The following is a 57442-nucleotide window of genomic DNA, read 5'->3' as shown; positions in this document are numbered from 1 at the left end:
GCAACTGGCTAGCTGCTTGGGTTACTTCATCAATATAAACGTGATTATTTTCAGGATATCCCATTGGAATAATCACTTTTGCGCGTGTTCCATATTGCTCTGCAATCGCCTGTAAAGCTTCAATATGACGATTCGATCTATCCCCTGAATTACCCACAATAATGGTGATTTTTTTTTCATCAATAGGCGCTTTTTCTGTTACCGTCAGCGCAGGATCCATTCTTGTTGGGAAATAGAGCAAACTGGCTGGAATATTAACGTTAAATTGCGCGAAGTAATTTAGATCACCTCGTGTACCAAATACTCGCCCCACACGCTTTTGAGCAAGTTTACGAAGAAGATAAAAGAGTCTAAATTTTAGCTGTTTAGAATCCTGATATAAATCAGCACCCCAAATATGCCACCAAAATTGATGACGTTTAATCTTGCCAGTCAATAATGCCAACCAAATAGGCGCATTAAACTGACCTAAAAAAAGGAATCGTTGGTGAGTATCGGCTTTTGCCAATGTAACCACTCTCTGTGCAACCTGCTTTTTATCAGCTAAACACTCAATATCTAAAGCTGGATAGCTTTCTTGCAGTGAAGTATTTTTACTGGCAACGATAAAACGAGGTTTATACGTTAACCCCGCCTCAGTCACGAGGTGGTCGTTAAAAAACCGTAACATTGTGTTGTTATGATGCACAATGTCTGAACCTAGTACGTAAATCAAAGTTGTCATTTGCGCCTGCAATAAATCACGAAAACAGAACTACAGAGAAGGAAGTAAATAATATACGTTGCCATATAGGCTTGAGCTGCACCCAGTGCGCCATGCTCAGGAATAAGCCAACGCGAAAATAGCGTTAATAAGGCAAACTGGCTTACTTCTGTAAGGATATAAAAACGTAGTGCCGCTTTTGCAATGACAAGATAGCCAAAGACATAGGCGCCTACTTTTAAAACATCACCGACAAGTTGCCATGCAAATAAATCACGCATAGCGACAAATTTATCTGAAAACAGTAACCAAATCGCAAAATCACGTAATAACCACACCATAAAGCTGGCAACAGCAACCGCAGGTAATACAAACTTCAGCGACTTTACTATCTCTTTAGTGATATCACTCTTTTGTGTTAATCGAGAGAGTGTTGGCAGTAAATAAACTGAGAAAGATGCCGTAATAAATTGTAAGTAAGCATCTGAAATGCTACTCACGCCTTGCCAAATCCCAACCTCATCCCAGCTATAATATTTAGCCAATAGATTACGCATCATGATATAAGCGACTGGGAGCGTAATAGAGGTCAAAATAGCCATAATAGTAAATTTGCCAAGATGGCTGGCAATCGCTTTATCCCAGTGAGGTTTCAGCTCACTCAACGCGAAGCGTTTACGCTTTACTACTAAAAATGTAGCAGGAAATAAAATAAGTGCAGGCACTAATGCTAGCCCAATTAATGCACCGTGATAACCCGCAAATAAATAGCATAAATAATAAGCAAAAACACCAATAATGCTACCTGCAATCACTGATAAGGCATTACCTGGCGCATCACGATAACCTTTTAATATGGCAAGAAAATAGTTGCTATATGCAATTCCCATTTGAATAAAAGCAACAGCTCTTACAATATCCTGATATTGATGATAATCATCACCAAATAACACTTGGCTAATGGGAGCAGAAAAAAGAAGAAATAAAATAGCTAATAGTGTGGAAAACAGCAAAATCATGGATGATGAAGTACCCAACACTTTTTTGCGTTGAATATCATCATCTTGATATTGTGCGATTAATTTCGTCACACCATTAAAAATACCCGCACCAGACAAGACGCCTAGTACGGTGATTAATTGACGAAAGTTACCCGCTAATCCGACTCCTGTTGGACCAAAAGAGACAGCAAGTAACTTAACGACAAGCAGACCAGCCCCGATTTTTATCAGGGTTGATCCGGCTGTCCAAATTGATGCTTTGGCTAATGACATAATTAAGCAAAAAAGTCGCGAATATGACCAATAACAGTCTGTTGCTCTTCTTCTGTCATGTTGTAGAACATAGGTAAACGCACTAAACGCTCACTTTCTTGCGTTGTGAAAATATCTTCACCGTCAAAGCGACCAAACTTCATACCTGCTGGGCTGGTATGTAATGATACATAGTGGAATACCGTTAAGACACCATGCTCTTTCATGTAGTCATTAAACGCGGTACGTTGCTCGATATCTTTCAGTTTGATATAGAACATATGTGCATTGTGTTCTAACCCTTCAGGAACGATTGGAAGCGCCAATAAGCCTTTTTCTGCTAATGGTGTCAATGCATCATAGTAAATCTGCCAAAATGCTAAACGACGCTCATTAATTTTTTCAGCTTCTTCAAGTTGAGCCCACAGATAAGCTGCTTGTAAGTCTGACATTAAATAGCTAGAACCAATATCTCGCCAAGTATATTTATCTACCTGACCACGGAAAAATTGGCTGCGGTTAGTGCCTTTTTCACGGATAACTTCTGCGCGATTGATTAACTCAGGATCGTTAATTAACGTTGCACCACCCTCACCACCTGATGAGTAGTTTTTAGTCTCATGGAAACTATAACAACCAATATGACCAATCGTGCCAAGCGCTTTGCCCTTGTAAGTTGACATGACACCTTGTGCAGCATCTTCAATCACGAATAGATTATGTCTTTTCGCAATCGCCATAATGGTATCCATTTCACACGCAACACCTGCGTAATGAACAGGCACTATCGCGCGCGTTTTATTTGTGATTGCTGCTTCAATTTTTGTTTCATCAATATTCATAGTATCTGGACGAATATCAACGAAAACAATCGTTGCGCCACGTAATACAAACGCATTAGAGGTTGAAACAAAGGTAAAACTTGGCATGATGACTTCATCGCCAGGCTTGATATCTAATAAGATGGCAGCCATTTCAAGCGATGCTGTACAAGAAGGCGTTAACAGCGTTTTATGACAATGAAATTGTTCTTCTAACCACTTTTCACATTTCTTTGTGAAATTGCCATCACCACAGAGCTTGCCACTTTCCATAGCCTGTTTCATATATTCTAATTCTGTGCCGACAACGGGTGGTTTATTAAACGGAATCATATTATCCCCTGTATAACCAATAAGTGGTGCTCTCTATTAAGCCCCCACTGTGTGTGTATAAACGCGAAGCCGCAATATTGCTGATCTGTGTTGCAACATATAAGGTTGAAATACTTTGTTGTTGACACCAAAACTTCGCGACCGACATCAGTTGTTTACCAATGCCTTGTCCTATTCTGTTGGGCATTACTGCGAGTAATCCCACTCTTGCTTCACTTTCAGATATTTGACGTAAAGTGACAAAACCACTCACGTTATTTTCAGCATCATAAGTCAGTAAACAGATATCATCGAACGTACCTAACACTGCTTTTTTAACCCATAATGCATAAAAACGACTGCTATCGCCTTCTTGATACCAAGGTGTTCTAAAACGACTTTGTACAAAAGCTTCTGAAGCCGTTGCCATCAATAAATCGATATCATCTTCATTGGCTTTTCTAAAACAATATTCCGTCGCTTTCTTACAAGCATTTTCTGTGCCAATTGAAAGCTTAAAATCAATTTCACCTTCCGCAAATTGAAAACCTAATTGGCTGAGTTTATCGATGAGAGAAAGCTCATGAGATGCGACTTTAGCTTGAACCACAGCAAAAGCGTCAAGTTGTTCGTCTGTTAACACGGGCGCTTGTGTATCAAACTCAAGGCGCCCTGTTTTGAGGGAGAAATACTCGCTTTCCCACTCAAGATAATTAATATTGGCGAGGACGGACATGTAATAAATCCAATAGATAGCGGCCATAACCTGTTTTAGACAGTGATTTTGCGCTTTCTCTTACTTGGTCATCACTGAGCCAACCATTGCGCCAAGCAATCTCTTCAAGACACGCCACTTTAAATCCTTGACGTTTTTCAACGGTTTGAACAAAAGTACTGGCTTCAATTAAACTATCGTGAGTTCCGGTATCTAACCACGCAAAACCACGTCCCAGTAGTTCAACGTTAAGCTCACCACATTCAAGATACATCTGATTAATCGACGTAATTTCTAATTCACCACGAATCGAAGGTTTGACTCGTTTGGCAAAATCAACCACACGGTTATCGTAGAAATAAAGCCCTGTCACCGCCCAATTAGACTTAGGTTGTTCTGGCTTCTCTTCAATGGATAACACTTTGAAATCATCGTCAAATTCAACGACACCAAATCGCTCAGGATCCATCACTTGATAACCAAACACGGTTGCGCCACGTTCACGTTGTGCAACTTGTTTCAATTTTGGACTAAACCCTTGACCAAAATAGATATTATCGCCTAAAACTAAACAGCAATGGTCATCACCAATAAATTCCTCGCCCAAAATAAAGGCTTGGGCCAAGCCATCAGGAGATGGCTGAATTTTATATTGAAGACGAACACCAAATGCAGAACCATCACCCAATAAGCGCTGAAATGAGGTCATATCATCTGGTGTTGTGATGATCAAAATATCTCGAATGCCAGCAAGCATCAGAACTGAAAGCGGATAATAGATCATGGGCTTATCATAGATAGGCAATAACTGCTTCGATACCCCTTTGGTTATCGGATGCAGTCGTGTACCAGAACCACCCGCTAAAATAATACCTTTCATCATTTATCCTTCTTTACTTAATCAGTTCCCAAGCCCTAGACGTTCACCTGCATAAGAGCCATCAAGCACACGTTTCCACCAAGTTTCGTTATTTAAATACCACAACACGGTTTTACGAATGCCTGATTCAAATGTCTCTTCTGGTTTCCAACCTAATTCAGCTTCAATTTTCGCTGCATCAATGGCGTAGCGCAGATCATGACCCGGTCTGTCTTTCACATACGTGATTAAATCAACATATTGAGCAACGCCTGCGGGTTTGTTCGGGTATAGCTCTTCAAGTAATGCACAAATTGTTTTCACAACATCAATATTACGACGCTCATTATGACCGCCAATATTGTAGGTTTTACCCGGTGTTGCCGTTGTTGCGACTAAATAGAGCGCACGAGCATGATCTTCAACATAGAGCCAATCACGGATCTGTTCACCTTTACCATAAACAGGTAATGGTTTTCCTGAAATCGCATTTAAGATAATTAATGGGATTAATTTTTCAGGAAAATGGTAAGGACCATAGTTATTTGAGCAATTGGTAATTACAGTTGGTAAGCCATAAGTTCGTAACCAAGCACGCACTAAGTGGTCACTTGAGGCCTTAGAAGCAGAATATGGGCTACTTGGTGCATAAGGCGTTGTTTCAGTGAAGAAGTCGTCTGTGCCTTCTAAATCGCCATACACTTCATCGGTTGAGATATGGTGGAAACGAAATGCCGTTTTCTTTTCTTGTGGTAAAACTTGCCAAAAGTGGCGAGCTGCTTCCAATAAGGTGTAAGTGCCAACAATATTGGTTTCAATAAACGCAGCAGGACCATCAATAGAGCGGTCAACATGGCTTTCTGCCGCCAAGTGCATCACAACATCTGGCTGATATTGAGCAAATAAGCGGTCAAGCTCGGCTCTATCACAGATATCGACTTGCTCAAAAGCATAACGTTCACTGTCGGCTACAGTTGCTAATGACTCTAAATTACCGGCATAAGTTAGTTTATCCACCACAACAACACTGTCATTGGTGTTTTCAATAATATGTCGAACAACAGCAGAGCCAATAAAACCGGCTCCGCCTGTCACTAGAATGCGTTTCAACGCCATACTCCTTTAGTATCTACAATCCATTTTTGAGTGATTTTACTACCAGGGATCGCCTTAAATTGTTGGTGATCAACTAACATTAAGACAATATCAGCGTCTTTCAGAGCTTGTTCTGTTGATACTAACTCTGTGATCCCTTTCAGTTTTGTTGGTAATTCATGAATATTAGGTTCAACCGCCAACGTAGTACCACTGTGCCAATCAGCAACTTGTTTAGTGATATTCATCGCTGGGCTTTCACGTAAGTCATCGATATTAGGCTTAAAGGCTAAACCAAAGCAGGCAATTTTAATTTCGTTTGCACGTTTACCTGTTTCAGTAAGGCAATCTGCAACAGCGGCTTTAACTTGGTCGATAACCCACACAGGTTTGCCATCATTGACTAAACGCGCAGTGTGAATTAAACGGGATTGTTTTGGATTTTGTGACACGATAAACCAAGGGTCAACAGCGATACAGTGTCCGCCAACGCCTGGGCCTGGTTGTAAGATATTGACGCGAGGATGGCGATTCGCCAAGCTAATTAGCTCCCACACATTAATATCTTGGTCAGCGCAGATCAGTGATAATTCATTAGCAAACGCAATATTAACATCACGGAAACTATTTTCAGTCAGCTTACACATTTCTGCGGTACGTGCATTAGTGATAACACATTCACCTTCAAGGAAAATCTTGTATAACTCACTTGCACGCTCTGAGGATTTACGGTTCATACCACCTACAACACGGTCATTGCGGATAAGTTCAATCATCACTTGACCTGGTAATACGCGCTCAGGGCAGTAAGCAACATCGATATCAGCATCTTCACCTTGTTGATGAGGGAATGTTAAGTCTGGGCGAGCTTCTGCTAACCACTCTGCCATTTTTTCAGTAGAGCCAACTGGTGAAGTTGATTCTAGAATAATAAGATCACCTTTCTTCAGTACAGGTGCGATAGAGCGAGCTGCTGCTTCAACATAAGCCAAATCAGGCTCATGCTCACCTTTAAATGGTGTAGGTACAGCAATAAGGTAAGCATCTGCTGGCTGTGGCGTGGTATAGGCTTTTAAATGACCTTCTTCAACTGCTTGTTTAACGACTTTATCAAGATCAGGCTCAACAATGTGAATTTGACCTTTATTAATCGTATCAACTGCATGCTGATTAACATCAACACCGATGACGCTTTTTTTACGAGAGGCAAAAGCTGCCGCTGTAGGTAAACCAATGTAGCCGAGGCCGATAACAGAAATAGTTTCAAAACTCATAATGTCACCTGATTTTTTTTCAATGCTTCAAGAATACGTTGGCAGGCATGACCATCACCATAAGGATTTGTTGCCTTACTCATTTGGTGATACGCGTTTTCGTCTGTCAATAAAGAGGTTACTTCGCTAACAATACGTTTAGTATCTGTTCCGACTAAACGAACAGAGCCCGCTTCAACAGCTTCTGGGCGTTCTGTTGTGTCTCGCATTACAAGAACAGGCTTACCTAATGAAGGAGCTTCTTCTTGAATTCCACCAGAGTCGGTCAAAATAAGGTAAGCATGGTTCATTAAATAAACGAATGGGAGATAATCTTGTGGCTGGATCAGCTTAATATTATCAATACCATGAAGGATCCGTTGAACAGGCTCACTCACATTAGGATTTAAGTGAACAGGATAAACAACTTCTACATCAGGGTGTGCTAATGCAATTTCAGCTAAAGCTTGGCAGATACGTTCAAAACCACCACCAAAGCTTTCTCGACGATGTCCTGTTACCAAGATCATTTTCTTATCAGGCTGAATAAATGGATAGTTTACAGCAAGCTCATTTAAGAGTGTTTGATTGCCCATCACTCTGTCACTTACCCAAAACAACGCATCAATTACCGTATTCCCTGTGACAAAAATATTTTTATCCGCAACCGCTTCTCGTACCAAATTTAATTTTGCAGTTTCTGTTGGTGCGAAATGATACATTGCAAGATGACCTGCAATAGTACGGTTTGCCTCTTCAGGCCAAGGGGAGTAAAGATTGCCAGTACGTAGCCCAGCCTCCACATGACCAACGGGAATTCGTTGATAAAATGCGGCTAAACTTGCTGCCATGGTCGTTGTTGTATCACCATGTACCAAAACAACATCAGGTTGAAATGACGCTAATACCGGTTTTAACCCTTCTAAAATACGACAGGTAATATCCGTTAAATCTTGTCCTGGTTTCATAATATTGAGATCGTAATCTGGTTTGATCTCAAAAAGATTTAATACCTGATCAAGCATTTCTCGATGTTGGGCCGTAACACATACCTTCGCTTCAAACGAATCATCATTTGCTAAAGCGTGCACTAAAGGTGCCATTTTTATCGCTTCAGGGCGTGTGCCAAAAACAGTCAACACTTTCACAGTGGCTCTCTTTTTTTTCATTGTTATATCGCTTATTTTTGGGAAAGCAATATGCCCTTATTCTCAATACATCAAGTGCCGAAACACCTGATGTCTCGTTATTGTCATCAATGACAAAATTTAATTATTATTTTTTTAATGAACTGCGTCTTACTAATGCAACACCTGCACCCGCTAAAATACCAATAGCGCCCCAAAGTACCATCATAAAGGCACGGCGAGGACTATCACGTTTCACAGGATCTTCAGGGGTACGTAGAAAACGGTAAGTTTGGAAACTATCTTGTAATTTGGCGCCCACAGCAAGGGTCGCTAACATTGCCGTATTTTGATCATAATCACTATCAAAATCAGCACCTGTTGCTACTAAAGTTTCTAGCTGTGATTGCAACAGAGGGACACCCAACAAAAACAGTTTAGAATCTGGTAACTCATCAATCGCAATCGAGGTTTGTTTTTGAGAAATGCCTTGTTTCTCAGCCACTTTGATTGATTGCTCTAATAAGTTAATTTGGCGTTGATACGCAGATTGAGCCGCCATTTCTTGACGTTTAACTAGCGCTTTCATTGATTGAGTTCTAGTTGCCCAAGCTGTTATCACTTCATCATTAAGATGGGTAGCTGCTCTCTTATTAGCAAAAGCAATATACTCATTTAATAATTGGCTCGCTTCTTTTGATGTTTCCGCAATAAGTTTTAGTTGATCATTGACTAATTTTTTCTCATCGGCAGGCGTAAATTGAATATTGTTAATTAACTCATCCAATAATGCAGCATTAGCCTGTTCATCACTCTCTTTGCGCTGTTTGAAATAATCCGTTTGCAACCAAAATTCACGACGTGTATCAAACGCCGCGATTTGAGTAATAAACTCTTGATAAGCTTCATCTGAAATAGTTAAAGCAGAGGTTTGTGCAGCAGGATTAATCTGTGTATCAAGATTGCGCAAAAACTGAGATTGCGAATAATAACTGCCTAAGTTATTAATCGTTGGTTTCTCTGTCATTGCAATTGCACTCCATTTAGGTTGCATCAAATAAGATGCACCGAGTGCAATCACTGCAAAAAGCAGAGCGAACCCTATAATCCAGCTTTTTCCTGACCAAAGTGCACAAAAAAGACCTCGAATATCGAGTTCATTATCTGGCTGTTCACCCTGTCGGGAGGCGTTATTTTCCGAGTTCATCACGTTAAAAAACCTCTGCTTATATTAATGCTGTTGTGTTGCTCTACGTAAGCGGCGCTTATGTCGTTTAATAAAACGAGCGACTCGCCACGCGCGTTTAATACAATAACCATACATAACAAATGCAAGCAAGAATAATGCCAACATAAACCATTCAGGTACAAATGATAGGTTTTGACCGATAATACCAATCGCGGCTAATAAAGCTGCAGCCAACGTAATTAAAATAAAGGCTTGGCGAGAGGTAAACCCTGCACGCATAATCAAGTGGTGGATATGTTGACGGTCTGGTGAGAAAGGGCTCATCCCTTTGCGTAAACGACGGTACATAATTGCCACCATATCCATAAGAGGAATAGCAATTATCCATAGTGCGGTTACCGCTTTAACAGGGCGAGGTTGAGCTTGTGTTGATGCGACCAATAACCAAATAATGGTAAATCCAATCAGTGTACTTCCCGCATCTCCCATAAAGACTTTGAATTTTTTACCGCAAAACCCTAAGTTTAAAAGGATATAAGGTAAAATTGCCGCGATAAATGAGAAGCACCAGAATGCAAGAGCTGAATTGCCACTTTGATATAATAAAATACCAAGCGCGCCAAAAGAGACACAAGAAAGACCACCTAATAACCCATCAATACCATCAACCATATTAAAGGCATTGATTGCTGCCCAAACAGCGAAAAGTGTAACAATATAGCCGAAAGGCCCTAAATGCATTTCCCAAGGACCAAAAGCATGACCCAGTGTGTCGAGTTTTAACCCTGCACCCACCATCATCACGATCCCAACAAAAGCTTGAATTGTAGCTCTAATTTTGACACTAATATCAAAGCGATCATCTAAAGCGCCAATAAAAACAAGAAGTCCCGCACAAGCCAGATACAATTCCTTATGAGGAATATAGATATCTGCAATATAAAATGCGAAAACAATACCAAAATAGACTGATATTCCGCCAACTAAGGGGATCAATCCATGATGTTTTTTACGATAATTCGGTTTATCCACGAGTCCAATTTTCTTTGCAATTTTACGAGCCAAAAATAAAAAAGCGAAAGAAAATAAGAACACATAAAAAACGCTTGTGCTCATTTTTAGTATATCCACAGTACTTGTTCTCTATAATAAATATAGCTGGTTATTTTACGCTTCCGTGTGTTTTTATTCTTTTTTCCAGCTTCACCACGACGAGTTCATTCAAAACCCACCACCCTTCATCAATTATAAGTTTTCCTTAACTATTTTTATTGATGCCATCGCTATTTTTATCAATTACCAAAACATGCAATATATATACCAACATCTCGCTAAAATATTGCAATCTAAAATTGAATTACATTCATAAAAAACAAAAAAACGCCACAACTATTGTGGCGTTTTCATCATATCGTCATTCTTACAAAGTAAATGAGCTTAACAGCATATAAATTGAGGTGATATTACTTATTCTGTAACAGAGCACACTATTTTAATATTTTATATCCTATTCTCAGCTCAATCACTTTGCTAATACCCTTTATGAACGTTTCATAAAGTCGAAGAATTCTTCATTTGTCTTAGTCATTGCTAACTTGTTAATGAGGAATTCCATTGCGTCAATTTCACCCATTGGATGAATAATTTTACGCAGGATCCACATTTTTTGTAGCTCATCTTGAGACGTCAGTAACTCTTCTTTACGTGTACCAGAACGATTGTAATCAATCGCAGGGAAAACACGTTTCTCAGCAATTTTACGAGACAGGTGTAATTCCATATTACCTGTACCCTTAAATTCTTCGTAGATAACTTCGTCCATCTTAGAACCCGTATCGACTAATGCTGTTGCAATGATAGTCAAGCTACCACCTTCTTCAACATTACGAGCTGCACCGAAGAAACGTTTAGGACGATGTAATGCGTTTGCATCCACACCACCTGTTAACACTTTACCTGATGAAGGAACAACTGTGTTATAAGCACGCGCTAAACGTGTGATGGAGTCTAACAGGATGATAACGTCTTTTTTATGCTCAACTAAACGCTTCGCTTTTTCAATCACCATTTCTGCAACTTGTACGTGGCGAGAAGCTGGCTCGTCAAAGGTTGAAGCAATAACTTCCCCTTTTACTAAGCGTTGCATTTCTGTCACTTCTTCTGGACGTTCATCAATCAGAAGTACCATTAATACGCAATCTGGGTAGTTATGAGCAATATTTGCTGCAATGTTTTGCAGCAACATGGTTTTACCTGCTTTTGGTGGAGCAACGATAAGACCACGTTGACCACGGCCAATTGGTGCCGCTAAGTCAAGAACACGCGCGGTTAAGTCTTCTGTTGAACCATTACCACGTTCCATGCGTAAACGATTATTAGCATGTAAAGGTGTTAAGTTTTCAAAGAGGATTTTACTGCGGGCATTTTCTGGTTTATCAAAGTTAACTTCATTAACTTTTAGGAGGGCAAAATAGCGTTCACCTTCTTTAGGAGGACGAATTTTCCCTGCGATGGTGTCACCAGTGCGAAGGTTAAAACGGCGAATTTGACTTGGAGAAACGTAGATATCATCGGGACCAGCAAGGTAGGAACTGTCTGCGGAACGTAGGAAGCCGAAGCCATCCTGCAATATTTCCAGCACACCGTCACCGAAAATATCTTCTCCACTTTTCGCGTGTTGCTTCAAGATAGAGAAAATAATGTCTTGCTTTCTCATTCGAGCCAGATTCTCTAGCCCCATATTTTCGCCAAGTGCTATCAGTTCTGATACCGGCGTATTTTTTAATTCGGTAAGATTCATAATGGTGGGTTCTTAATAACTCGGGGTAACTCTCGAACTATGAACGTGAATAGTATAACAGCGAATCGCTGTCAGTTTCGTCATGTGTAAAATTACAGATTATAACTTTCTAACATAAGGGTATAACTAAAATGATAATGTTAGAGAGTGTTAATACTATTAGACCAGTCTGCTTTATCCCAGAAAAGTGACATTCATTTTCGCGATGTATGAGTGTACTTTCAACTTATGGGTTAGGAACATACTTTGGAAAAATTTATATTCCCTGAATACTATAGATTATTCTAAGGCAACTTGACTGGTTAGATGAATTCAGATTACTTATATTAAATATCATATTAGATTAAATATCATATCATGTTATTCAATTCTATTACTTTGCACGCTTGATATTCAATATCTCAGACTTATTTAATCATGTCTAATCATATTGACAAGTAGATCCGATATATTATGTAAGTAAGTGGCGCTAACTTATCATGCTTCGAAGCGGACGTCTAGCTGTCAATAACAGAAATACTGACAAGGTCTAAACGTCCTACTTTTATTTTTGATATCTAAATCAAATTAGATATTTTCGTCTAAAAACTCTTTCAGTTGAGTTTTTGACAATGCGCCTACTTTAGTCGCAGCAACTGCACCGTTTTTGAATAAAATCAGTGTAGGAATACCGCGAATACCGTATTTTGGTGCTGTCAGCGGGTTTTGATCGATGTTTAGCTTAGCAACTGTTAATTTACCAGCGTATTCTGTTGCAACTTCATCTAGAATAGGAGCAATCATTTTACATGGGCCACACCATTCAGCCCAGAAATCAACGAGCACAGGGCCGGTTGCATTTAATACATCAGCATCGAATTTGCTGTCAGATAAGTGAAGGATTTTATCGCTCATTGTTCTACTCCAAAGAATAATATTGACCGTACCAGTGTAACATTAAATAACAAAAGTCTGTCTGCATTTCAGCGGATAAACTTTTGTAATGCAACCCATAACTGATATTCTATTACATTATGAGCAAAACATATTTGACAGAAAAGAAGTTTTCCGACTTCGCCTTGCATCCAAAAGTGATAGAAGCCCTTGAGAAAAAAGGGTTCTCTAATTGTACACAAATTCAGGCATTGACGTTACCTATCACTGTGAAAGGTCAAGACATTGCCGGGCAAGCCCAAACAGGAACAGGCAAAACGTTGGCGTTTTTAACCTCAACGTTTCATTATCTTTTAACACACCCTGCTAAAGAAGGGCATGAAACCAATCAACCTCGTGCACTTATTATGGCGCCAACACGTGAATTAGCCGTGCAGATTTATTCTGATGCTAAAGAGCTTGCGCAAAATACAGGGATTAAAATGGGTCTCGCCTATGGTGGCGATGGCTATGACGAACAACTCAAAGTATTAAGTAATGGTGTCGATATTGTTATTGGCACAACAGGTCGTTTAATTGATTACGTTAAACAAGGCCATATTAACCTTAGCGCAATCCAAGTTGTGGTACTTGATGAAGCTGACAGAATGTACGATCTCGGCTTTATTAAAGATATTCGTTGGATTTTCCGTCGTATGCCAGTTGCGGCTGAGCGTATGAATATGCTGTTTTCTGCAACGCTTTCTTACCGCGTCAGAGAACTGGCTTTTGAGCAGATGAATAACCCTGAATATGTTGAAGTTGAACCTGAACAAAAAACAGGTTTTAGCATAAAAGAAGAACTCTTTTATCCTTCAAATGAAGAGAAAATGCGTCTTCTTCAAACATTAATTGAAGAAGAATGGCCAGATCGCTGTATCATTTTCGCCAATACAAAACATCGTTGTGATGACATTTGGGCACACCTTGCCGCAGATGGACACCGCGTGGGTTTATTAACAGGTGATGTTCCTCAGAAAAAGCGTCTACGCATTTTAGAAGATTTTACCCAAGGTAATATTGATATTCTGGTTGCCACTGACGTTGCTGCTAGAGGTCTTCATATTCCATCAGTAACGCATGTTTTTAACTATGATTTACCTGATGATTGTGAAGATTATGTTCACCGTATTGGTAGAACAGGGCGTGCTGGAAATAGTGGTAACTCAATCAGCCTTGCATGTGAAGAATATGCACTGAATTTACCTGCAATTGAGACTTATATTCAACATGCTATTCCTGTGAGTAAATATAATAGTGATGCGTTATTAGCTGATCTTCCTGAGCCTAAACGCCGTCACCGTCCTCGCCAAGGTCAGCCTCGTCGCAATAATGCGCCAGTGCGAAGTAATAGAGGAAATAATACTCAACGTAACAACCGAAATAAACGCCCGAGTCATCCATAAATTATGCTGAAATCCTCATCACTTTATGCTGCTATTGATTTAGGTTCTAACAGTTTTCATATGTTAGTCGTTCGAGAAATCGCGGGCTCTATACAAGTTCTTTCCCGCGTGAAACGTAAAGTTCGACTCGCTGCTGGCCTAAACAGTGAAAATGAATTGTCAGAGCAGGCAATGGAACGCGGTTGGCAATGTTTACGACTTTTTTCTGAATATCTACGTGATATTCCGACTGAACAAATCAGAGTCGTAGCAACAGCCACATTACGTATTGCTAAAAATGCAGATATTTTTGTCGCAAAAGCATCTGAAATATTGGGCAATACTGTTCATGTTATTAGTGGTGAGGAAGAAGCACGCCTTATCTATCGTGGCGTTGCACATACCACTGGTGGTGCAGAGCAACGTTTAGTTGTCGATATTGGTGGTGGCAGCACAGAGTTGGTTACAGGTACTGGCGCTAAAACGACACAATTAATGAGCTTAAGTATGGGCTGTGTAACTTGGTTAGAGCGCTATTTTACTGATCGCTCTTTAACTCAAGAAAATTTTGCTAAAGCACAAGACGCAGCCAAAGCGATACTCGCCCCAGTGGCAGATAAATTAATTGAGCAAGGCTGGCAAGTGTGTGTGGGCGCCTCTGGTACTGTACAGGCGTTGCAAGAGATCATGATTGCTCAAGGTATGGATGAATTAATCACCTTACCTAAGCTTGAGCGGCTCAAACACAAAGCCATTGAATGTGGAAAACTGGAAGAATTGGAAATTGAAGGGCTTACTTTTGAACGAGCCTTAGTGTTTCCGAGTGGGCTTGCTATCTTAATCGCCATATTTGAAACACTGCATATCGACAATATGATCTTAGCAGGTGGTGCATTACGAGAAGGCTTAGTCTATGGAATGTTGCATCTTCCTATTGAGCAAGACATTCGCCAACGTACTCTTCGTAATGTCCAACGTCGGTTTCAGATTGATATTGAGCAAGCACACCGAGTTCAACAACTTGCAGAACACTTTTTTATCCAAGTCAGCAAGAGTTGGCAGTTAGATAATCGTTGCCGTGAGTTGCTTAATAGCGCTAGTGCATTACATGAAATTGGCCTAAGTGTTGATTTCCGCCAAGCACCTTCACATGCAAGCTATCTGATCTCTCATCTTGATTTACCAGGATATACACCGGCGCAACGACGTTTATTAGCTTCTTTGCTAAAAAACCAAACAGGGATCATCGATCTTGCACCTCTTAATCATCAAAATGCCCTACCGATAACTCAAGCCAATCGACTGGTGCGTTTACTGCGATTAGCCATCATTTTTGCTAGCCGTCGCCGTGATGATACGCTTCCTGCATTACGATTACGCACTGAAGATGAAAAGCTCATTATTACACTGCCATATCAATGGCTTAATGAGCATCCGTTACGTGCTGAAAATCTCCAAGAAGAGATCCAACTTCAGAGTTATGTCCATTGGTCTTTAATGATTGAAGAACAAAATAGCTCTCGTATAAGTTAACTTTTTTATTTATACAAAAATAAAACCCCTTGGACATCAATATGCCAAGGGGTTAGTTTTATCGACAACTCTCTATGCTATTCAGGTTTATGCCTTGCCAACATAGCTCTTAATCCTGCAACACCTTTTTGCCCTTTCTCTTGTTTTTCCTCAGCACTTAACACTTTCTTTTTATTGGTATCCCAATTCAAATCATCTTGAGGTAATTCATAAAGAAAACGGCTCGGTTCAGGTTTGATTAATTCACCGTATTGGCGCCTTTCCTTACATAACGTAAACGTGAGGGTTTTTTGTGCTCGAGTAATGCCCACATAAGCAAGACGTCTTTCTTCGTCTACATTATCTTCATCAATACTGCTTTGGTGTGGCAATATGCCCTCTTCCATCCCCACTAAAAACACATGAGGGAACTCAAGACCTTTAGAGGCATGTAATGTCATTAACTGAACTTGATCTAACTCTTCTTCTGTTTCTCCTCGCTCCATCATATCGCGCAAGGTAAAACGATTAACGACTTGAGAAAGCGTCATCGGTTCATGCAATTCATCACCTTCAAGCATTTCACTCATCCATAAAAATAGCTGATTAATATTTTTCATCCTCATTTCAGCCGCTTTTGCGCTACTTGAGGTTTCATATAACCAACTTTCATAATCCATTTCATGCAATAAATCACGTACAGCTAACAGTGGTTCGCGCTCTGATTTTTGTACTATACGCGACATCCATTGCGAAAATGCTTGTAATGAATTCAAACCTCGACCTGTTAATGTTTGGCTTAGCCCCAAATCAAAACAGGCATTGTATAAGCTTTTATCTCGAACTTTTGCCCACTCACCTAATTTTTGAATTGTCATAGGGCCGATTTCACGACGAGGCTTATTCACAATACGTAAAAATGCCGCATCATCATCAGGATTAGTAATGACTCGTAAATAGGCAAGGATATCTTTTATCTCTTCTCGTGAAAAAAAGGAGGTTTCACCCGAAATACGATAAGGAATGCGATTTTGCATCAAGTATTTTTCAAAAATACGAGATTGGTGATTACCACGATAAAGTATCGCGTAATCCTTATAATTGGTTTTATTAATAAAGTGATGCGCAATTAATTCACCCGCGACACGCTCCGCTTCGTGCTCTTCATTATTTGCCGTTAAAACACGAAGTTCATCACCATAACCTAACTCTGAAAATAAGCGTTTTTCGAAAACATGGGGATTATTTTCAATCAAGATATTGGCAGATTTTAAAATACGCCCCGAAGATCGATAATTTTGCTCGAGTTTAATGACATTAAGTTGAGGGAAATCTTTTTGTAACAACACTAAATTTTGAGGACGAGCCCCACGCCATGAATAAATGGATTGGTCATCATCACCCACAACGGTAAAACGCGCTCGTTCACCCACCAACCATTTCACTAATTCATATTGGCTGGTATTGGTGTCTTGATATTCATCCACCAGCAAATAACGGATGCGTCTTTGCCAGCGCTCTCTCACTTCTTCATTCGTGCGTAATAACATAGTTGGTCGACTAATTAAGTCATCAAAATCGAGCACATTACAACTACGCAGATGTTGTTCATAACGTCGAAAACATTCGGCAAAAGTATGATCTTGTTGCGATCTCGCTATTCCTATTGCTTGCTCTGGCGTGAGCATGTCATTTTTCCAGTTAGAGATTTGGCTCTTTAACTGAGACAGCAAATCTTTATCTTCTTCTAATAAATCAGCCGTTAATTCTTTAAGTAATGCAGATTGGTCTTGATCATCAAACAATGAAAATTTAGCTTTAATACCTAGTTCTTTATATTCACGTTTAATAATTTCTAATCCCAAGGTATGAAACGTTGAGATCATTAATCCTTTCGCTTCTTGGCGACCTAAGGTTTGAGCAACACGCTCTTTCATTTCACGTGCGGCTTTATTAGTAAAAGTTACCGCCGCAATCTGCTTTGCTGGGTATTGGCATTGACGAATAAGATGTGCAATTTTATTGGTAATAACCCGTGTCTTACCCGATCCCGCACCAGCCAAGACCAAACAAGGGCCTGACACATATTCTACTGCTTTTTGCTGACCGGGATTTAATCGCATACTTTTTCCAAACTTCATTAACCAAGAACATAACGGGGGATAATTGTAGCAGAAAGTGCATAGAAAGATGGTTCGGTTTTTTGAACTTCATTTTATCTAAGTAAAACGAAGTTTAACCTTGTTTAATAAAGTTTTACTCTGTATGATATTTAAACAAATAAGGAGGTATATTATGAGTATAAAAAGCGAATTAATAGCCACTAAAATTGATGTTGAACTCAAAGAGGCTTTTGTTGCAATAGCTCGAAATAAACACAGACCTGCCTCTCAAATTTTAAGAGATCTCATTCGAGTTTATGTGGAAAGTAATCAAACCCAACCAAATGAAAAAACATTAAAAACTTTTGCAAAAACAGATAAAGGTGATGATGTTTTTTATGCCAAAGATGCCAATGATTTATTCAAAAAATTGGATATCTAAATGCGAAAAATTAGCTATTCAGGGCAATTCAAAAAAGATTTAAAACTCGCAGAAAAACGTGGGAAGGATATCAATAAACTAAAAGATATTATGCTGCTATTAATGCAAGGAGGGCGACTACCAATTCAATTGAAAGACCATCCATTAACCGGGAATTGGAAACCTCGTCGAGATCTTCATATTGAACCTGATTGGCTACTTATTTATAAAATAGAAGATGATACAGTCCATTTTGAAAGAACTGGTTCACATTCTGATTTATTTAAATAAAAACCGCATATCAAATTGATAGATATGTGGTTTTTATCTTTTTAAAAATATTTAGTACTTATTTTTCTAAGCTATTTGCGAGAGAAGAAGGCGGCAAAGGAGGTTATCCCAAGGAGCACACATTAGTATGTGGCTTGGGTAACCGAGTGTAGCCAACGCACTTATCGCGTAAAGGGCGACGAAAAAATAAGTATGTGACTTAAGTAACCGAGCATAGCCAACGCAATTATCACGTAAAGAGCGATGAAAAATCGGAAAATTAGTTACCGACAGCAATCTTCTTCATATCCGTCATATACCCGCGCAAGGTTTTACCTACTGCTTCAATTGGGTGCTGACGAATTGCTTCATTGATATCACGCAATTGCGCATTATCTGTTCCATTATCTTGAACTTTCTTCGCTAAATCGCCACTTTGCAATGTTGTCATAAACTCTTTCAACATCGGCACAACCGCAAATGAGAACAGATAGTTGCCATATTCTGCAGTATCAGAGATAACCACATTCATTTCATACAAACGCTTACGAGCGATGGTATTAGCGATTAATGGTAACTCATGCAGTGATTCATAATAAGCTGACTCTGCAAAGATCCCTGCTTCAATCATGGTATCAAACGCTAATTCAACTCCAGCTTTAACCATTGCAACCATTAATACACCGTGATCAAAGTACTCTTGCTCACTGATTTTACCCTCATATTCAGGGTAATTTTCAAATGCGCTTGCTCCAGTCTCTTCACGCCATGTCAGCAAATTTTTATCATCATTTGCCCAATCTGCCATCATAGTTTCAGAGAATTTACCTGAAATGATATCATCCATATGTTTCGCAAACAGTGGAGCCATGATCTCTTTCAGTTGCTCGGATAATGCATATGCACGCATTTTCGCAGGGTTAGATAATCTGTCCATCATTAAGGTGATACCACCTTGTTTCAGTGCTTCTGTAATGGTTTCCCAACCAAACTGAATCAACTTACCTGCATAGCCTGGTTCAACACCATCGGCAACCATTTTGTCATAACATAACAATGAGCCTGCTTGTAACATACCGCACAGAATGGTTTGCTCACCCATTAAGTCAGATTTTACTTCAGCAACGAAAGAAGATTCTAAAACACCAGCGCGATGACCACCTGTTGCCGCTGCCCATGCTTTAGCAATAGCCATTCCTTCGCCTTTCGCATCATTTTCAGGGTGAACAGCAATCAGTGTTGGAACACCAAAACCACGCTTATATTCTTCGCGAACTTCTGTACCTGGGCATTTTGGTGCAACCATCACAACAGTGATGTCATCACGAATTTTTTCGCCAACTTCAACGATATTAAAACCATGAGAATAGCCTAATGCTGCACCTGATTTCATCAGTGGTTGAACAGCTTGAACAACAGCAGAGTGCTGTTTGTCTGGCGTTAAGTTAACCACTAAATCTGCCTGAGGGATCAACGCTTCATAGGTGCCAACTTCAAAGCCGTTTTCGGTCGCGCGACGCCATGATGCACGTTTCTCATCAATCGCTTCTTGGCGTAAGGCATACGCAATATTCAAACCTGAATCACGCATATTTAAACCTTGGTTAAGACCTTGAGCGCCACAACCAACGATAACGACTTTTTTGCCTTTCAGGTAATTTGCTTCATCAGCAAATTCTTCGCGTGACATAAAGCGACATTTACCTAATTGCGACAACTGCTGACGCAGATTCAATGTATTAAAATAATTTGCCATAGAAGACTCCAAAATCGTTGTGTATGTGTTTGCTGTTATTATCCTCACTCTCAGTGAGGTGTTGCATGACTTTACTATATGGGATGAAAGCCATTGCTTAAATTGATATATTTACAAGATAGTGTTGCAAAAAATGCAACGTACTTTTTTATCACAATGGGTGGCTGACAATGGATATTCGTGATCTCAAACTCTTCCTGCATTTAGCTGAAAGTTGCCACTTCACCAAGACAGCGCAGGCAATGCACGTCAGCCCTTCAACGCTCTCTCGTCAAATTCAACGCCTTGAAGAAAGCTTAGGTCATCCTCTGTTTTTACGTGATAACAGACAAGTGACTCTCACCGATGCTGGCGAGCAGTTAAAACGCTATGCTCAACAAACCTTATTGCAATATAAGCAACTTAAGCACACATTAAATCAAAATAGCCCAAGCCTTTCTGGCGAATTACGCCTATTTTGTTCTGTAACAGCGGCTTACAGCCATTTACCCCCTATTCTTGATCGCTTTCGTGCTGAACACCCATTAGTTGAAATAAAACTCACCACAGGAGATGCAGCTGATGCAGTCGATAAAGTGCAATCTGATGAGGCCGATTTAGGTATTGCAGGAAAACCTGAAAAGCTTCCTGAAAATATCTGCTTTGAAAAAATAGGCGAAATTCCATTAGTACTGATTGCGCCCGCTCTGCCTTGTAATGTTCGTCATCTTGCAACACAAGAGAAACCCGATTGGCTCAATATTCCATTTATCATTCCTGAACATGGCCCATCTCGACAACGAATTGCATTATGGTTTAAACGCCATCGTATCCATAATCCCTTAATTTATGCGACTGTTTCAGGGCATGAAGCGATTGTCTCAATGGTTGCGTTAGGTTGTGGTATCGCGCTTATTCCACAGGTCGTCGTTGATAATTGTCCCGAGCCTGTGCGTAATCGCATCTCTTTATTGGATAATATTTCAATGGTAGAACCTTTCGAATTAGGCGTTTGCGGATCACACAAACGCCTTCAAGAGCCTGTGATCAGTGCTTTTTGGCGATTACTCCACGACTAAGCTTGTCGTTTGTGGTGACAGAAATAGCTGAAAAGAAGGATTTCCTGTCTCATCATGATATTCATAGCCTAATGCATCTAAATGTCGCTCGAAACGCCCTTCTGTTTCGGGCAATTCAAATGCCACCAGCACTCGACCATAATCAGTACCATGACTGCGATAATGGAATAGTGTGATATTCCAATAAGTGCCTAACGTTTTTAAAAACTTCATTAAAGCACCCGATGATTCTGGAAACTCGAAACTAAATAGACGCTCTTTAAGCGGCTTATTAGGACGACCACCGACCATATAACGCACATGCAGTTTTGCCATTTCATCATCAGATAAATCAGCGACTTGATAACCTGCAACCGTCAGCTCACGTAAAATTTCTTTACGCTCTTGCAGCCCTTGACTTAAACGTACGCCCACGAAAATACGTGCATTTTCAGGATCAGCATCGCTATAACGATAATTAAATTCAGTGACCACACGTTGACCTAGGATTTGGCAAAAACGTAAAAAACTGCCTTTTTGCTCAGGAATAGTCACAGCGAATAGCGCTTCACGTTTTTCGCCTAGTTCACAGCGTTCAGAAACATAACGTAAGCCATGAAAATTCACATTTGCACCAGAAAGTACATGCGCTAGACGCTCTCCTTTGATCTGGTGCTCTTCTACGTATTTTTTAAGCCCTGCTAATGCCAATGCGCCCGAAGGCTCTGCAATCGCACGCACATCTTCAAATAAATCTTTTACAGCAGCGCAAATTTCATCACTATCAACAGTAATCACATCATCGACATACTTCTGGCATAAACGAAAAGTTTCATCACCAATACGCTTAACGGCAACACCTTCTGCAAATAAGCCTACGCGAGCTAATTCAACAGGGTGTCCTGCCTTTAATGCTGCTTTTAAACATGCTGCATCTTCTGCTTCAACGCCGATAATTTTAATTTCTGGCATAAGCTGTTTGATTAATACAGCCACTCCAGCAATTAAACCTCCACCACCTACAGGTACGAAAATACGATCAAGATGAACATCTTGTTGCAATAATTCCATTGCTAATGTTGCCTGCCCTGCAATCACAGCGGGGTGATCAAAAGGCGGAACAAAGGTGTATCCCATCTCTTCAGATAGTGCGATAGCTTTCGCTTTTGCTTCATCAAAGTTGGCACCATAAAGCAATGCTTCTCCACCAAATTGGCGAACCGCATCGACTTTGATATCCGCTGTTGCCACTGGCATCACGATTAATGCCTTTACACCCATTCGATTCGCTGACAACGCAACGCCTTGAGCGTGGTTACCCGCCGAAGCAGTTACAACGCCTTTCGCTTTTTGTTCAGGAGTCAACCCTGCAATCATGGTGTAAGCACCACGTAATTTAAAACTATGAACAGGTTGTCTATCTTCACGCTTAACTAAAATCGTATTTTCTAAGCGTTCAGAGATTTTTGTCATCTCTTGAAGTGGCGTGACAATTGCCGCTTCATAAACAGGTGCGCTCAGCGTCGCTTTTAAATATTCAGCGCTACTTGGCGCTGAATTTAAAGGTCTAAAGGCAGCCATTTCTTAGCCCCCTAATTTAGATTTATCGCGCACAGCACCTTTATCAGCACTGGTTGCTAAAGAGGCATAAGCACGTAAAGCAAAAGAGACTTGGCGCTGTCTATCTTGTGGTGTCCACGCTTTATCACCACGAGCATTTTGTGCATCACGACGTGCAGATAACGTTTTATCATCTACCTTTAATGAGATCTCACGAGTTGGAATATTGATAGAGACAATATCACCTTCTTCTACTAAACCAATTACACCACCACTTGCTGCTTCAGGTGAAACATGACCGATAGATAAGCCAGATGTTCCCCCAGAGAAACGTCCGTCAGTGATAAGTGCGCAAGCTTTACCTAATCCCATTGATTTTAAATATGAGGTTGGATACAGCATCTCTTGCATACCTGGCCCACCTTTAGGACCTTCATAGCGAATAATGACCACATCGCCTGCCACTACTTTTCCACCTAAGATGGCCTCAACAGCATCGTCTTGGCTTTCATATACTTTTGCAGGACCGCTAAAAATCAAGTTATCTTCATCAACACCCGCAGTTTTAACAATACAGCCATCTTCTGCTAAGTTACCTGATAACACGGCCAATCCACCATCTTGGCTATAAGCATGTTCTTTACTGCGGATACACCCGTTTTCACGATCGGTATCTAAGGTTGGCCAACGGCAATTTTGAGAGAATGCCTTCGTGGTACGAATACCCGCAGGACCTGCTTGGAACATCGATTTTACTTGCTCATCTTGCGTTAACATCACGTCATATTGCGCTAATGTTTCTGGCAAGCTTAGCCCTAAGATATTATCCACATTACGGTTAAGTAATCCGGCTCTGTCTAATTCACCTAAAATACCCATAACTCCACCTGCACGGTGAACATCTTCCATATGATATTTTTGTGTACTTGGTGCCACTTTACATAAATGAGGGACTTGGCGAGAAAGTCTGTCGATATCTTCCATGGTGAAGTCAACCTCACCTTCTTGTGCAGCAGCTAATAAATGCAGAACCGTATTTGTCGAGCCACCCATTGCAATATCTAATATCATCGCATTTTCAAAGGCTTCTTTTTTAGCGATATTGCGCGGTAATGCGGACTCATCATCTTTTTCATAATAACGCTTGGTTAATTCAACAATTCGCTTACCTGCGTTGATAAACAGCGTTTCACGATCTGCGTGTGTTGCTAATAATGAGCCATTTCCGGGTTGAGATAATCCCAGAGCTTCGGTTAAACAGTTCATGGAGTTTGCGGTAAACATACCTGAACACGATCCGCAAGTCGGACAAGCAGATCGTTCAATTTGCTCACTATCCGCATCGCTAACATTTGGATTCGCCCCTTGGATCATGGCATCAACCAGATCCAATTTGATCAGTTGATCTGAAAGCTTCGTTTTACCTGCTTCCATAGGGCCACCCGAAACAAAAATAACAGGAATATTTAAGCGTAAAGACGCCATTAACATTCCTGGGGTGATCTTGTCGCAGTTTGAGATACACACCATCGCATCAGCACAGTGCGCATTAACCATATATTCAACAGAGTCTGCGATAAGTTCACGCGATGGCAAAGAATAAAGCATGCCACCGTGCCCCATTGCGATACCGTCATCAACAGCAATAGTATTAAATTCTTTAGCGACACCACCAGCAGCTTCAATTTGCTCAGCAACCAGTTTTCCTAAATCCCGCAGATGCACATGACCCGGTACAAATTGCGTAAATGAGTTCACAACAGCGATAATGGGTTTACCAAAATCAGCATCAGTCATTCCCGTTGCGCGCCATAAGGCACGGGCTCCCGCCATATTACGACCGTGTGTCGTTGTCGCTGAACGGTATTTAGGCATTTTTCACACTCCTGCGATAAAGAAAGCGAGTAGGGAACGAGCTACCCGCTAAACAAATTTATTTGATTATGTTTATGAATTGATTGGATCTAACCAGCCGTATTTATCTTCTGTCTCACCTGTGAACAGACCAAAGAACGCCTTTTGAATTGCTTTGGTCACAGGGCCACAACGTCCGATACCGACTTGAATACCATCAACACTACGTACTGGGGTTATCTCTGCGGCTGTACCTGACATAAAGACTTCATCTGCAAGATAAAGTGATTCACGGGAAAGGACTTGTTCACGCACTTCATAACCGAGATCTTTTGCTAATTTGATAATGGCATCACGCGTGATCCCCGGTAGTGCTGATGAAGTAAATGGGGGTGTAAAAATAACACCGTCTTTTACTTCAAATAGGTTTTCACCTGCCCCTTCTGATAAATAACCATGCACATCTAATGCAATCCCTTCTTGATAACCATGACGGCGAGCTTCGCTTCCCACTAATAGTGAAGATAAATAGTTGCCACCCGCTTTTGCTGCTGTTGGAATAGTATTTGGTGCAGCACGATGCCAAGAAGAAACCATTGCATCAATACCTTTATCTAACGCTTCTTCACCGAGGTAAGCTCCCCATGGAAATGCGGCAATGATCACATCTGTTTTATAACCTGCTGGCGGATTAACACCCATACCGACATCACCAATAAAAACTAATGGGCGAATATAAGCACTGACTAATTTGTTTTTACGTAAGGTTTCACGACAGGCTTCCATTAACTCATCAACACTTTGCTCAACAGGCATACGATAAATTTTTGCTGAATCATGTAAACGTTGCATGTGTTCACGATGGCGAAAGACCACAGGTCCTTTATGAGAATCATAACAACGCACACCTTCAAACACAGAGGTTCCATAATGTAATGCATGAGACATAACATGAACTTTTGCCTCAGCCCAAGGAACCATTTCACCGTTAAACCAAATATAATCAGCTTGCTTTGTCATTCTTTTATCCTTACATGGCACTTAGTGCATTCATGAATCGTAATTTTTCTTTCTGTTGATGTGATACTTGAATACCTGCAACATCAGCTAATTTTTTTAACTGGCTGCACAGAAGTTCTAATGGTCGCTGACTACTCACTGTCAGGCTTAAATTGATATTATTACTTTCAGTGATATTCATATTCATTGAGCAGATATGAAAACCACGATGACGAATAACTCTCAGGATACGTTCTAAGATCTCTGGACAAAAACGGGCTTCAATTGTGATATTGTGTTGGTTCATTTTGATTTCTCCATCATCTCATCATTACTTGCGCCCGGCGGGACTAAAGGCCAGACATTTTCTGCATCATCGATAGATACCTGTAATAAGTAAGGGCCATCGCTCTCTAATAAACATTTTATTGCATCAGCAACCTGTGCTTTTTCTGTGATGCGTTGCCCAGGGATATCAAAAGCTTTTGCTAAGGCAACAAAGTCTGGATTATCTGTTAAAATCGTTTCGCTATAACGTTGTTCAAAAAACAACTCTTGCCATTGACGAACCATACCAAGACGTTGGTTATCTAATAGCACCAATTTGATAGGTAATTGCTTACGCTTAATTGTGCCCAATTCCTGCACATTCATCATAAAAGAGCCATCACCAGACACACAGATAACACATGCATCAGGTCTAGCAATTTGAGCGCCCACTGCTGCTGGGATACCAAATCCCATGGTGCCTAAACCACTTGAGGTGATAAAGTTTTCAGGTGCATCAAATGTCATATGTTGTGCCGACCACATTTGATGTTGGCCTACATCTGTTGTCACAATCGTATTTTCAGGTTTCGCATCTGATAATTGTTTTAATAATAATGGGGCATAAATTGCGGAGCCTGGATGATCGTAACGCCACGCGTGTTCGGCTTTTAATTCTTGTACTTCTTGTTGCCAAGCAGCGATAGATAATGGCTGAGACAAAGCAGGTAACAACACTTTCGCATCACCTAATAACGCCACATGCGCTTGTTTCAATTTATTTAATTCTGCATAGTCGATATCGATATGGATAACCTTGGCATTAGGTGCGAAAGTATTTAATCGCCCAGTAACGCGATCATCAAAACGTGCACCAACAGCGATTAATAAATCACTACGCTGAACAGCATAATTTGCCGCTTTAGTGCCATGCATACCTAACATGCCTAAATAGTTAGCATCTAATGCATCGGCACAGCCTAACCCTTTTAAAGTGGAAACAACGGGCATTTCTGTTTGCTTCACAAATGCTCTTAACGTTTCCACTGCATTGCTCATGGCAACACCACCACCTACATACAAAATCGGTTTTTGTGCCTTCGCTAACATCTGCTTAGCTTGAGTTAACTCTTGTGTTGGATAAGAAAATTCTTGCTCTTCTGGTAATTCATAGTTTGATAAATGGGAAGCATCCGCCAATTGAACATCTTTAGGAATATCAATTAAAACAGGGCCAGGGCGACCTTGAGATGCGATAGAGAATGCCTCTGATAACACTCTTGGTAATTCATCAACCGTCGAAACTAAAAAGCTATGTTTCGTACACGCCAATGAAAGACCTAAAACGTCAATTTCTTGGAATGCATCAGTACCAATTAAATTGGAAGCAACTTGCCCAGTGATAGCAACAACAGGCACAGAATCTAACAATGCATCAGCAAGTCCAGTGATGACATTAGTAGCGCCTGGGCCTGATGTCGCGATACAAATACCTGTCGTACCCGTAGAGCGAGCAAAACCAATAGCAGCAATTGCAGCACCTTGTTCATGGCGACATAAAACATGTTCAACACCACCATCATAAAGGGCATCGTAAACAGGCATGATAGCACCGCCAGGATAACCAAAGACTGTTTCGACTTGATGTTTTCGTAATGCCTGTACTAACCACTGTGCTCCATTCATTCTTTCACCCTGCCGTCTTAACTTCTTGTTTAATTTGAATTTATTTTCTATTTAATCTTTTTTCAAACTTAGGCTCAAAAAAAACCCCCGCGCCTTTCGGTGCGGGGGTTTTTAAGAGATCCGGCTAGTTTAGTTAGCCTTTCTTCGTCCTAGTGCAGCCCCGCACGGTGGGTTAATAATCACCACCACGCTGACAATAATTAGGCTAATCACTAGGACGATAGTATTCATAGTTTTATAACTTCTTTTCTTATTTAAAATGTATGTTTGTAATGTTGTGTTGTATTTTCTTTCACTCTGTCCTTTTAGAGTTATCATGATATTTTAGAATTGACAATGTTTATTTTAAAAATAATTATAACATGATGAATTTTATATGTTTTTTTATACCACAAACACCAATTAGAACATTCATCTATAAAATATTTATTTTTCAGTTATTAATACCAAGAAAGAACGCGTTATTTTGTTTTTTCTGCTATTGCATTTTATTATTCCAAGTTAAAAAACAATGATACTTTTCATTATATTTATATTAATTTATTAAATTAATCATTTAAAAAATTAATCATTATATTTCAAAATGTTATATTATTTTCGAAATATCTCGCATTTATTTAACTCTTCATTTAACACAAAAGAAAAAATAATTTAAAAAGAAAAAAATAATGGAGAATAAAAAATGGCATTAGCAATAATATATACGCGTGCCTCTTTAGGAATATCAGCTCCGCTTATTACTATCGAGGCTCATATTAGTCAGGGATTACCTGGATTAACATTAGTTGGATTACCTGAAACTGTCGTAAAAGAAGCAAAAGATAGAGTAAGGAGTGCATTAATTAATAGCGGATATACTTATCCTGCAAAAAGAATAACGATTAATCTTTCACCTGCCGATTTACCTAAAGAAGGTGCCCGTTATGATTTACCTATTGCACTAGCAATACTCATTGCATCAGAACAATTAATATCAAATAAATTAGAGTGTTATGAATTTATTGGAGAACTTGCACTTTCTGGAAAATTACAACGAGTTAATGCAGTTATTCCATCAATTCTTAGTGCATCAAAAGATCATCGAATATGTATTGTATCAACAGAACATCAAACTGAAGTTTCATTATTACCCAATAAATCGGCTTTATTAGCCTCTCATCTTTTAGAGATTTGTCATCATCTAGAAAATAATACGCCATTAATTGAAACAGAAAGTTTTATTATTAATGATGAAATTGAAAATCAAAATAATAAAGATATGAGCGATATAATTGGTCAAAATAATGCAAAAAGGGCAGCGGAAATCACAGCCGCAGGAAATCACAACATTTTATTTCTTGGGCCACCAGGAACAGGCAAAACAATGTTAGCGCAAAGAATAAGTACGCTTCTTCCGCCTTTAACTGCTAAAGAAGCACTTGATGTATTAATCATTAGTAGCTTAAGAGGAGTGACATTTGATGAAAGAAAGTGGCCTACAAGACCATTTAGAGCTCCACATCATACTTCCTCTGCTGTTGCTTTAACGGGAGGAGGCTCTCTTCCTAAACCTGGAGAAATTACATTAGCACATCACGGTATTTTATTTTTAGATGAATTACCAGAATTCGAGCGCCGAGTACTCGATGCATTACGTGAACCTCTAGATGCTAGGGAAATTACTATTTCACGCGCAAAAGCCAAAATAAGCTACCCTGCCAATGTATTATTGGTCGGTGCATTAAATCCAAGCCCAACAGGACATTATCAAGGTAATCACAATCGAGTACCAATAAAGCAAATCCTACGCTATTTAAGCAAGGTTTCTGGACCTTTTTTAGATAGGTTTGATTTATCTGTCGAAATGCCACTTCTTCCCCAAGGCGCGCTTATTCATCCTACATTTACCACAGAAAATAGTACGACAATTAGAGAACGTGTTCTAAAGGCAAGAGAAAGACAATTTGCACGATGTGGAAAAGTGAATACTTATTTAACTGGAAAAGAGATCGAATGCTATTGCTCATTGAATACCAGTGATGCAACTTTTCTTGAAGATACACTTAATAAATTAGGATTATCGATACGAGCTTGGCATAAAATTTTAAGAGTATCGAGGACTATTGCAGATCTTGCAAATGAAGAGAAAATACAGCGAAATCATTTAATTGAAGCATTAAGCTTTCGTGCAATGGATAGATTAATGATCTATTTACAAAAACAACTAGATGGGTAATAAAAAGGAGCGAAAAAACGCTCCTTTTAACTAAAACTAATGATATTAATCATCAGAGTCGGTATAGTCATCAGATGGATCGAGCTGCGGCTTTCCACCCGATAATGTATGAAAACGTTTTGGACGACTTATACGACTCGTATATTTCTTCCAAATTTTTTCTTCAACCGTTGCTGCTTCTCGTTCGCCACGACACATGGCAACAAATAATTTTTCCGCTTCAGTTGTAGGCTCTCGTTTACCTAAATCAAGCTCGTTAAAGGCTTGACCATGACGTTCCAATATCTGGGATTCCTTGATAGTGAAATCGCCATGACGAGAAAAACCACGCGGATAATGTTTATTGTCAAAAAAACGATTAGTCGTGATAAAACTTTCTGCCATCTGACACACTCCTAATTCTCTATCATCATACTTATGGCGCGGAGTATTAGATAGTCATGCGGTTCTGTAAAACAAAATATTTAAATCGTAACGACAAATTTTTTTGGAGATATATGTGGATACCGAATTACTGAAAACCTTTTTGGAAGTCAGTAAGACTAGACACTTTGGGCGAGCCGCTGAATCTCTTTATTTAACTCAGTCTGCGGTTAGTTTTAGAATACGACAACTGGAAACACAATTAGGCACAAATCTATTTACTCGCCATCGTAATAATATTCGTCTAACTGTCGCTGGTGAAAGGCTGATCCCTTATGCTGAATCGTTAATGAATACATGGCTTCTCGCTAAAAAAGAGATTAGCCATGCTTCTCAACATTCAGAGCTATCAATTGGCGCCACAGCATCACTCTGGGAAGCATATCTGACATCTTGGTTGCAGGAATCTTATCTAGAAAGAGAAGAGCTCAGAATCGAATCTAGAGTCTCTACAAGGCAATCTCTTGTAAAACAACTTCATGCAAGAGAGCTCGATCTTCTTTTTACGACTGAAGCACCAAAAATGGATGAATTAGAAAGTAAAATTATTGGCGATATTACTTTTCAGTTGATGAAAATAGCATCAAATAAAAACGAAGAAATAGCACAATTTATCAAAATTGAATGGAGTGCTGATTTTCAGCCTTTTCTTTCTAATGGTGCAGTGCAAAAAATTGATCCTATTTTAACCACTAACTCTGCAATGATTGCTTATCAGTTAATGAAAACAACGCAAGCAGTTGCATTTTTACCTACGCATTGGCTAGATCTCTATTCAGATCTAGCCCCTGCCTCAACAGAAATTATTCAAAAACCTTTATTCGCGGTTTGGCTAAATACGAGTGATCAACAAGTATTGATACAACAGCTATTAAAACAGCCGATAAATCATCAATAAAGCTTAAATCCACGCTATAGTTATTCATGATATTAACAAATCACTCTTGGGTTTAAGCTTCATCACTAGAATTTTTATTACATATAACAGGGAATATTACTGATAGATATTGGTAAAAGAGGCTCATTGGTAGGCTAGTCGGTGGGAATTTAGTGCAGTAAATATTGAAAATATACAGATAACAAAAAGCCCAGTTAATTAACTGGGCTACAAAGAAGTATAAATTTTGTTATTACTTAATTGGTAACTGGCAGGGGCGGAGAGGCTCGAACTCCCAACACCCGGTTTTGGAGACCGGTGCTCTACCAATTGAACTACGCCCCTAAATAGTTGGCGGAACGGACGGGACTCGAACCCGCGACCCCCTGCGTGACAGGCAGGTATTCTAACCAACTGAACTACCGCTCCGCGTATTCTTTGCGCGATTAATGTTATTTAACACTAACGCTTTAATTAATGCCTGGCAGTTCCCTACTCTCACATGGGGAGACCCCACACTACCATCGGCGCTACAACGTTTCACTTCTGAGTTCGGCATGGATTCAGGTGGGTCCGCTGCGCTATGGCCGCCAAGCAAATTCGGTTTTATTACCCGTTACTGTCGTTTCTTTCTCAGTAACCAGCAATTTCAATCTTAAACAAGCTTACTTCATCTACTGTTTGTCTCTCAGACAAAACACCTTCGGTGTTGTCAGGTTAAGCCTCACGGTTCATTAGTACTGGTTAGCTCAACGTATCGCTACGCTTACACACCCAGCCTATCAACGTCTTAGTCTTAAACGTTCCTTTAGGTCACTCTAGGTGACAGGGAAGACTCATCTCGAGGCAAGTTTCCCGCTTAGATGCTTTCAGCGGTTATCTCTTCCGCACTTAGCTACCGGGCAATGCCATTGGCATGACAACCCGAACACCAGTGGTGCGTTCACTCCGGTCCTCTCGTACTAGGAGCAACCCCTCTCAATCTTCCAACGCCCACGGCAGATAGGGACCGAACTGTCTCACGACGTTCTAAACCCAGCTCGCGTACCACTTTAAATGGCGAACAGCCATACCCTTGGGACCTACTTCAGCCCCAGGATGTGATGAGCCGACATCGAGGTGCCAAACACCGCCGTCGATATGAACTCTTGGGCGGTATCAGCCTGTTATCCCCGGAGTACCTTTTATCCGTTGAGCGATGGCCCTTCCATTCAGAACCACCGGATCACTAAGACCTACTTTCGTACCTGCTCGAGCCGTCACTCTCACAGTCAAGCTGGCTTATGCCTTTGCACTAACCGCATGATGTCCGACCATGCTTAGCCAACCTTCGTGCTCCTCCGTTACTCTTTAGGAGGAGACCGCCCCAGTCAAACTACCCACCAGACACGGTCCCCGACCCAGATTATGGGCCTAGGTTAGAACATCAAACGTTAAAGGGTGGTATTTCAAGGTTGACTCCATGCAGACTGGCGTCCACACTTCTAAGTCTCCCACCTATCCTACACATCAAGGCTCAATGTTCAGTGTCAAGCTATAGTAAAGGTTCACGGGGTCTTTCCGTCTTGCCGCGGGTACACTGCATCTTCACAGCGAGTTCAATTTCACTGAGTCTCGGGTGGAGACAGCCTGGCCATCATTACGCCATTCGTGCAGGTCGGAACTTACCCGACAAGGAATTTCGCTACCTTAGGACCGTTATAGTTACGGCCGCCGTTTACTGGGGCTTCGATCAAGAGCTTCTCCCTAAGGATAACCCCATCAATTAACCTTCCAGCACCGGGCAGGCGTCACACCGTATACGTCCACTTTCGTGTTTGCACAGTGCTGTGTTTTTAATAAACAGTTGCAGCCAGCTGGTATCTTCGACTGGCTTCGGCTCCGTCCGCAAGGGACTTCACTTACCGCCAGCGTGCCTTCTCCCGAAGTTACGGCACCATTTTGCCTAGTTCCTTCACCCGAGTTCTCTCAAGCGCCTGAGTATTCTCTACCTGACCACCTGTGTCGGTTTGGGGTACGATTGTTGGTAACCTGAAGCTTAGAGGCTTTTCCTGGAAGCAGGGCATCAATTGCTTCACCACCTTAGTGGCTCGTCATCACACCTCAGCATTAAGTGACCGGATTTGCCTAATCACTCTGCCTACATGCTTGAACCGGGACGACCGTCGCCCGGACAACCTAGCCTTCTCCGTTCCCCCATCGCAGTTACCACCAGTACGGGAATATTAACCCGTTTCCCATCGACTACGCTTTTCAGCCTCGCCTTAGGGGTCGACTCACCCTGCCCCGATTAACGTTGGACAGGAACCCTTGGTCTTCCGGCGTGCGGGTTTTTCACCCGCATTATCGTTACTTATGTCAGCATTCGCACTTCTGATACCTCCAGCATACCTCACAGTACACCTTCGCAGGCTTACAGAACGCTCCCCTACCCAACAACACATAGTGTCGCTGCCGCAGCTTCGGTGCATGGTTTAGCCCCGTTACATCTTCCGCGCGGGCCGACTCGACCAGTGAGCTATTACGCTTTCTTTAAATGATGGCTGCTTCTAAGCCAACATCCTGGCTGTCTGAGCCTTCCCACTTCGTTTCCCACTTAACCATGACTTTGGGACCTTAGCTGGCGGTCTGGGTTGTTTCCCTCTTCACGACGGACGTTAGCACCCGCCGTGTGTCTCCCGTGATAACATTCTTCGGTATTCGCAGTTTGCATCGAGTTGGTAAGTCGGGATGACCCCCTAGTCGAAACAGTGCTCTACCCCCGAAGATGAGTTCACGAGGCGCTACCTAAATAGCTTTCGGGGAGAACCAGCTATCTCCCGGTTTGATTGGCCTTTCACCCCCATCCACAAGTCATCCGCTAATTTTTCAACATTAGTCGGTTCGGTCCTCCAGTTAGTGTTACCCAACCTTCAACCTGCCCATGGATAGATCACCGGGTTTCGGGTCTATACCCTGCAACTCATTCGCCCAGTTAAGACTCGGTTTCCCTACGGCTCCCCTATTCGGTTAACCTTGCTACAGAATATAAGTCGCTGACCCATTATACAAAAGGTACGCAGTCACCTCACGAAGAGGCTCCTACTGCTTGTACGTACACGGTTTCAGGTTCTTTTTCACTCCCCTCGCCGGGGTTCTTTTCGCCTTTCCCTCACGGTACTGGTTCACTATCGGTCAATCAGGAGTATTTAGCCTTGGAGGATGGTCCCCCCATATTCAGACAGGATAACACGTGTCCCGCCCTACTCGTCGAGTTCACAATAACAGCATCTTCAGATACGGGGCTATCACCCTTTACTGCCGGACTTTCCAGACCGTTCTCCTGATGCTGCTATTGATTAAGACTCTGGGCTGTTCCCCGTTCGCTCGCCGCTACTAGGGGAATCTCGGTTGATTTCTTTTCCTCGGGGTACTGAGATGTTTCAGTTCTCCCGGTTCGCTTCATTAACCTATGTATTCAGTTAATGATAATATCCATTGGATATTGGGTTTCCCCATTCGGAAATCGTCGGGTATAACGGTTCATATCACCTTACCGACGCTTATCGCAGATTAGCACGTCCTTCATCGCCTCTGATTGCCTAGGCATCCACCGTGTACGCTTATTCGCTTAACCTCACAACCCGAAGGTGTCTTTTTGAAGACTATCTTGGTGGTGATGGCTGCGCAGATTACATTTCGTCGTTGGGCAGTGCTCGCCATGCTCACATACTTATGTATGTTGCGCTGGCTGCGCGCTGGCCGCCTCGAACTGTAAATTGCTCGCTCATCCCACTTTGATGTCAAAAACACATTCAAAGTTTGAGATTTTGAGAGACTCATCAATATACCTCGGTGATATATTGATTTGTTTTCAATTTTTCAGCTTGTTCCAGATTGTTAAAGAGCATAATAGGTAAAATAACTCATGCGAATTATCTTAACTATTCTCTGATTCTCATCAGACTATAGTGTGGTACGCCTTTCACTCATACCGCGCAATTGGCGTCCCCTAGGGGATTCGAACCCCTGTTACCGCCGTGAAAGGGCGGTGTCCTAGGCCTCTAGACGAAGGGGACTTCAGTCAGCTTCGCAGACGCGCTTTTGCTCGTTCTTCATCAGACAATCTGTGTGAGCACTACACATAACACGTATCTCTTAGGTAAGGAGGTGATCCAACCGCAGGTTCCCCTACGGTTACCTTGTTACGACTTCACCCCAGTCATGAATCACAAAGTGGTAAGCGCCCTCCCGAAGGTTAAGCTACCTACTTCTTTTGCAACCCACTCCCATGGTGTGACGGGCGGTGTGTACAAGGCCCGGGAACGTATTCACCGTAGCATTCTGATCTACGATTACTAGCGATTCCGACTTCATGGAGTCGAGTTGCAGACTCCAATCCGGACTACGACAGACTTTATGAGTTCCGCTTGCTCTCGCGAGGTCGCTTCTCTTTGTATCTGCCATTGTAGCACGTGTGTAGCCCTACTCGTAAGGGCCATGATGACTTGACGTCATCCCCACCTTCCTCCGGTTTATCACCGGCAGTCTCCTTTGAGTTCCCGCCATCACGCGCTGGCAACAAAGGATAAGGGTTGCGCTCGTTGCGGGACTTAACCCAACATTTCACAACACGAGCTGACGACAGCCATGCAGCACCTGTCTCAGCGTTCCCGAAGGCACTCCTCTATCTCTAAAGGATTCGCTGGATGTCAAGAGTAGGTAAGGTTCTTCGCGTTGCATCGAATTAAACCACATGCTCCACCGCTTGTGCGGGCCCCCGTCAATTCATTTGAGTTTTAACCTTGCGGCCGTACTCCCCAGGCGGTCGATTTAACGCGTTAGCTCCAGAAGCCACGGTTCAAGACCACAACCTCTAAATCGACATCGTTTACAGCGTGGACTACCAGGGTATCTAATCCTGTTTGCTCCCCACGCTTTCGCACCTGAGCGTCAGTCTTTGTCCAGGGGGCCGCCTTCGCCACCGGTATTCCTCCACATCTCTACGCATTTCACCGCTACACGTGGAATTCTACCCCCCTCTACAAGACTCTAGCCAACCAGTTTCAGATGCAATTCCCAAGTTAAGCTCGGGGCTTTCACATCTGACTTAATTGACCGCCTGCGTGCGCTTTACGCCCAGTAATTCCGATTAACGCTTGCACCCTCCGTATTACCGCGGCTGCTGGCACGGAGTTAGCCGGTGCTTCTTCTGCGGGTAACGTCAATTGATAAAGGTATTAACTTTATCACCTTCCTCCCCGCTGAAAGTACTTTACAACCCTAAGGCCTTCTTCATACACGCGGCATGGCTGCATCAGGCTTGCGCCCATTGTGCAATATTCCCCACTGCTGCCTCCCGTAGGAGTCTGGGCCGTGTCTCAGTCCCAGTGTGGCTGATCATCCTCTCAGACCAGCTAGAGATCGTCGCCTAGGTGAGCCATTACCTCACCTACTAGCTAATCCCATATGGGTTCATCCGATAGCGCAAGGTCCGAAGAGCCCCTGCTTTGGTCCGTAGACGTCATGCGGTATTAGCTACCGTTTCCAGTAGTTATCCCCCTCTATCGGGCAGATCCCCATACATTACTCACCCGTCCGCCGCTCGTCAGCAAGAAAGCAAGCTTTCTCCTGTTACCGCTCGACTTGCATGTGTTAGGCCTGCCGCCAGCGTTCAATCTGAGCCATGATCAAACTCTTCAATTAAAAGTGTTTGATGCTCAAAGAAATCGAAAACTTAGCTATTCATAAATGAATTTACTTTTGTTGTTCACTCTTCAAGACTTGATACATCTAATATTTTAGAAGATATCGTCTCTGCGAGTGCCCACACAGATTGTCTGATAATTTGTTAAAGAGCAGTGCAACATTCGCTGCCGTTTCCGGTCTTCTGCGCTGTTGCGAGGAGGCGTATATTACGTTATTCCTCTGAAGAGTCAAGAGTTTTTTCAAACTTTTTTCTTTTCTCTTCACCGTCCTGCGTGGCTTGTTGTTTGCTCATCGCCGGTCAGTGGATGCGCATTATAGGGAGATCTCGGATTAGCGCAAGTGTTTATTTCAATTTTTTTTCTGTTCGTTCTCTTTTTGAACTTTACGTCTATTTTTGATACGGAAAACATCTTTTGTGTGTAAAAAATATACGCTTTATCTTGTTATTGTCTATTCGGTATATTCTATCAATCACACTCTATTGCTCTACTTTCTCTTTTATTATCGTTTTTTATAGTCATGCATCATAAAAATCATTGCTCTCGCCAGCCCACCTCATCCACTGCTATGCTTTTCTTATTATAAAGTGAAACCAAGTACGAGGGTAAATTATGGGGAAATCAACAATCAGGAATTACTTACACCTTTCACCTTCTATTGATAAAGATGTTTTTATTGATGAAACAGCAACTGTGATTGGAGATGTACGTATTAGTGAAGATGTCAGTATTTGGCCTATGGTTGTTATTCGTGGTGATGTGAATTACGTAAGTATTGGGAAAAGATCAAATATTCAAGATGGTTCGGTTCTTCATGTCACTCACATCTCATCCAATGATCCTGAAGGTTTTCCTCTTATTATTGGTGACAACGTTACTGTGGGGCACAAAGCAATGCTACACGGGTGCACAATCGGAGATCGTGTTTTAGTAGGAATGGGTTCTATTTTACTTGATGGTGCAATTATTGAAGATGATGTAATGATTGGTGCAGGTAGTTTAGTTCCACCCGGAAAGCGGCTTGAAAGCGGTTTTCTTTACTTAGGAAGTCCAGTGAAAAAAGTTCGTCCACTTTCACCCGCAGAAATAGAGCACTTTATCTATTCTGCGAATAATTATGTTGGGTGGAAAAATAACTATCTAGCCACTTATCAATCTGCCATTGATAAAGAATAGATCGGATGAAGAGTTGATAACTCATGCACTGTTACCAACTCTTCAAATTCTTCTTCAATATCCCAGCGATTTTGTTTAAATAATAAAATTCCCTCACCATTACCAAAACGCTCTATAAGCTCTTGCTCTGTAATTTGACAATCAAAAAGCATTCCGTTGATCATTATAGGAAAAAGAACTTTCCTACTCTCAGCTAGCCATATTTCACGATCTGGAAATTGAATGGATTGGTTCATTTATTCAATCTTTCTCTTAATACATTAAGGACGGGGTTAATATCTGGTACAAGTTCATACCACAATTCAAATGCATAAGCCGCTTGCCCTACTAACATACCTAATCCATCTGATAAACGCGTACTTCCATGTTTCAACGCGTTATATAGAAATGAAGTCATTCCAGTTTGATAATAAAGGTCATAGCACGCTGTTTCAAAGCCATAAACATCATTAGGGATCGGTGGTAAATCATTAGTCATACTAGATGCAGATGCATTTATAATTAAATCGTAATGTTTATCAGCAACATCTTCAGCAGCCATTGCTCTGATCGTTCCAAATTGACTAAACTCTTTTACTAATTGCTCGGCTTTAGCAAATGTGCGATTGGTTAAAGTAATATCACAATCATAATCAAGTAGTGGAAGTAGTATTCCTCTTGTTGCGCCACCAGCACCAATAACTAAGACGGATTTAACCTTATTAGGCACGATAAAATCGAGCCTCGCTAAATCTAGAATAAGTCCTTGCCCATCAGTGTTATCACCAAGAAGTGATCCATCGTCTAATTTAACTATAGAGTTAACTGCGCCACATGCTTTTGCTCTATCTGTTAATTTATCCACAAAGCGGAATGCATCTTCTTTAAAAGGAACAGTAACATTAGCACCTCGCCCCCCATTAGAAAAAAAATGTGAGGCGGTTTTATTAAATTCACCTAAAGGAACAAGTAAGCGTCCATAGCCATACTCTATTCCTGTTTGTTTTGAAAAAAATTGGTGAATGAAAGGAGACTGACTATGCTCGATAGGGTTTCCCATCACTAAATATTTTTCCATCACAATCACCCTTGTCGGTACAATTCACCTGTTAAGGCATCTCGGATTTCAGAAGGATTCTGTCTACCTCCAACATTCCCTTCAACGATCGGAATTGTATCCTTAAATTGTTTTCTTACTTCTTCAACTGTACGACATGGTGGCAATCCACTTAAGTTAGCACTCGTTGAAACTAAAGGTTTTCCATAAGCTAAACATAACTCTTTAACAACTGAGTGGTCTGTTACTCTCACGGCTAAAGAAGCAAATTTTCCAGTTAACCACTTTGGCGTCGTTGATTTAGCAGGAATAACCCATGTAATTGGTCCTGGCCAAGATGCAAACATTCTGTCTCGTTGAGTTTGTGTTAATGCACTATCATCAATATAAGGTTTCAATTGCTCATAATTATCAGCAATTAAAATTAGCCCTTTTTCAATTGAACGTTGTTTTAACATTAATAGTGCCATAACAGCATGCTCGCTATCAGGATCACAACCTACCCCAAATACAGCTTCTGTTGGATATGCGATAACTTTATTATTTTTTAATGCTTCTATAATAGTATTGCTTACAGGTGATGCTTCGTTATTCATGTTCTTCTCTTTTTGTTTGTTGCTTTCCACATAATTTGCTGGCGCACACCAATCTTACTCCTTGAGAAGACCTTTTTTCCATCAATAATGGATAGTGGCAATATTCGCATTCACCATTAACAGGTTTGTTATTTAATACAAATTGGCATTCTGGATATTGGTTACAAGCATAAAATGTCTTACCAAACCTAGACTTACGTTGTAATAGCCTCCCTTTTTCACATTGAGGGCAAGGTATAACAGTTTCATCAGGTTTATCAATTTGCTCTATATGTTCACACTCAGGATAATTGCTACAACCAATAAACATCCCAAATTTACCCTGACGTAAAACTAAATCAGCACCACAGCACTTACAAGGTTGTCCTTCTAGGACTTTGATAATTTGCCCATCACCTTGTGGTTTCAGTGTTTTAATATAGTGGCAATCAGGATAAGCAGAGCATCCTAAAAAAGGGCCATGTCCTCCATTTTTCATCACTAATGCGCTACCACATTCAGGGCATTTTCCCTGTTCAGGTTGCTGTGTAAACGGCATATTCTTTGCCATTGTTTTACCTCATTACACTTATTCCAATCGAGTATAGCCACCAGCCACAATAGCGACTTTTTCAATAAGCTCAAGTTCTAATAAAAGAGGAGCTAATTCAGAAGTTGATAATCCACTATCCTGAGCAATGATATCAATAGGTACTGTTTTATTAAAACGTAGAAAAGGCAATATCACATCCATTGCGTGTTGTTGTTCTGGTGTAAGTTGCTCTGTTTTCGCCTCTCGTTTTTTATTATTGGTAAACGTTGTATATTCATCTGTTATTGTTTTTTGTTGATACTCATTATCACAAGTAAGCCACTGCAAAGAGCTATTTAAATATTCCAGAATATCTTCAGGTGAAGATGCTAAATTTGCACCTTGCTTAATAAGCTGGTGATTACCTTCAAAATGAGCATCTCCTAATAATCCAGGTAACACAAACAACTCTTTACCTTGTTGCAAAGCATAATTTGCTGTTATTAAAGAACCGCTTTTAATTCCTGCTTCGACAATAAGCAGTGCCGCACTTAGCCCACTAATAATCCGGTTACGTTGAGGAAAATGGCGCGCTAAAGGTGGTGTCATAGGTAAATGTTCAGAAATAATAAGACCAGACTCTTTTATTTGTGTTGCAAGAGTGCGATGAAATGACGGATAAATCTGCTCTAAGCCACTTCCTAGTACAGCAATAGTAATACCATTATTCTTTAATGCACTTCGATGCCCTATACCATCGATACCTTGAGCTAACCCACTTGTAATAGTGAGTTCTTTCTTTACTAATTCCTGTGCAAAATAAGTTGCCCATTTGGAACCATAGGGTGTAGCAACTCGGCTACCAATTAATGCAATTTGTGTGCTTTTTAAATGCTGCCTATTTCCTGCAACAAAAAGCAAAAGTGGCGGTGATGAAATTTGCTTTAATAAAGATGGGTAATCTGAATCTATAATCGTTAATAATGATGATTCGTTTTTATCTAACCACTTTAATGTATCGTTGACAGCATTTGCATGAAGTCTTAAGAATTGATGACTTTGCTGTTCTGACAGACCACAACCTATTAATAGTCTTTGATTTAACTGAGTCAAAGATTGTAGATACCTTGCAATTTGAATCGCTTTATTAATAGGTAGTCTTGAAACAGCATTAAGTCTTATCCATATTTCTCTAGCATCCATGCATTATCCTAATATTGTTTTTAGCAAACAGGGTGAGCGCTAAACACACCAAATACTGTCAATCTAGACAATAAATGTCTAGAATAGACATTAAATCCTATTCACATTTTAGAAACAGTCCGAATAAATTATGGCAGTGTTACACGTATTACATTATCCAGACGAGCGCCTTCGCACGATTGCAAAGCCAGTCGAAAAAGTTGATGCCGAAATTCAAAAAATTGTCGATGATATGTTTGAAACGATGTATTTGGAAGAAGGTATCGGTTTAGCCGCGACACAGGTGAATATTCACCAGCGCATTATCGTCATTGATGTCTCTGAAACAAGAGATCAAAGACTGGTATTAATAAATCCAGAACTTCTTGATGCCGACGGTGATACAGGCATAGAAGAAGGCTGTTTATCTATCCCAGAACAGCGTGCTTTTATTCCTCGTGCAGAGCACGTAAAGGTGAAAGCCCTTGATTACAATGGTCAACCTTTTGAGTTAGAAGCTGATGATTTATTAGCTATCTGCATTCAACATGAAATGGATCATTTAGTTGGCAAGCTATTTGTAGATTATTTATCTCCATTAAAGCGCCAACGCATCCGCCAAAAAGTTGAAAAACTCGATAAGCTAGATAAAAAAAGAGCTAAAATAGGACAGTAACAGTTAAATTGAAACAGGAAGAAAACGTGTCTGATTCATTACGTATTATTTTTGCGGGAACACCCGATTTTGCGGCTCGGCATTTAGCTACATTGTTATCAACTCAACATCGTGTGGTGGGAGTACTTACTCCTCCAGATAAACCCGCAGGAAGAGGTAAGAAACTGACTATTAGCCCTGTTAAGGAACTGGCATTAACTCATGATATTCCTGTTTATCAACCAGCCTCTTTAAAACCAGAAGAGAACCATGAGTGGATAGCAGCACAACGAGCAGATATTATGATTGTTGTTGCTTATGGCATGATTTTACCTAAAGCCGTTCTTGAAATACCGCGTTTAGGTTGCCTTAATGTGCATGGTTCTCTCCTTCCTAAATGGCGTGGTGCTGCACCAATTCAACGCTCTTTGTGGGCGGGAGATAAAGAAACAGGCGTCACAATTATGCAAATGGATGTTGGTTTAGATACAGGCGATATGCTGTATAAAGCATCATGTCCAATTACAAATGAAGATACCAGCGCATCACTTTATGAAAAACTTGCAGAACTTGGACCTAAGGCTCTAACAACTACGTTAGATCTCATTACCTCAGGTAAAATAAAAGCTGAGAAACAAGACGACAATTTAGCGAATTACGCACAAAAATTATCTAAAGAAGAAGCAAAAATTGATTGGTCATTATCAGCAGAGCAGATTGAACGTTGCATTAGAGCATTCAATCCATGGCCAATGAGCTTTTTCATGTTAGACGAGCAACCTGTAAAAGTATGGAAAGCACAAGCTATAGCGGATAATACAGATAAACCTGCAGGAACCTTATTAAAAGCAGATAAAACGGGTATTTATATTGCGACAGGTAACGGCATTCTAAATATCACTGAATTACAACCATCAGGTAAGAAACCTATGGCTTCTGCTGATTTCTTAAACTCCAAGCGAGATTGGTTCACTCCTGGAAAAATCATTCAATAATAATTCTAAGCCCTGATATCTAACATTATTATCAGGGTTTTCCTTATTTCACGCCAATGTAATACATCTCTGGCGCTCAATATTAAACGTTAACTCATTATGAAAACGTCATACAACTTACGTAGCATTGCAGCAAAAGCAATCAATCAAGTATTAGATCAAGGCTTGTCTCTAAGCACTGTCATACCAGAACTTCAGAAAAATATTTCAGACAAAGATAAAGCCTTATTGCAAGAAATCTGCTTTGGCGTATTACGCACATTGCCACAATTAGAATGGATTATTCAGCAACTCATGGATAAACCATTAAAAGGCAAACAGCGTATTTTACACTACCTCATTATGGTTGGTTTATATCAGCTGCTTTATACACGTATTCCTGCTCACGCAGCTCTAGCAGAGACGGTAAATGGTGCTGTTGCACTAAAAAAACCACAGCTAAAAGGATTGATTAACGGTGTGTTACGTCAGTTTCAACGCCAACAAGATATCCTGAACGAACGCTTTCAAAATAGCGAAAATCGTTTTCTCCATCCATCATGGCTACTTACTCGTATTAAACAGGCTTACCCTGAGCAGTGGATGAGTATTGTTGAAGGCAATAACCAGAAGCCACCAATGTGGTTACGTGTAAATCAACGTCATCATTCTCGAGAAGAATATTTAACATTACTTGGAAATGAAGAAATTCCCGCTATTGCTGATGATAGCCACCCTTTCGCGATCCGTTTAGAGAATCCATGCAACGTGAATCTTCTTCCTGGATTTGCTGATGGTTGGGTAACAGTTCAAGATCGTTCTGCTCAACGTTGTGCTGAATTATTAGCACCAGAAAATAAAGAGCAGATCCTTGATTTATGTGCAGCACCTGGTGGTAAAACAACACATATTTTAGAAATAGCTCCGCAGGCTCACGTATTAGCTATCGACATAGATGAGCAACGTTTAAAACGTGTACAAGAGAACCTTACGCGTTTAAAACTTAATGCAGTCGTCAAAAGTGGTGATGGTCGTTATCCTGAACAATGGTGTTCAGGCATGCAGTTTGACCGAGTTCTTCTTGATGCACCATGCTCAGCAACAGGTGTTATCCGTCGTCACCCAGATATAAAATGGCTTCGTCGTAATGACGATATTGAGCAATTGGCTCAAATTCAAAAAGAGATCCTTCATGCTATTTGGCCATACCTAAAATCTGGTGGCACGTTGGTATATGCAACCTGCTCTATTTTACCTGAAGAAAATAAACAACAAGTTGAAGCATTTTTAGCATCAACGAAAGATGCACAATGCGATTATCAGCACCAATGCTTACCAGAAGCAGAAGGTGGCGATGGTTTCTTTTATGCATTGATCAAGAAAATATGATCTTGTGATAAAAGATGATATCAGATCTAAAAAACGCTACTATTTCAACGCAAGATCATCCAGATCTTGCGTTTCTTTTCTATTTGTTAATCGAATACTCTGAGAAATTACGATGAAAATTATTATCTTAGGCGCTGGTCAAGTAGGTGGTACTCTCGCTGAAAATCTTGTCGGGGAGAATAATGATATTACTGTCGTTGACACTAATGCAGATCGCTTACGCCAACTTCAAGATAAATTCGATTTACGAGTAGTCAATGGACATGGATCTCACCCAAGGATCTTAAGAGAAGCCGGTGCTGAAGATGCAGATATGCTGGTTGCCGTCACCAACTCTGACGAAACCAATATGATAGCGTGCCAAGTTGCTTACACTCTGTTCAATACACCTAATAAAGTTGCTCGGATACGTGCCTCTGAATTTGTTCGTGAAGCAGATAAACTCTTTCTCCCAGAAGCTATTCCCATTGATTATTTAATCTCACCAGAGCATTTGGTTATCGATTATATTTATAAATTGATCCAATACCCAGGTGCCTTACAAGTTGTTAACTTTGCCGATGGTCAAGTCAGTATTGTTGCAGTAAAAGCGTATTACGGTGGTTCTCTCGTTGGGAATGCGTTATCAACATTACGTGATCATATGCCACATATCGATACACGAGTTGCTGCAATTTTTCGTCAAGACAGACCTATAAGACCTCAAGGCTCCACAATTATTGAAGCTGGAGATGAAGTTTTCTTTGTCGTCGCATCTCAGCATATTCGTGCAGTAATGAGCGAGTTACAACGATTAGAAAAACCTTATAAACGCATTATGATTGTTGGTGGTGGTAATGTCGGTGCAGGTTTAGCTGCTAGATTAGAAAAAGATTATAGCGTCAAACTTATTGAACATAATCAGCAACGCGCCACAGAACTGGCTGAATTACTCCATGACACCATCGTTTTTTATGGTGATGCATCAGATCAAGAACTTCTTGCTGAAGAACATATTGAACAAATTGATGTCTTTATCGCACTGACTAATGATGATGAAGCCAATATTATGTCAGCGATGCTGGCAAAAAGAATGGGTACTAAAAAAGCAATGGTACTTATTCAGCGTAGCGCTTATGTTGATTTAGTCCAAGGTGGGGTTATTGATATTGCAATATCACCACAACAAGCAACTATTTCTGCACTTTTAGGTCATGTTCGTAAAGCTGATATTGTTAGCGTTTCATCATTACGACGAGGAGTTGCAGAGGCAATTGAAGCCGTTGCACATGGTGATGAAAATACATCAAAAGTTGTTGGCCGCCGTATACAAGATATAAAGCTACCACCGGGAACCATCATAGGTGCAATTGTTAGAGAGCAAGATGTTATTATTGCAAACGCAAGTCACTCCATAGAACAGGGTGATCATGTGATTATGTTTATCACTGATAAAAAATATGTTCCTGAAGTTGAAAAACTTTTCCAGCCAAGTCCATTTTTCTTATAAAGATTATGTAGAAATAAGAATAATAGTGATTGTTACTTATAATGGTCTATTATTATCATGTTAGATACTATATTTTTACATAATAAATCTATATTGAGATAAATAAGGGGTGGTTATGTCTTTTTTCAAAGAGTTTCGTGAATTTGCCATGAAAGGCAACGTTGTTGATATGGCAGTCGGTGTCATCATCGGTGCAGCTTTCGGTAAGATTGTTTCATCTCTAGTTGCTGATATTATCATGCCACCATTAGGATTATTAATCGGTGGTATTGATTTTAAACAATTTAGCCTTGTATTAAGAGATGCAACTGGAGATGTGCCTGCAGTTGTCCTAAATTATGGTATGTTCATTCAAACTGTTTTTGACTTTGCCATTGTTGCATTTGCTATATTCTGCGCAATCAAATTAATCAATAAGACACGTCGTCAAGCAGAAGAAGCACCTAAAGCACCACCGGCTCCTTCCGCAGAAGAAACTCTATTAACAGAAATTCGTGATTTATTAAAAAATCAGCAAAAATAAAAACTAAAAGGCCAGTGATAACAATTGAAAAAATCTTTTGTTATCACTGGCCTCCCAGTTACCCTTTTTGTCATGTTTTGCTTTTCTCATATAACTTCCTTTTCCTTTCTTATTCTTTTCCACGCGTTGTCTAAATAATGGATCATGAACAAGTGCTGCTAAAGCATTATCTTTAATAGCCCCTTTCTGGTGCTGATATTTGCTAGACATAAAAACCTCTTAAATTGTTAAAGAACATAAAACGTAATACTGTACAGATATTATTGCTTTGTGGCGCCAGATTCAAGTATTTCAAGAATAGAGCAATAAGTACTTTCATGAGCACTACCACAACATGCATTACTTAACATCTTCAATGAATCTCGCATTCTTTCCATTTCTTTCAAGCGAATTTCAACTTCAGCAAGCCTTGCATCAACAATATGTTTTGATTCAACACAAGTGTGATGAGCAGGATCAACGCGAATAGAAAGTAGCTCAGTAATCGCATCTAATGTAAAACCCAACTCTTTTGCATAACGAATAAAACGCAAACGTTGGAGATCTTGCTCTGTATATAAGCGATAACCACCTTCTGTTCGCCTGTCATGATCCATCAACCCTTGTTTTTCATAAAAACGGATTGTATCTGTTGTCACATTCGCTAATTTTGCAACCTGCCCAATACGATACATGGATCATTCCCTCACTCTAAATGATGAATAAGCATAGCAAATAATCAAAATAATAGAATTGAAATATAGTGCGAAGCTTATCTTACCCAAATAGCAGTATGCTGAAATCACAAAAAATAAATATGATGCAACACAAAAGTAAGTAAAAAAGTATGGAATAACAAATAGAAAGGTTAGAGTATGGCTTGATAAGTTATTTTTATAAAACTAGTTTCAGTAGCTATCATTTTCAATAGATATAAAAAAACCGGATTAAAAATCCGGTCTTTTTATTCGCTTCACTAAATAATAATTAAATTATTCAGCTGCTGCTTCTGTTTCAGAATCAGCACGGTCAACAAGCTCAATGTAAGCCATTGGAGCGTTGTCACCAGCACGGAAGCCACACTTCAGAATACGAGTGTAACCACCTGCACGGCTCGCAAAACGCGGACCTAATACTGTAAACAGTTTTGCCACGACTTCGTTATCACGAGTACGGGCGAATGCCAGACGACGATTAGCTACGCTGTCGGTCTTGGCAAGAGTAATCAGCGGCTCAACGACGCGACGCAGTTCTTTCGCTTTAGGCAAAGTTGTCTTGATGATCTCATGACGAACTAAAGAACCTGCCATGTTACGAAACATAGCCTGACGATGGCTGCTGTTGCGGTTCAATTGACGACCACTCTTACGATGGCGCATGACCTTATCCTTCTCAGTAAAACCTTAACCTGTGATCTTATTCATCAGCGATACTTGCAGGTGGCCAATTCTCAAGGCGCATACCCAGAGATAGACCACGCGACGCCAGTACGTCTTTAATCTCAGTAAGAGATTTCTTACCAAGGTTAGGCGTCTTAAGTAATTCAACTTCAGTACGCTGTACCAGATCACCGATGTAGTGGATTGCTTCTGCCTTCAGACAGTTAGCAGAGCGGACAGTCAATTCAAGATCGTCTACTGGGCGCAGTAAGATAGGATCGAATTCTGGCTTCTCTTCTTTAACTTCTGGTTGACGAACATCACGTAAGTCAACAAAAGCTTCAAGCTGTTCAGCCAGGATAGTCGCTGCACGGCGAATCGATTCTTCTGGATCGATAGTACCGTTAGTTTCCATCTCGATAACCAGCTTATCCAAGTCGGTACGCTGTTCAACACGAGCTGCTTCCACATTATAAGCAATACGCTCAACTGGGCTATAGCACGCGTCTACTAAAAGGCGACCGATAGGGCGCTCATCTTCTTCCGAATGAATTCGGGCAGAAGCCGGCACATAACCACGACCACGCTGAACTTTGATACGCATATTAATAGATGCGTTCTCGTCTGTAAGGTGGCAGATAACGTGCTGCGGCTTGACGATTTCGACATCACCGTCATGGATGATATCGGCTGCAATAACAGGGCCAATGCCAGATTTGCTCAAAGTAAGAATAACTTCATCTTTACCATGAACTTTTACCGCCAACCCTTTAAGGTTGAGCAGTATTTCTAGGATATCTTCCTGAACACCTTCTTTGGTGCTGTACTCATGCAGTACACCATCAATCTCAACCTCTGTTACCGCACAACCCGGCATAGACGAAAGCAGAATACGGCGCAGTGCGTTACCAAGAGTATGGCCGAAGCCTCGCTCTAATGGTTCAAGGGTCACCTTGGCGTGCGTCGAACTGACTTGCTCGATATCAACCAGGCGCGGTTTTAGAAACTCTGTCACAGAACCCTGCATTGTGTCCTCTCTTTGGTGCTAAGCCTTACTTGGAGTAAAGCTCGACGATCAGGTGCTCGTTAATGTCAGCAGACAAGTCAGTACGTTCAGGAATACGTTTGAACACACCTTCCATCTTAGCAGCATCAACTTCCAGCCATGTTGGCTTTTCACGCTGTTCAGCCAGCTCTAAAGCAGCCTTAATACGAGACTGTTTTTTCGATTTTTCACGAACGCTGACTACGTCATTCGGGGAAACCTGATAAGAAGCAATGTTAACCACGCGACCATTTACCATGATTGCTTTATGGCTAACCATCTGACGTGCTTCTGCGCGAGTTGCGCCAAAGCCCATACGATAAACAACGTTATCCAGACGACCTTCCAGCAGAGTCAGCAGGTTTTCACCTGTGTTGCCTTTCAGACGAGTTGCTTCTTTGTAGTAGTTACGGAATTGACGTTCTAGAACACCGTAAATACGACGTACTTTTTGTTTTTCACGTAACTGAACACCGTAATCAGAAAGACGCGGTTTACGTGCGCCGTGCTGACCTGGTGCTTGTTCCAGTTTACACTTGGTGTCAATCGCCCGAACGCCAGATTTTAGAAATAAATCTGTACCTTCACGGCGGCTCAGCTTGAGCTTAGGACCCAAATATCTTGCCATTTTCTTTCTCCAACTTTCCTAAAAACGAAAACGTTATTAAACGCGACGTTTTTTCGGTGGACGACAACCGTTATGAGGAATCGGAGTCACATCAGTAATATTAGTGATGCGGAAACCAGCCGCGTTTAATGCACGGATAGTTGACTCACGACCAGGACCAGGTCCTTTAACCATAACTTCCAAGTTCTTAATTCCGTACTCTTTAACAGCTTCAGCGCAACGTTCTGCTGCAACCTGAGCCGCGAACGGAGTAGATTTACGAGAACCACGGAAACCGGAACCACCGGCAGTAGCCCAACCCAATGCGTTACCTTGACGATCGGTAATAGTAACGATTGTGTTGTTGAAAGAAGCATGGATATGAGCCACACCGTCAGAGACTTGTTTTCTTACACGCTTACGTGCACGAATAGGTGCTTTTGCCATTGTTCAAATACCCCGATTATTTCTTGATCGGCTTACGCGGACCCTTACGGGTACGTGCGTTAGTCTTAGTACGCTGACCGCGAACTGGTAGACCACGACGATGACGTAAACCACGGTAAGTACCAAGATCCATCAGACGTTTGATGCTCAGGGTAACTTCACGACGCAGATCACCTTCTACAACGTATTTGGCAACTTCGTCACGCAGCTTGTCGATTTGCTCTTCAGACAGCTCACTGATCTTAACATTTTCAGCAATACCAGCAGCTACACAGATAGCCTGTGAGCGGGTCTTACCGATACCGTAAATCGAAGTTAATGCGATTACAGTATGTTTATGATCAGGAATGTTAATGCCTGCTATACGGGCCACTATGCACTCCTAAATTAGCAGTTATACAGTACCATTCTGAAAAGCCCGTTTTCAGGATACTCAAACAATACTGTATATATTATAAAAGATTGGGCTGGCTAATTTAGCCAGCTCAACCGAACTTTGCAAGAAAAAAATGCAATAAATTAGCCTTGACGCTGTTTATGCTTAGGCTCGACGCTGCAAATTACACGCACGTGACCGTGACGTCTAACAATTTTGCAGTTACGGCACATTTTCTTGACGGAAGCACGAACTTTCATTTTTACTCTCCGTAACTTCTAAAACAAATCGCTTATCAGTAATTAACCTTTAAGATTTGCTTTTTTCAATGCAGACTCATACTGACTTGACATCAGGAGAGTTTGCACTTGAGCCATAAAATCCATGATGACCACAACCACGATTAAGAGGGAAGTACCACCAAAATAGAAAGGTACTTTCATTGCGTCACGCATGAACTCCGGGATGAGACAGATAAAGGTAATATACAAGGCACCGATTAAGGTTAAACGTGTCATTACTTTATCTATATATTTAGCCGTCTGCTCTCCCGGGCGAATTCCTGGTACAAATGCACCGGACTTCTTCAGGTTATCTGCCGTTTCTCTTGGGTTGAAAACCAACGCCGTATAGAAGAAACAGAAGAATATGATTGCAGCAGCGTATAGTAACACATAAATAGGTTGACCAGGCTGTAGATTTAAAGAAATCGTCGTCAGCCAACCCCACCCTGTACCATCGCCAAACCAAGAGGTTATTGTACCAGGAAACAGGATAATACTTGAAGCAAAAATTGCTGGTATAACACCCGCCATATTTACTTTAAGTGGTAGATGTGTACTTTGTGCCGCGTATATTCTACGCCCTTGTTGACGTTTTGCATAGTTAACAACGATACGACGTTGTCCTCTTTCTACAAAAACAACAAAGAAAGTAACTGCGAACACTAATACTGCAACCAACAATAACAGGAGGAAGTGCAGTTCGCCTTGCCGCGCCTGCTCGATGGTTTGACCAATGGCAGGCGGAAGACCTGCAACGATACCTGCAAAGATAATGATTGAGATACCGTTACCAATACCACGTTCAGTGATTTGCTCACCTAACCACATTAGGAACATTGTCCCAGTGACTAAGCTCACAACAGCCGTAATATAGAATGGTAAGCCTGGATTAATTACCAGACCTTGCATTCCTGGCATATTCGGTAAGCCTGTTGCGATACCAATTGATTGGAATATCGCCAGCACCAAAGTACCATAACGGGTATATTGGCTGATCTTACGACGACCGGCCTCCCCTTCCTTCTTAATCTCTGCTAACCGAGGGTTAACCACTGATAAGAGTTGGATAATAATCGATGCCGAAATATAAGGCATGATACCCAGCGCAAAGATAGAAGCACGGCTAAGAGCACCACCAGAGAACATGTTAAACATTTCAATGATGGTGCCTTTTTGCTGATCGAGCAATTTGGCAAGCACAGTGGCATCAATACCAGGGATAGGAATAAAAGAGCCAATCCTAAAGACAATAAGTGCACCAAGAACAAACAAAAGTCTGCGTTTTAGTTCACCAACACCACCTTTAGCACTCTGAAAATCTAAACCTGGTTGTTTAGCCATCTGTCACTTATTCCTCAATTTTACCGCCAGCTGATTCGATTGCTGCACGGGCACCTTTGGTAACACGCAGACCACGAATAGTCACTGCACGGTTAACCTCGCCAGACAGAATTAATTTTGCAAATTCAATCTGTGGGCCAACAACGTTTGCGGCTTTCAGTGCATTCAGATCGATTACATCGCCTTCAACGTAAGCTAAATCAGACAGACGGATTTCCGCAGTCACGAATGATTTACGTGAAGTAAAACCAAATTTTGGTAAACGACGATATAAAGGCATCTGGCCACCTTCAAAACCACGACGTACGCCACCGCCAGAACGAGATTTCTGACCTTTGTGACCACGGCCGCCAGTTTTACCTAAGCCAGAACCGATACCACGACCTACACGTTTAGGCGCATGCTTGGCACCTTCAGCCGGAGACAGAGTATTTAAACGCATCTCTTACTCCTCAACTTTAACCATATAGGAAACCAAGTTGATCATACCGCGAACTGCTGGTGTATCTTCGCGTTCTACAGTGTGACCGATGCGACGCAGGCCTAAACCAGTCATAGTTGCCTTATGTTTAGGCAGACGGCCGATTAAGCTGCGTGTTTGAGTAATTTTAATAGTCTTAGCCATGGTCATTACCCCAGAATTTCTTCAACGGATTTACCACGCTTAGCTGCGACCATATCTGGAGACTTCATGCTATCTAAAGCGTCCAGTGTTGCACGAACCACGTTAATCGGGTTAGTGGAACCATAGGTTTTAGCCAGTACGTTACGAACGCCAGCCACTTCTAGAACTGCACGCATTGCACCACCTGCGATGATACCGGTACCTTCATGAGCAGGCTGCATAAATACGCGTGAGCCTGTGTGAGTACCTTTAACAGGGTGGAACAGAGTACCGTTGTTTAAAGCGACGGTTTTCATATTGCGACGGGCTTTTTCCATCGCTTTCTGGATTGCTGCCGGAACTTCGCGAGCTTTGCCATATCCAAAACCAACGCGGCCATTACCATCACCAACTACTGTAAGAGCGGTGAAGCTAAAGATACGACCACCTTTAACGGTTTTAGATACGCGGTTTACCGCGATCAGCTTTTCCTGCAGTTCGCCAGCTTGTTTCTCGATGTGAGCCATCTTACACTCCTACCTTAGAACTGAAGGCCAGCTTCACGGGCAGCATCTGCCAGTGCCTGGACTCGACCATGATATTGGAAACCGGAACGGTCAAATGATACTACTTTGATACCTTTTTCCAGAGCGCGTTCAGCAACAATTTTACCAACTACTGCTGCTGCTTCTTTGTTTCCAGTGTTTTTCAGTTGCTCAATGATAGCTTTTTCTGTAGTAGAAGCGGCCACCAAAGTTTCAGAACCGTTTGGTGCAATAACCTGCGCATAAATATGGCGAGGGGTACGGTGTACCACCAGGCGAGTCGCACCCAATTCCTGGAGCTTACGGCGTGCGCGGGTCGCACGACGGATACGAGCTGCTTTCTTATCCATAGTGTTACCTTACTTCTTCTTAGCCTCTTTGATACGCACAACTTCGTCGGCGTAACGAATACCTTTATAAGGTTCAGGGCGACGGTAAGCACGCAGTTCAGCTGCTACTTGACCAATCACTTGCTTATCCGCACCTTTCAGTACGATTTCAGTTTGTGTTGGACATTCAGCAGTGATGCCTGCTGGCAGTTGGTGTTCCACTGGATGTGAAAAACCTACTGATAAGTTAACCGCATTGCCTTTAATAGACGCACGATAACCTACACCTACCAGTTGCAGTTTCTTAGTGAAGCCTTCGGTAACACCTACAACCATTGCATTTAACAGAGAACGAGTAGTACCCGCCTGTGCCCATGCATCAGCAAAACCATCGCGAGGTGCGAAAGTTAAGTGGTTGTCAGCATGTTGAATTTCAACTGCATTATGGATAGTACGAGTTAGCTCGCCGTTTTTACCCTTAATCGTAATTACCTGACCGTTGAGTTTAACCTCTACGCCGGCAGGAATGACGACGGGTGCTTTTGCCACACGAGACATTCTTTCCTCCCGAATTAAGCTACGTAGCAGATAATCTCGCCACCAAGACCTGCTTGGCGAGCTGCACGATCAGTCATAACACCTTTTGAGGTAGAAACAACAGCGATGCCCAGTCCTGCCATAACATTTGGCAGCTCATCTTTTCTTTTATAGATGCGCAGACTTGGACGGCTTACGCGCTGAATGCTTTCTACTACAGCCTTACCTTGGAAATATTTTAAAGTGATTTCCAGTTCTGGCTTAGTGTCGCCTTCAATTTTAAAATCTTCAATATAACCTTCTTCCTTAAGCACGTTGGCAATCGCCACTTTCAGCTTGGAGGAAGGCATTGTGACCGCAACTTTGTTCGCGGCCTGACCGTTACGGATACGGGTCAGCATATCCGCGATGGGATCTTGCATGCTCATCTGTCTTTACTCCCGTGATTCAATTATGGTAATTACCAGCTAGCCTTTCTAAGGCCCGGGATTTCACCGCGCATAGCGGCTTCACGGACTTTAATACGGCTGAGGCCAAATTTCCGCAGGAAACCGTGCGGACGTCCAGTTTGACGGCAGCGGTTACGCTGACGTGAAGGACTTGAATCACGTGGCATAGTTTGCAGTTTCAGAACAGCATTCCAACGATCTTCGTCAGACACGTTCACATCTGAAACGATAGCTTTCAGTTCTGCGCGTTTTGCGAAGAATTTCTCAGCTAAATTCGCACGTTTTACATCACGTGCTTTCATAGATTTCTTAGCCATGAATGCCCTGCCTTACTTGCGGAACGGGAAGTTAAACGCTGCTAACAGTGCGCGACCTTCATCATCTGATTTCGCAGTCGTAGTAATGGTAATATCCAAACCACGAACACGATCCACTTTATCGTAATCGATTTCAGGGAAGATGATTTGCTCACGTACGCCCATGCTGTAGTTACCACGTCCATCAAATGATTTAGCGGACAAACCACGGAAGTCACGGATACGTGGTACAGCAATAGAGATCAGGCGTTCAAAGAACTCCCACATGCGTTCGCCACGCAGGGTCACTTTACAGCCGATCGGATAGCCCTGGCGGATTTTGAAGCCTGCAACAGATTTGCGTGCTTTGGTGATCAAAGGTTTTTGACCTGAGATTGCTGCTAAATCAGCTGCTGCATTGTCCAGCAGTTTTTTATCAACAATCGCTTCACCAACACCCATATTCAGGGTGATCTTCTCGACCCGAGGGACTTGCATGACAGAATGGTAACCAAACTGAGACATCAGTTTTTGGACTACCTCGTCTTTGTAGTAATCATGCAGTTTCGCCATCGTATACTCCAAATTACTTGATAGTTTCTTTATTAGACTTGAAGAAACGAACTTTTTTGCCGTCTTCGAATCTAAAACCTACACGGTCAGCCTTGCCGGTTGCCGCATTGAAGATTGCAACGTTAGAAACTTGGATAGAAGCTTCTTTTTCAACGATGCCACCTGGTTGGTTCAGAGCCGGAACTGGCTTCTGATGTTTTTTAACCAGATTGATACCTTCAACGATAACTTTACCAGAAGAAAGAACCTGTTTTACTTTACCGCGCTTACCTTTATCTTTACCAGTCAGCACGATAACTTCGTCTTCACGACGGATTTTCGCTGCCATTGCCTGCTCCTTAGAGTACTTCAGGTGCCAGAGAGATTATTTTCATAAACTTCTCGTTACGAAGTTCACGAGTAACCGGCCCAAAAATACGCGTACCAATAACTTGCTCGCTGTTGTTGTTTAACAATACACAAGCGTTGCTATCGAAGCGAATGACAGAACCGTCAGGGCGACGAACACCCTTCTTGGTGCGCACCACTACCGCTTTCAGTACATCACCTTTCTTAACTTTACCACGTGGAATTGCTTCCTTAATGGTAATTTTGATGATGTCACCTACATCTGCGTAGCGACGGTGCGAGCCACCTAGAACCTTGATACACATTACGCGACGTGCACCGGAGTTGTCGGCCACGTTCAGCATAGTCTGTTCTTGGATCATTTTAGTGCTCCGCTAAATGTCAACTACTACTGAGCCACTTCCACATTAGAAGAGGCCGTTCAATATCCCATAATACGAGGGAGCGGCATTATAACACCACATTCTCGATATGGACAGAAAAAATAAACGGCTCGTTCAGTTTTGAGCCGTTTATTTCGTACGAAAAGGCTATTTTATTACAGAACAGCTTTTTCTACAACGCGAACTAACGCCCAAGACTTAGTCTTAGACAGTGGACGTGTTTGACGAATTTCTACTACGTCACCAATTCCACATTCGTTGTTCTCGTCATGTACATGCAGTTTGGTCGTACGACGGATAAACTTACCATATAATGGGTGTTTAACCATACGATCGATAGCAACGACAATAGATTTCTCCATTTTGTCACTAACTACACGACCTTGCAGAGTACGGATTTTATCGGTCATTACGCACCCGCCTTCTCAGTCAGTAAAGTCTTAACGCGTGCGATATTACGACGCACTTGTTTCAACAGATGAGACTGTTGTAACTGACCACTTGCTGCCTGCATACGCAGGTTAAACTGCTCGCGCAGTAAATTCAGCAGTTCTGTGTTCAGCTCTTCAACGCTCTTTTCGCGCAGCTCTTTTGCTTTCATTACATCACCGTCTTAGTTACAAAGGTGGTTTTGATAGGCAGTTTTGCTGCCGCCAGCTTGAATGCTTCACGGGCCAGTTCTTCAGGCACACCATCCATTTCATACAGGACTTTACCTGGCTGGATTAAGGCAACCCAATACTCAACGTTACCTTTACCTTTACCCATACGGACTTCGAGCGGCTTTTCAGTGATTGGTTTGTCTGGGAACACACGGATCCAGATTTTACCCTGACGCTTAACTGCACGGGTCATTGCACGACGTGCCGCTTCGATCTGACGTGCAGTCAGACGACCACGGCCCACAGCTTTAAGACCGTAAGTCCCGAAGCTTACATCCGCACCAGCAGCTAAGCCACGGTTGCGGCCTTTGTGCACTTTACGGAATTTTGTACGCTTTGGTTGTAACATCAGCGACTCTCCTTACTTGCGGCCTTTACGCTGCTGCTTTTTAGGTTGAGCAGCCGGTTTTTCCGCCTGTTCAACTGCAGCCATACCACCCAGGATCTCACCTTTGAAGATCCATACCTTAACGCCGAGCACACCATAAGTGGTTTGTGCTTCTGAGGTATTGTAGTCGATATCTGCACGCAGAGTGTGCAGAGGTACACGACCTTCACGATACCATTCAGTACGAGCGATTTCAGCGCCGCCTAAACGACCACTTACTTCCACTTTAATACCTTTAGCGCCTAAACG

62 protein-coding genes, 3 tRNA genes and 3 rRNA genes (2 of these 68 cut by a window edge) are annotated in these 57442 nt (G+C 41.5%); 13 read left to right on the top strand and 55 right to left on the bottom strand.

Going from position 1 to position 57442, the window contains the following annotated elements:
- The 12 genes from ACWPWK_RS11130 to trxA all read right to left on the bottom strand — a co-directional run.
- Positions 1–724, bottom strand: the 5' portion of a protein-coding gene (locus ACWPWK_RS11130) for a TDP-N-acetylfucosamine:lipid II N-acetylfucosaminyltransferase (protein WP_109372735.1). Its footprint begins 362 nt before the window's first position; 724 of the gene's 1086 nt are visible here — the first part of the coding sequence; its start codon is at positions 722–724; the stop codon falls past the left edge of the window.
- On the bottom strand, positions 721–1977 hold the full coding sequence (gene wzxE / locus ACWPWK_RS11125; RefSeq protein ID WP_109372736.1) for a lipid III flippase WzxE: 1257 nt from the start codon (positions 1975–1977) through the stop codon (positions 721–723). The genes ACWPWK_RS11130 and wzxE overlap by 4 nt, the downstream gene beginning before the upstream one ends.
- Before the next feature lie 2 nt (positions 1978–1979).
- Positions 1980–3110: a dTDP-4-amino-4,6-dideoxygalactose transaminase gene (gene rffA, locus ACWPWK_RS11120; protein WP_109372737.1), complete on the bottom strand. Its 1131-nt coding sequence runs from the start codon at positions 3108–3110 to the stop codon at positions 1980–1982.
- A 1-nt stretch (position 3111) separates the two neighbouring features.
- Positions 3112–3825, bottom strand: coding sequence for a dTDP-4-amino-4,6-dideoxy-D-galactose acyltransferase (gene rffC, locus ACWPWK_RS11115; protein ID WP_109372738.1), 714 nt, complete (start codon positions 3823–3825; stop codon positions 3112–3114).
- Positions 3803–4684, bottom strand: coding sequence for a glucose-1-phosphate thymidylyltransferase RfbA (gene rfbA, locus ACWPWK_RS11110; RefSeq protein WP_109372739.1), 882 nt, complete (start codon positions 4682–4684; stop codon positions 3803–3805). The genes rffC and rfbA overlap by 23 nt, the downstream gene beginning before the upstream one ends.
- A 21-nt stretch (positions 4685–4705) precedes the next feature.
- Complete coding sequence (rffG, locus tag ACWPWK_RS11105) at positions 4706–5773, bottom strand: dTDP-glucose 4,6-dehydratase (RefSeq protein WP_109372763.1); 1068 nt, start codon at positions 5771–5773, stop codon at positions 4706–4708.
- Complete coding sequence (gene wecC, locus ACWPWK_RS11100; protein ID WP_109372740.1) at positions 5770–7032, bottom strand: UDP-N-acetyl-D-mannosamine dehydrogenase; 1263 nt, start codon at positions 7030–7032, stop codon at positions 5770–5772. The genes rffG and wecC overlap by 4 nt, the downstream gene beginning before the upstream one ends.
- Positions 7029–8159, bottom strand: a complete 1131-nt coding sequence (wecB, locus tag ACWPWK_RS11095; RefSeq protein ID WP_069369918.1) for a non-hydrolyzing UDP-N-acetylglucosamine 2-epimerase — start codon at positions 8157–8159, stop codon at positions 7029–7031. Before wecB ends, wecC begins: the two co-directional genes overlap by 4 nt.
- Positions 8160–8286: 127 nt before the next feature.
- Positions 8287–9345 carry an ECA polysaccharide chain length modulation protein gene (wzzE, locus tag ACWPWK_RS11090; protein WP_109372741.1) on the bottom strand — a complete coding sequence of 353 codons (1059 nt, stop codon included), beginning with the start codon at positions 9343–9345 and terminating at the stop codon, positions 8287–8289.
- A gap of 24 nt (positions 9346–9369) precedes the next feature.
- A complete protein-coding gene (wecA, locus tag ACWPWK_RS11085) occupies positions 9370–10458 on the bottom strand; it encodes a UDP-N-acetylglucosamine--undecaprenyl-phosphate N-acetylglucosaminephosphotransferase (protein WP_109372742.1) in 1089 nt (362 codons plus the stop codon).
- A gap of 409 nt (positions 10459–10867) precedes the next feature.
- Positions 10868–12127 (bottom strand): transcription termination factor Rho, encoded by a 1260-nt coding sequence (gene rho / locus ACWPWK_RS11080; RefSeq protein WP_023583649.1) that lies wholly within the window; start codon positions 12125–12127, stop codon positions 10868–10870.
- Between the two features lie 567 nt (positions 12128–12694).
- Positions 12695–13021, bottom strand: coding sequence for a thioredoxin TrxA (gene trxA, locus ACWPWK_RS11075; RefSeq protein WP_006535838.1), 327 nt, complete (start codon positions 13019–13021; stop codon positions 12695–12697).
- Positions 13022–13140: 119 nt separating this feature from the next.
- On the opposite strand from trxA, the gene rhlB reads away from it, so the two are divergent.
- Together rhlB and gppA are read left to right on the top strand one after the other, a co-directional pair.
- Positions 13141–14445 carry an ATP-dependent RNA helicase RhlB gene (gene rhlB, locus ACWPWK_RS11070; protein ID WP_109372743.1) on the top strand — a complete coding sequence of 435 codons (1305 nt, stop codon included), beginning with the start codon at positions 13141–13143 and terminating at the stop codon, positions 14443–14445.
- A 3-nt stretch (positions 14446–14448) separates the two neighbouring features.
- Positions 14449–15957: a guanosine-5'-triphosphate,3'-diphosphate diphosphatase gene (gppA, locus tag ACWPWK_RS11065; RefSeq protein ID WP_109372744.1), complete on the top strand. Its 1509-nt coding sequence runs from the start codon at positions 14449–14451 to the stop codon at positions 15955–15957.
- Positions 15958–16034: 77 nt separating this feature from the next.
- Here gppA and rep read toward each other — a convergent pair whose 3' ends face one another.
- Positions 16035–18059 carry a DNA helicase Rep gene (gene rep, locus ACWPWK_RS11060; protein ID WP_109372745.1) on the bottom strand — a complete coding sequence of 675 codons (2025 nt, stop codon included), beginning with the start codon at positions 18057–18059 and terminating at the stop codon, positions 16035–16037.
- A gap of 172 nt (positions 18060–18231) precedes the next feature.
- On the opposite strand from rep, the gene ACWPWK_RS11055 reads away from it, so the two are divergent.
- On the top strand, positions 18232–18480 hold the full coding sequence (locus ACWPWK_RS11055; protein WP_036914743.1) for a ribbon-helix-helix domain-containing protein: 249 nt from the start codon (positions 18232–18234) through the stop codon (positions 18478–18480).
- Complete coding sequence (locus ACWPWK_RS11050) at positions 18481–18750, top strand: type II toxin-antitoxin system YafQ family toxin (protein WP_109372746.1); 270 nt, start codon at positions 18481–18483, stop codon at positions 18748–18750.
- Positions 18751–19009: 259 nt separating this feature from the next.
- On the opposite strand, the gene ilvC is transcribed toward ACWPWK_RS11050, so the two are convergent.
- Positions 19010–20485, bottom strand: a complete 1476-nt coding sequence (gene ilvC / locus ACWPWK_RS11045) for a ketol-acid reductoisomerase (protein WP_109372748.1) — start codon at positions 20483–20485, stop codon at positions 19010–19012.
- A gap of 170 nt (positions 20486–20655) precedes the next feature.
- On the opposite strand from ilvC, the gene ilvY reads away from it, so the two are divergent.
- The gene (gene ilvY / locus ACWPWK_RS11040) at positions 20656–21543 is read left to right on the top strand and encodes an HTH-type transcriptional activator IlvY (RefSeq protein WP_109372749.1); all 888 of its coding nucleotides are present in this window, start codon (positions 20656–20658) and stop codon (positions 21541–21543) included.
- Here the strand turns inward: ilvY and ilvA are convergent.
- The 6 genes from ilvA to ilvL all read right to left on the bottom strand — a co-directional run bounded on the left by ilvA (position 21529) and on the right by ilvL (position 28119).
- Positions 21529–23103 carry a threonine ammonia-lyase, biosynthetic gene (gene ilvA, locus ACWPWK_RS11035; protein ID WP_109372750.1) on the bottom strand — a complete coding sequence of 525 codons (1575 nt, stop codon included), beginning with the start codon at positions 23101–23103 and terminating at the stop codon, positions 21529–21531. The two genes, ilvY and ilvA, sit on opposite strands and share 15 nt — an antisense overlap.
- 3 nt (positions 23104–23106) lie before the next feature.
- On the bottom strand, positions 23107–24957 hold the full coding sequence (gene ilvD / locus ACWPWK_RS11030) for a dihydroxy-acid dehydratase (RefSeq protein WP_109372751.1): 1851 nt from the start codon (positions 24955–24957) through the stop codon (positions 23107–23109).
- A 72-nt stretch (positions 24958–25029) separates the two neighbouring features.
- Entirely contained in the window at positions 25030–25956 is a 927-nt protein-coding gene (ilvE, locus tag ACWPWK_RS11025) for a branched-chain-amino-acid transaminase (RefSeq protein WP_069369927.1), read from the bottom strand.
- Positions 25957–25966: 10 nt separating this feature from the next.
- Entirely contained in the window at positions 25967–26242 is a 276-nt protein-coding gene (gene ilvM / locus ACWPWK_RS11020) for an acetolactate synthase 2 small subunit (protein ID WP_109372752.1), read from the bottom strand.
- The gene (gene ilvG / locus ACWPWK_RS11015) at positions 26239–27888 is read right to left on the bottom strand and encodes an acetolactate synthase 2 catalytic subunit (RefSeq protein ID WP_109372753.1); all 1650 of its coding nucleotides are present in this window, start codon (positions 27886–27888) and stop codon (positions 26239–26241) included. Before ilvG ends, ilvM begins: the two co-directional genes overlap by 4 nt.
- A 129-nt stretch (positions 27889–28017) precedes the next feature.
- On the bottom strand, positions 28018–28119 hold the full coding sequence (ilvL, locus tag ACWPWK_RS11010; protein ID WP_071788577.1) for an ilv operon leader peptide: 102 nt from the start codon (positions 28117–28119) through the stop codon (positions 28018–28020).
- Between the two features lie 451 nt (positions 28120–28570).
- On the opposite strand from ilvL, the gene ACWPWK_RS11005 reads away from it, so the two are divergent.
- The gene (locus ACWPWK_RS11005) at positions 28571–30103 is read left to right on the top strand and encodes a YifB family Mg chelatase-like AAA ATPase (protein ID WP_109372754.1); all 1533 of its coding nucleotides are present in this window, start codon (positions 28571–28573) and stop codon (positions 30101–30103) included.
- Between the two features lie 45 nt (positions 30104–30148).
- On the opposite strand, the gene ACWPWK_RS11000 is transcribed toward ACWPWK_RS11005, so the two are convergent.
- Positions 30149–30487, bottom strand: coding sequence for a DUF413 domain-containing protein (locus ACWPWK_RS11000; protein WP_036939631.1), 339 nt, complete (start codon positions 30485–30487; stop codon positions 30149–30151).
- A 115-nt stretch (positions 30488–30602) separates the two neighbouring features.
- Between ACWPWK_RS11000 and hdfR the strand changes: the two genes are divergently transcribed.
- On the top strand, positions 30603–31424 hold the full coding sequence (gene hdfR, locus ACWPWK_RS10995; RefSeq protein ID WP_109372755.1) for an HTH-type transcriptional regulator HdfR: 822 nt from the start codon (positions 30603–30605) through the stop codon (positions 31422–31424).
- Between the two features lie 248 nt (positions 31425–31672).
- Here the strand turns inward: hdfR and ACWPWK_RS10990 are convergent.
- The 6 genes from ACWPWK_RS10990 to ACWPWK_RS10965 all read right to left on the bottom strand — a co-directional run bounded on the left by ACWPWK_RS10990 (position 31673) and on the right by ACWPWK_RS10965 (position 37088).
- A tRNA-Trp gene (locus ACWPWK_RS10990) sits at positions 31673–31748 on the bottom strand.
- A 7-nt stretch (positions 31749–31755) separates the two neighbouring features.
- A tRNA-Asp gene (locus ACWPWK_RS10985) sits at positions 31756–31832 on the bottom strand.
- 50 nt (positions 31833–31882) lie between these two features.
- Positions 31883–31998, bottom strand: a 5S ribosomal RNA gene (rrf, locus tag ACWPWK_RS10980).
- A 118-nt stretch (positions 31999–32116) separates the two neighbouring features.
- Positions 32117–35019: ribosomal RNA gene (locus tag ACWPWK_RS10975) — 23S ribosomal RNA — on the bottom strand.
- Positions 35020–35385: 366 nt separating this feature from the next.
- A tRNA-Glu gene (locus ACWPWK_RS10970) sits at positions 35386–35461 on the bottom strand.
- A gap of 84 nt (positions 35462–35545) precedes the next feature.
- A 16S ribosomal RNA gene (locus tag ACWPWK_RS10965) occupies positions 35546–37088 on the bottom strand.
- The 16S, 23S and 5S rRNA genes sit together here with 3 tRNA genes alongside, the layout of an rRNA operon.
- Positions 37089–37702: 614 nt before the next feature.
- On the opposite strand from ACWPWK_RS10965, the gene ACWPWK_RS10960 reads away from it, so the two are divergent.
- Complete coding sequence (locus ACWPWK_RS10960) at positions 37703–38266, top strand: gamma carbonic anhydrase family protein (RefSeq protein WP_109374357.1); 564 nt, start codon at positions 37703–37705, stop codon at positions 38264–38266.
- On the opposite strand, the gene ACWPWK_RS10955 is transcribed toward ACWPWK_RS10960, so the two are convergent.
- The 5 genes from ACWPWK_RS10955 to dprA are packed head-to-tail and all read right to left on the bottom strand — an operon-like array spanning position 38242 to position 41612.
- On the bottom strand, positions 38242–38502 hold the full coding sequence (locus ACWPWK_RS10955) for a DUF1488 family protein (RefSeq protein WP_109374358.1): 261 nt from the start codon (positions 38500–38502) through the stop codon (positions 38242–38244). The two genes, ACWPWK_RS10960 and ACWPWK_RS10955, sit on opposite strands and share 25 nt — an antisense overlap.
- Entirely contained in the window at positions 38499–39323 is an 825-nt protein-coding gene (aroE, locus tag ACWPWK_RS10950; protein ID WP_109374359.1) for a shikimate dehydrogenase, read from the bottom strand. The genes ACWPWK_RS10955 and aroE overlap by 4 nt, the downstream gene beginning before the upstream one ends.
- Before the next feature lie 5 nt (positions 39324–39328).
- Positions 39329–39898 carry an L-threonylcarbamoyladenylate synthase type 1 TsaC gene (gene tsaC, locus ACWPWK_RS10945; RefSeq protein ID WP_109374360.1) on the bottom strand — a complete coding sequence of 190 codons (570 nt, stop codon included), beginning with the start codon at positions 39896–39898 and terminating at the stop codon, positions 39329–39331.
- On the bottom strand, positions 39891–40448 hold the full coding sequence (locus ACWPWK_RS10940; RefSeq protein ID WP_109374361.1) for a topoisomerase DNA-binding C4 zinc finger domain-containing protein: 558 nt from the start codon (positions 40446–40448) through the stop codon (positions 39891–39893). The genes tsaC and ACWPWK_RS10940 overlap by 8 nt, the downstream gene beginning before the upstream one ends.
- A gap of 18 nt (positions 40449–40466) precedes the next feature.
- Positions 40467–41612 (bottom strand): DNA-processing protein DprA, encoded by a 1146-nt coding sequence (gene dprA / locus ACWPWK_RS10935; RefSeq protein ID WP_109374362.1) that lies wholly within the window; start codon positions 41610–41612, stop codon positions 40467–40469.
- 130 nt (positions 41613–41742) lie between these two features.
- On the opposite strand from dprA, the gene def reads away from it, so the two are divergent.
- The 5 genes from def (at position 41743) to mscL (ending at position 46621) form a co-directional block, all read left to right on the top strand.
- Entirely contained in the window at positions 41743–42267 is a 525-nt protein-coding gene (gene def, locus ACWPWK_RS10930) for a peptide deformylase (RefSeq protein ID WP_109374363.1), read from the top strand.
- Between the two features lie 26 nt (positions 42268–42293).
- Positions 42294–43241: a methionyl-tRNA formyltransferase gene (gene fmt, locus ACWPWK_RS10925; protein ID WP_109374364.1), complete on the top strand. Its 948-nt coding sequence runs from the start codon at positions 42294–42296 to the stop codon at positions 43239–43241.
- Between the two features lie 99 nt (positions 43242–43340).
- Complete coding sequence (gene rsmB / locus ACWPWK_RS10920) at positions 43341–44609, top strand: 16S rRNA (cytosine(967)-C(5))-methyltransferase RsmB (protein WP_109374365.1); 1269 nt, start codon at positions 43341–43343, stop codon at positions 44607–44609.
- 112 nt (positions 44610–44721) lie between these two features.
- Positions 44722–46098: a Trk system potassium transporter TrkA gene (gene trkA, locus ACWPWK_RS10915; protein WP_109374366.1), complete on the top strand. Its 1377-nt coding sequence runs from the start codon at positions 44722–44724 to the stop codon at positions 46096–46098.
- Positions 46099–46213: 115 nt separating this feature from the next.
- A complete protein-coding gene (mscL, locus tag ACWPWK_RS10910) occupies positions 46214–46621 on the top strand; it encodes a large-conductance mechanosensitive channel protein MscL (RefSeq protein ID WP_109374367.1) in 408 nt (135 codons plus the stop codon).
- Between the two features lie 3 nt (positions 46622–46624).
- Here mscL and ACWPWK_RS10905 read toward each other — a convergent pair whose 3' ends face one another.
- The 23 genes from ACWPWK_RS10905 to rpsC form a co-directional block, all read right to left on the bottom strand.
- Positions 46625–46831 carry an alternative ribosome-rescue factor A gene (locus ACWPWK_RS10905; protein ID WP_109374368.1) on the bottom strand — a complete coding sequence of 69 codons (207 nt, stop codon included), beginning with the start codon at positions 46829–46831 and terminating at the stop codon, positions 46625–46627.
- Between the two features lie 50 nt (positions 46832–46881).
- Complete coding sequence (gene zntR, locus ACWPWK_RS10900) at positions 46882–47295, bottom strand: Zn(2+)-responsive transcriptional regulator (protein ID WP_069368787.1); 414 nt, start codon at positions 47293–47295, stop codon at positions 46882–46884.
- 297 nt (positions 47296–47592) lie between these two features.
- Positions 47593–47979: a 50S ribosomal protein L17 gene (gene rplQ / locus ACWPWK_RS10895; RefSeq protein ID WP_004246940.1), complete on the bottom strand. Its 387-nt coding sequence runs from the start codon at positions 47977–47979 to the stop codon at positions 47593–47595.
- Positions 47980–48016: 37 nt separating this feature from the next.
- Entirely contained in the window at positions 48017–49006 is a 990-nt protein-coding gene (locus tag ACWPWK_RS10890; RefSeq protein ID WP_006535513.1) for a DNA-directed RNA polymerase subunit alpha, read from the bottom strand.
- A 25-nt stretch (positions 49007–49031) separates the two neighbouring features.
- Positions 49032–49652: a 30S ribosomal protein S4 gene (gene rpsD / locus ACWPWK_RS10885; protein WP_004246942.1), complete on the bottom strand. Its 621-nt coding sequence runs from the start codon at positions 49650–49652 to the stop codon at positions 49032–49034.
- 36 nt (positions 49653–49688) lie between these two features.
- Positions 49689–50078, bottom strand: coding sequence for a 30S ribosomal protein S11 (gene rpsK / locus ACWPWK_RS10880; RefSeq protein WP_002919257.1), 390 nt, complete (start codon positions 50076–50078; stop codon positions 49689–49691).
- 16 nt (positions 50079–50094) lie between these two features.
- A complete protein-coding gene (rpsM, locus tag ACWPWK_RS10875) occupies positions 50095–50451 on the bottom strand; it encodes a 30S ribosomal protein S13 (RefSeq protein ID WP_036914623.1) in 357 nt (118 codons plus the stop codon).
- Between the two features lie 146 nt (positions 50452–50597).
- Positions 50598–50714, bottom strand: coding sequence for a 50S ribosomal protein L36 (gene rpmJ / locus ACWPWK_RS10870; RefSeq protein WP_071788572.1), 117 nt, complete (start codon positions 50712–50714; stop codon positions 50598–50600).
- Positions 50715–50756: 42 nt separating this feature from the next.
- Positions 50757–52079, bottom strand: a complete 1323-nt coding sequence (gene secY / locus ACWPWK_RS10865) for a preprotein translocase subunit SecY (protein ID WP_006535510.1) — start codon at positions 52077–52079, stop codon at positions 50757–50759.
- 7 nt (positions 52080–52086) lie between these two features.
- Positions 52087–52521 (bottom strand): 50S ribosomal protein L15, encoded by a 435-nt coding sequence (gene rplO, locus ACWPWK_RS10860; protein WP_004246944.1) that lies wholly within the window; start codon positions 52519–52521, stop codon positions 52087–52089.
- 3 nt (positions 52522–52524) lie between these two features.
- Positions 52525–52704 (bottom strand): 50S ribosomal protein L30, encoded by a 180-nt coding sequence (gene rpmD, locus ACWPWK_RS10855; protein WP_036914634.1) that lies wholly within the window; start codon positions 52702–52704, stop codon positions 52525–52527.
- Positions 52705–52709: 5 nt separating this feature from the next.
- Positions 52710–53210 carry a 30S ribosomal protein S5 gene (gene rpsE, locus ACWPWK_RS10850; protein WP_023583472.1) on the bottom strand — a complete coding sequence of 167 codons (501 nt, stop codon included), beginning with the start codon at positions 53208–53210 and terminating at the stop codon, positions 52710–52712.
- 14 nt (positions 53211–53224) lie between these two features.
- A complete protein-coding gene (gene rplR, locus ACWPWK_RS10845; protein ID WP_023583471.1) occupies positions 53225–53578 on the bottom strand; it encodes a 50S ribosomal protein L18 in 354 nt (117 codons plus the stop codon).
- A 9-nt stretch (positions 53579–53587) separates the two neighbouring features.
- The gene (rplF, locus tag ACWPWK_RS10840) at positions 53588–54115 is read right to left on the bottom strand and encodes a 50S ribosomal protein L6 (RefSeq protein ID WP_454208866.1); all 528 of its coding nucleotides are present in this window, start codon (positions 54113–54115) and stop codon (positions 53588–53590) included.
- 14 nt (positions 54116–54129) lie between these two features.
- The gene (gene rpsH, locus ACWPWK_RS10835; protein ID WP_100158931.1) at positions 54130–54522 is read right to left on the bottom strand and encodes a 30S ribosomal protein S8; all 393 of its coding nucleotides are present in this window, start codon (positions 54520–54522) and stop codon (positions 54130–54132) included.
- A 32-nt stretch (positions 54523–54554) separates the two neighbouring features.
- On the bottom strand, positions 54555–54860 hold the full coding sequence (gene rpsN / locus ACWPWK_RS10830; RefSeq protein WP_006535503.1) for a 30S ribosomal protein S14: 306 nt from the start codon (positions 54858–54860) through the stop codon (positions 54555–54557).
- A 12-nt stretch (positions 54861–54872) separates the two neighbouring features.
- Positions 54873–55412 carry a 50S ribosomal protein L5 gene (gene rplE / locus ACWPWK_RS10825; protein WP_036933223.1) on the bottom strand — a complete coding sequence of 180 codons (540 nt, stop codon included), beginning with the start codon at positions 55410–55412 and terminating at the stop codon, positions 54873–54875.
- Positions 55413–55425: 13 nt separating this feature from the next.
- Complete coding sequence (gene rplX, locus ACWPWK_RS10820; RefSeq protein WP_006535502.1) at positions 55426–55740, bottom strand: 50S ribosomal protein L24; 315 nt, start codon at positions 55738–55740, stop codon at positions 55426–55428.
- A 10-nt stretch (positions 55741–55750) separates the two neighbouring features.
- The gene (gene rplN / locus ACWPWK_RS10815; RefSeq protein WP_004246955.1) at positions 55751–56122 is read right to left on the bottom strand and encodes a 50S ribosomal protein L14; all 372 of its coding nucleotides are present in this window, start codon (positions 56120–56122) and stop codon (positions 55751–55753) included.
- A 176-nt stretch (positions 56123–56298) separates the two neighbouring features.
- Positions 56299–56553, bottom strand: a complete 255-nt coding sequence (rpsQ, locus tag ACWPWK_RS10810) for a 30S ribosomal protein S17 (RefSeq protein WP_023583468.1) — start codon at positions 56551–56553, stop codon at positions 56299–56301.
- Positions 56553–56744, bottom strand: coding sequence for a 50S ribosomal protein L29 (gene rpmC / locus ACWPWK_RS10805; protein ID WP_004238624.1), 192 nt, complete (start codon positions 56742–56744; stop codon positions 56553–56555). The genes rpsQ and rpmC overlap by 1 nt, the downstream gene beginning before the upstream one ends.
- Positions 56744–57154, bottom strand: a complete 411-nt coding sequence (rplP, locus tag ACWPWK_RS10800; RefSeq protein WP_006535500.1) for a 50S ribosomal protein L16 — start codon at positions 57152–57154, stop codon at positions 56744–56746. The genes rpmC and rplP overlap by 1 nt, the downstream gene beginning before the upstream one ends.
- A gap of 12 nt (positions 57155–57166) precedes the next feature.
- Positions 57167–57442, bottom strand: the 3' portion of a protein-coding gene (gene rpsC, locus ACWPWK_RS10795; RefSeq protein WP_023583467.1) for a 30S ribosomal protein S3. Its footprint extends 426 nt past the window's final position; the window shows 276 of its 702 coding nt (coding positions 427–702); its start codon lies off the right edge, out of view — the gene reads right to left on this strand; its stop codon occupies positions 57167–57169.

Source organism: Proteus sp. Marseille-Q3619 (assembly GCF_965283115.1).
Note: the sequence above shows the minus strand (reverse complement) of the source record. Positions and strands in the feature narration are given on the sequence as shown.

Excerpts from the sequence above, each read along its gene's own strand:
- wzxE (WP_109372736.1), bottom strand. The coding sequence starts at position 1,977 with ATGTCATTAGCCAAAGCATCAATTTGGACAGCCGGATCAACCCTGATA.
- rffA (WP_109372737.1), bottom strand. The coding sequence starts at position 3,110 with ATGATTCCGTTTAATAAACCACCCGTTGTCGGCACAGAATTAGAATAT.
- rffC (WP_109372738.1), bottom strand. The coding sequence starts at position 3,825 with ATGTCCGTCCTCGCCAATATTAATTATCTTGAGTGGGAAAGCGAGTAT.
- rfbA (WP_109372739.1), bottom strand. The coding sequence starts at position 4,684 with ATGAAAGGTATTATTTTAGCGGGTGGTTCTGGTACACGACTGCATCCG.
- wecC (WP_109372740.1), bottom strand. The coding sequence starts at position 7,032 with ATGAGTTTTGAAACTATTTCTGTTATCGGCCTCGGCTACATTGGTTTA.
- wzzE (WP_109372741.1), bottom strand. The coding sequence starts at position 9,345 with ATGAACTCGGAAAATAACGCCTCCCGACAGGGTGAACAGCCAGATAAT.
- rho (WP_023583649.1), bottom strand. The coding sequence starts at position 12,127 with ATGAATCTTACCGAATTAAAAAATACGCCGGTATCAGAACTGATAGCA.
- trxA (WP_006535838.1), bottom strand. The coding sequence starts at position 13,021 with ATGAGCGATAAAATCCTTCACTTATCTGACAGCAAATTCGATGCTGAT.
- rhlB (WP_109372743.1), top strand. The coding sequence starts at position 13,141 with ATGAGCAAAACATATTTGACAGAAAAGAAGTTTTCCGACTTCGCCTTG.
- gppA (WP_109372744.1), top strand. The coding sequence starts at position 14,449 with ATGCTGAAATCCTCATCACTTTATGCTGCTATTGATTTAGGTTCTAAC.
- rep (WP_109372745.1), bottom strand. The coding sequence starts at position 18,059 with ATGCGATTAAATCCCGGTCAGCAAAAAGCAGTAGAATATGTGTCAGGC.
- ACWPWK_RS11055 (WP_036914743.1), top strand. The coding sequence starts at position 18,232 with ATGAGTATAAAAAGCGAATTAATAGCCACTAAAATTGATGTTGAACTC.
- ACWPWK_RS11050 (WP_109372746.1), top strand. The coding sequence starts at position 18,481 with ATGCGAAAAATTAGCTATTCAGGGCAATTCAAAAAAGATTTAAAACTC.
- ilvC (WP_109372748.1), bottom strand. The coding sequence starts at position 20,485 with ATGGCAAATTATTTTAATACATTGAATCTGCGTCAGCAGTTGTCGCAA.
- ilvY (WP_109372749.1), top strand. The coding sequence starts at position 20,656 with ATGGATATTCGTGATCTCAAACTCTTCCTGCATTTAGCTGAAAGTTGC.
- ilvA (WP_109372750.1), bottom strand. The coding sequence starts at position 23,103 with ATGGCTGCCTTTAGACCTTTAAATTCAGCGCCAAGTAGCGCTGAATAT.
- ilvD (WP_109372751.1), bottom strand. The coding sequence starts at position 24,957 with ATGCCTAAATACCGTTCAGCGACAACGACACACGGTCGTAATATGGCG.
- ilvE (WP_069369927.1), bottom strand. The coding sequence starts at position 25,956 with ATGACAAAGCAAGCTGATTATATTTGGTTTAACGGTGAAATGGTTCCT.
- ilvM (WP_109372752.1), bottom strand. The coding sequence starts at position 26,242 with ATGAACCAACACAATATCACAATTGAAGCCCGTTTTTGTCCAGAGATC.
- ilvG (WP_109372753.1), bottom strand. The coding sequence starts at position 27,888 with ATGAATGGAGCACAGTGGTTAGTACAGGCATTACGAAAACATCAAGTC.
- ilvL (WP_071788577.1), bottom strand. The coding sequence starts at position 28,119 with ATGAATACTATCGTCCTAGTGATTAGCCTAATTATTGTCAGCGTGGTG.
- ACWPWK_RS11005 (WP_109372754.1), top strand. The coding sequence starts at position 28,571 with ATGGCATTAGCAATAATATATACGCGTGCCTCTTTAGGAATATCAGCT.
- ACWPWK_RS11000 (WP_036939631.1), bottom strand. The coding sequence starts at position 30,487 with ATGGCAGAAAGTTTTATCACGACTAATCGTTTTTTTGACAATAAACAT.
- ACWPWK_RS10960 (WP_109374357.1), top strand. The coding sequence starts at position 37,703 with ATGGGGAAATCAACAATCAGGAATTACTTACACCTTTCACCTTCTATT.
- ACWPWK_RS10955 (WP_109374358.1), bottom strand. The coding sequence starts at position 38,502 with ATGAACCAATCCATTCAATTTCCAGATCGTGAAATATGGCTAGCTGAG.
- aroE (WP_109374359.1), bottom strand. The coding sequence starts at position 39,323 with ATGGAAAAATATTTAGTGATGGGAAACCCTATCGAGCATAGTCAGTCT.
- tsaC (WP_109374360.1), bottom strand. The coding sequence starts at position 39,898 with ATGAATAACGAAGCATCACCTGTAAGCAATACTATTATAGAAGCATTA.
- ACWPWK_RS10940 (WP_109374361.1), bottom strand. The coding sequence starts at position 40,448 with ATGGCAAAGAATATGCCGTTTACACAGCAACCTGAACAGGGAAAATGC.
- dprA (WP_109374362.1), bottom strand. The coding sequence starts at position 41,612 with ATGGATGCTAGAGAAATATGGATAAGACTTAATGCTGTTTCAAGACTA.
- def (WP_109374363.1), top strand. The coding sequence starts at position 41,743 with ATGGCAGTGTTACACGTATTACATTATCCAGACGAGCGCCTTCGCACG.
- rsmB (WP_109374365.1), top strand. The coding sequence starts at position 43,341 with ATGAAAACGTCATACAACTTACGTAGCATTGCAGCAAAAGCAATCAAT.
- trkA (WP_109374366.1), top strand. The coding sequence starts at position 44,722 with ATGAAAATTATTATCTTAGGCGCTGGTCAAGTAGGTGGTACTCTCGCT.
- mscL (WP_109374367.1), top strand. The coding sequence starts at position 46,214 with ATGTCTTTTTTCAAAGAGTTTCGTGAATTTGCCATGAAAGGCAACGTT.
- ACWPWK_RS10905 (WP_109374368.1), bottom strand. The coding sequence starts at position 46,831 with ATGTCTAGCAAATATCAGCACCAGAAAGGGGCTATTAAAGATAATGCT.
- zntR (WP_069368787.1), bottom strand. The coding sequence starts at position 47,295 with ATGTATCGTATTGGGCAGGTTGCAAAATTAGCGAATGTGACAACAGAT.
- rplQ (WP_004246940.1), bottom strand. The coding sequence starts at position 47,979 with ATGCGCCATCGTAAGAGTGGTCGTCAATTGAACCGCAACAGCAGCCAT.
- ACWPWK_RS10890 (WP_006535513.1), bottom strand. The coding sequence starts at position 49,006 with ATGCAGGGTTCTGTGACAGAGTTTCTAAAACCGCGCCTGGTTGATATC.
- rpsD (WP_004246942.1), bottom strand. The coding sequence starts at position 49,652 with ATGGCAAGATATTTGGGTCCTAAGCTCAAGCTGAGCCGCCGTGAAGGT.
- rpsK (WP_002919257.1), bottom strand. The coding sequence starts at position 50,078 with ATGGCAAAAGCACCTATTCGTGCACGTAAGCGTGTAAGAAAACAAGTC.
- rpmJ (WP_071788572.1), bottom strand. The coding sequence starts at position 50,714 with ATGAAAGTTCGTGCTTCCGTCAAGAAAATGTGCCGTAACTGCAAAATT.
- secY (WP_006535510.1), bottom strand. The coding sequence starts at position 52,079 with ATGGCTAAACAACCAGGTTTAGATTTTCAGAGTGCTAAAGGTGGTGTT.
- rplO (WP_004246944.1), bottom strand. The coding sequence starts at position 52,521 with ATGCGTTTAAATACTCTGTCTCCGGCTGAAGGTGCCAAGCATGCGCCT.
- rpmD (WP_036914634.1), bottom strand. The coding sequence starts at position 52,704 with ATGGCTAAGACTATTAAAATTACTCAAACACGCAGCTTAATCGGCCGT.
- rpsE (WP_023583472.1), bottom strand. The coding sequence starts at position 53,210 with ATGGCTCACATCGAGAAACAAGCTGGCGAACTGCAGGAAAAGCTGATC.
- rplR (WP_023583471.1), bottom strand. The coding sequence starts at position 53,578 with ATGGATAAGAAAGCAGCTCGTATCCGTCGTGCGACCCGCGCACGCCGT.
- rplF (WP_454208866.1), bottom strand. The coding sequence starts at position 54,115 with ATGTCTCGTGTGGCAAAAGCACCCGTCGTCATTCCTGCCGGCGTAGAG.
- rpsH (WP_100158931.1), bottom strand. The coding sequence starts at position 54,522 with ATGAGCATGCAAGATCCCATCGCGGATATGCTGACCCGTATCCGTAAC.
- rpsN (WP_006535503.1), bottom strand. The coding sequence starts at position 54,860 with ATGGCTAAGAAATCTATGAAAGCACGTGATGTAAAACGTGCGAATTTA.
- rplE (WP_036933223.1), bottom strand. The coding sequence starts at position 55,412 with ATGGCGAAACTGCATGATTACTACAAAGACGAGGTAGTCCAAAAACTG.
- rplX (WP_006535502.1), bottom strand. The coding sequence starts at position 55,740 with ATGGCAGCGAAAATCCGTCGTGAAGACGAAGTTATCGTGCTGACTGGT.
- rplN (WP_004246955.1), bottom strand. The coding sequence starts at position 56,122 with ATGATCCAAGAACAGACTATGCTGAACGTGGCCGACAACTCCGGTGCA.
- rpsQ (WP_023583468.1), bottom strand. The coding sequence starts at position 56,553 with ATGACCGATAAAATCCGTACTCTGCAAGGTCGTGTAGTTAGTGACAAA.
- rpmC (WP_004238624.1), bottom strand. The coding sequence starts at position 56,744 with ATGAAAGCAAAAGAGCTGCGCGAAAAGAGCGTTGAAGAGCTGAACACA.
- rplP (WP_006535500.1), bottom strand. The coding sequence starts at position 57,154 with ATGTTACAACCAAAGCGTACAAAATTCCGTAAAGTGCACAAAGGCCGC.